The organism is Pseudoalteromonas sp. M58, assembly GCF_042604605.1.
In the GTDB taxonomy this organism is placed as follows: Bacteria; Pseudomonadota; Gammaproteobacteria; order Enterobacterales; family Alteromonadaceae; genus Pseudoalteromonas; species Pseudoalteromonas tetraodonis.
Genome location: NZ_CP152390.1, coordinates 2,824,898 through 2,882,568, shown reverse-complemented (window position 1 = coordinate 2,882,568; position 57,671 = coordinate 2,824,898). Strand labels below are relative to the sequence as shown.

Here is a 57,671-nt window from a genome sequence, read left to right as displayed (position 1 = left end):
TTAATGGATATTACCGCGACGCTAATGAGCTTTTTAGTTTTATCGTATGCACTGCGTCCTGCGGATGATGACCACCGGTTTGGTCACGGTAAAGCGGAGGCGCTTGCAGGGTTAGGCCAAGCTGCATTTATTGCGGGCTCGGGCTGTTTATTAATGTTTCACGGTATCGAGCGATTAATAAACCCAGTAGAGCTTTCGCACTCATTATTAGGTGTATGGGTGAGTATTTTTGCCATTGCTTGTACCTTGGTAATTGTATTTGTGCAAAATAAAGTCGTGAAGCACACTGAATCAATCGCCATCAAAGCCGACTCCGTTCACTACAAGGGCGATTTAATTTTAAATGCGGCGGTATTGCTTGCTATTTTACTCGCCTACTATGGCGTACTGTATGCCGACCCATTGTTTGCTATCGGTGTGGCAGGTTATTTATTGTATAACAGTTGGGATATAGCAACCGAAAGTGCCTCGCATTTAATGGACAAAGAGCTACCCGATGAAGAAAAGCAAAGTATTTTTGAAATAGCGCGTAACCATAATGATGTTTATGGGGTGCACGGTATTCGCACTCGACAGGGCGGTAAAGTTAAGTTTATTCAACTACATTTAGAGCTTGATGACAATTTACCGCTTATTCGTGCCCATAAAGTGGCAGATGAAGTGGAGCTGATGATCACTCAGCAATTTGAATCTGAAGTTGATATTTTGATTCACCTAGATCCGCTGTCGCTTAGTAGTTAACCTATTGAATCACAAAATTTATAAAGGCTTGTTAGCAATGGTTGGCGAATTTCGTCCCGTTCAAAAAACAGCTCGTGCTTAGCCCCTTTAAACTGCTTTATTAGGGTGTTTTTATGTCGGCTTGCAAGCTTATGCTGGGCTTGGTTATCAACCACTTCGTCATTTTCTGCGCTGGCTATAAATAACGGGGTTGTTATGGATAGTTTATCGAGCGCTTTAATAAATGAAAAAACAGTATGCAGCCAGCCATAGGTAACACCGCCTAATTGTAATAGTGGCGTTTGCTGATAAGTTGCCCTAAATTGATCATAGCGTATTTGGCTACTGGTTAAAGTGTTAAGCGCAAACTCTTCAGGTGTATAATCGCTTTGTCCTAACGCATAACACCCTGAGAACCCTAATAATGACGCACTGGCGGCGATAAACTGTGCTACGGGTTTTGGTATTCCTTTAGTATGAATATCAAACATGGGCGCAGATAAAAACGCCCCACTAAAGTCATGTGAGTAACGTGCTAAGTAATCAAACGCAATAGCGCCGCCCATTGAATGGCTAAGCAGTAGTTTTTTACCTTGCCAATGCTGCTTTACCACCTCAAGATTGAATTGATTGAGATCGTGACTGTAATCTTCAAATTGTTTGACATAGCCTTTATGGGGGTTTTTTAATAACCGATAAGAGCGCCCTTGGCCTTGGTGATCAACAATAAAAACAGCAAAATTATTACAATAAAGCTCCCAAAGCAGCTCTTTGTATTTATCGAGTCCTTCAATGCGCCCAGAACTAATAACAATGGCAGTGTGAGCCTGTTTAGGCTTAGCGTAAGCATAAAATAATTTACCGGCAGCCGTGCTTAAATAGGCTTTTTTGAGTGTATTAGTATAAAACTCATTAATGGCAGGTAGGTTATTTTCAAGCTCGCTTTCATTGCTATAAAACATGGTCTCTCTTTTGTATTGGTAAGCTTATCTCAACGCATAACCCGCCAGCGTCCTTATTTGATAAAGCTAAATTTCCGCCGTGGGCAATCACCGCATTTTTTGCAATGGCTAAACCCAGCCCAGTGCCGCCGCTGACTCGGTCGCGGGCGTCTGATTGCCTAAAAAATGGCTCACATAGTTTATCAAGTTGCGCTGCGGGAACGCCAGGGCCGTCATCACATATTTGTATAGTAATGATATCACTGTGTTTTAAGGTGATGCTAATAGTATGTTGTGCGTATTTAATTGCATTACGTAAAATATTTTCTAGAGCACTGGCAATCAGCATTTCGTCGCACTCTATATTTACCTCAGCATCACCTTGAATATGCAGCGTTTTATTGTACTGTTTTGCTTCAAACTGAGCATCGTTAATCACATGGTCAACAATAACTTGTAACGACTGCGCTTGCAGTGATAAAGGTTGGCTATTGGCTTCTAAGCGCGATACCTGCAATACATCGGCTATCATTTTATCAAGTTGATTTGCTTCTTTTTCAATACGCAATAAATACGATTGGCTGGCCTCACTCGCTTGCATTTGCGCCAACCCTGTGGCCATTTTTAAGCGTGTTAGTGGGGAGCGCAATTCATGGGATATATCGGCAAGTAAACGCTTTTGAGCGCTAAGTAGTTGCTCTAATTGATCAGCCATACGGTTAAAATCGCGTCCTAAAACTCCAAGCTCATCTTTTCGTTGACTATTTATTGCCGCGCGCGCACTTAAATCGCCATTTGAGAGCCTAATTGCAGCTTGTTTTAAGCTATTTATAGGGGCAATTAAGTTACGACTAAATAAAAAGCTTAATGTAAGTGAGGCGATAATGGCGATAGAAATTTTTAACCAAACCGGCAACAATCTTAAGCGAATAAAGAGCGGTCGCTGTTGATTTATATCGATTTCATATAACTCAAATTCGCCTTCAGGTACTCGAATGCGCACAGGGCCAAAAGCTTGATAGTATTCAGTAAAAATAACTTGTGGAGGCATCCCCTTGCTAAAGTTAAGTAAGCTTAAATCAATATTGTTCTCAACATCTTTACTGATCAAAACCTCATCGCTGTTTTGTGAATTTAAATAAAGCAATTTACGTTTAGTTAAACGCGGATGAGTAATAATGTCATTAATAGATCGCTTGTGTTTATGTGCGCTGCGCTCGATAGCTCGTGCTAGGTATTCTAGGTTTTTCTGCATTGGTCCTTGCAGTGGGTCATGGCTAATAGCATTGATCAGCGAAATATTACTTAAGAAAAATAGCGCAGTAAAAGTGCCAATGATCGTTAGCCAAAACCAAGCAAAGACTTTAAAAAACAAATAATGTCGAGGGTGTCTTAACCAGCTAAAACGCGTTAATTTACTCTCCTTGGATAAAGACATAACCCGTCCCTCGAATAGTTTTAATTTTTTCACCCGCGATATGCTCGGCTATTTTTTTTCGAATATTACTCACATGCATATCAATAGAGCGATCAAATGACGCTAAACGCCGTCCTAGTACCTCTTCGCTTATTTGCTCTTTGCTTATAACATCAGGAGCGTGTTTTACTAATAAAGCCAATATTTCGTATTCGGTACCCGTAAGCGTGAGTGTGGTGTTATTTACACTGGCTTCACGCGTGGCAAAGTTAATAGTAATACCGTTTAAAGAGAGCTTTTTATTATTGTTATTGCTTACACTATTAATGTGTTCAATACGGCGAGTAATGGCTTTAACGCGGGCAAGGAGTTCGCGGTGGTTAAACGGTTTTGGAATATAGTCATCAGCGCCGAGCTCTAAACCAAAAATACGGTCAAAGTCTTCACCTTTAGCGGTCAACATAATCACCGGCGTTAATTTACTTTGTCTGAGTTGTTTGAGTACTTCAAAGCCATCTATAGAGGGCAACATAACATCAAGTAATATAAGCGCGTAATCGTTTTGTAAAGCAAGCTCTAAGCCTTGTTGGCCATCATGTGCGGTTTGTATGCTAAAGCCTTGTGCGCTCAGATACTCGCTTAATAGCTCACATAAACCGGTGTCATCATCAATCATTAATAGTTTCATACATTAAGCCTTACGCGCTGTTTTATGGTTTTATTTTACGCGTTTAATGTACTAAAAGTTAGTCTTTACATAACCTTTACACTGCTTTGCGTTACTTTGCATTGAGCCGGTTATAGTGAACACACTGGCTAGCAGCCAACAACCAACTCAATATTAAGGTGATGATTATGACTAAGATAAACACGCTATCAAAATTAGTACTTATATGTGGCTTAACAGCAGCAACGCTCAGTGCGGGCAGTGCACTTGCAAAAGGTGATGGGCATAAACAGGGCCACTCTCAAGCACGCTTTTTACTCTCTGAGCGAGCAGCAGATAAACTGGCGCTTACTGAAGATCAACAAACACAACTAAAAGCGATTTTTGAAACACAAAAAAAACAGCTCCAAGCACTAAGAGGGGCTAATAAAGAAGCCCGTAAAGCAATACGTGAAGCGTATAAAGAAAAAAAAGAGGTGTTATTATCAGCATCAACATTTGATGAAAACGCAGCCAAAGAGCTACTTGGCGAGCGCCAAGTAAAAGCTGAGCAAATGGGATTAATTAAACTTAAAACGCAACATCAAATTTGGCAGGTCTTAAATGCTGAGCAACGTGAACAGCTTGAAAAAATGCAACAACGTAAAGACAAAAAGCATCGCAAACAAAGAGCATAACGCTTTCAAGTAAAGCAAAAAGCCAGCTTTTAGCTGGCTTTTGTTTTTAAGTCGTTTTATTACTTAAAAAAGTCATCTTCGTTTTTTGCCATCATTGCTTCAATATCTTCAATCATGTCTTGGCTGAACTCATCTGCAGATGTAATCGGCGCTGAAATTTTATTATTTTCAAACGACCATTCACCTAAATCAATAAGTTGGCAACGTTTTGAACAAAAAGGGCGATTCGGACTTTGTTCTGACCATTCTACTTTTGCTTTACAGGTTGGGCAGTTAACCACTGTTGGCATAATTTACTCTCACATTAATATAGGCTTTGCGACTCAATTTATAATAAACGGCTAAGCTTTCTATTTAAAAACTAGTGACACGATTAATCTCAGCAAGTGAGGTCACACCCTCTGCGGCTTTACGAATACCCGATAAACGCAAATTGTTATATCCTGCTTTAAGTGATACCTCAGCAATTTCTAATGAGTTACCGCCGCGCATTATAATTTGGGCAATTTCAGGCGTAATTTTCATTACTTCGTAAATACCAACACGGCCTTTGTAGCCATCGGTACAGTTTTCACAGCCTTTAGGTGCGTATAAAACCATGTCTTGAATTTGTTGTTCACTAAAGCCTTGGCGTATAAGCTCTTCGCGAGGTAACTGCTCTGGTGTTTTACATTTAGAGCATAATCTTCGGGCTAAACGCTGAGCTATAATTAAACTAATAGAACTGGCCACATTATACGCGGGTACACCCATATTTAACAAACGAGTAATCGTTTCTGGCGCTGAGTTGGTATGCAGTGTTGACAGCACCAAGTGACCTGTTTGCGCCGCTTTAATTGATATTTCTGCAGTTTCTAAATCACGTATTTCACCCACCATCACTACATCGGGATCTTGACGTAAAAACGCCCGCAGTGCATTAGCAAAAGTCATATCTGCTTTAGTATTTATTTGTACTTGGTTAACCCCTTCGAGGTTAATTTCTACCGGATCTTCGGCGGTACTAATATTCCGCTCCGGCTGATTGAGTATATTTAAGCCCGTATACAAAGAAACCGTTTTACCTGAACCGGTTGGGCCGGTAACCAAAATCATCCCTTGCGGTTGCTCAAGTGCATCGAGGTATAGTTTTTTCTGCTCGGGTTCATAGCCTAATACATCAATACCTAGCATGGCACTGGATGAATCAAGAATACGCATTACAATTTTTTCGCCCCACAAAGTTGGCATGGTACTAACACGAAAATCAATACTTTTACGTTCAGTGATTTTAAGCTTAATACGGCCATCTTGTGGTTTACGCTTTTCTGCAATATCCAGTCGCGACATTACTTTTATTCGCGCTGATAATTTACTGGCTAAAGTATTTGGCGGGCTGGCTACTTCGTGCAAAATACCATCAATGCGAAAGCGAATACGGTATTTGTGTTCATAAGGTTCAAAGTGTAAATCTGAGGCGCCTTTTTTTATTGCATCCATTAAAATTTTATTAATGTAGACAATTATTGGGGCGTCGTCTTTGTCATCGTCTTTGGGAGTGTGTTCTTTGTGCTGCTCAGAATCGAGTTCAGCGAACTCTTTAAATTCATCTTCACTTAAATTTAAACTGCCAGTAGCATCGAGTAATTGCTCAATTTTATTATCGAGCTGGACGTAGTCAACCACAACCACTTCGCACGATAAACCCGTGCTAAACTCAAAGTTTTCGAAGGCGCCATAATCGGTAGGATCTGAGGCGGCAATATACACTTTTCTGCCTTTTTGTACCAAAGGCAAAATGTGGTGTTTGCGGATCAGTTTTTCTTTAACCAGCTCAGCAGATATTTGTGCGACATTAAAATCTTTTAAATCAAAAAAAGGCACTCTAAATAAATCAATGCATTGCTCAGCTAAATCTTTACTGTCTATTTTTCCACATTTAGAGATAAGCTCTGCAGTTGACGCAAAATCTTGCTGCCGTGTTTTTACGGTATCAGTATCAACCCGGCCGAGGGTAATAAATTTTCTTAATAACGGTGAGTTAATATTCATTGCGCACCTGATTTAATCCTTCTTTAGTCAGCAATTTATCAGAAAAAAGAAAGGAATACATTAATCGTACCAACGCAGCAGACAATTTACTGATAAAAATATCAGTTTATGGCGCTGCGATTGGGTTAATTTATTTATATTGTAGACTTAGCTTGCTGTAAATAATAATTATGCAGTTTAAGTAAGTCTTGTTTTACATCGCTTAGGTCGCGGTTATTATTTAAAATATCATCCGCTTTTTGTTGTTTATGCTCTCGAGACATTTGTGCGTCAATAATTTGCTCTGCTTGTTCAATGCTTATATTGTCGCGCTGTGTAGTACGTGCAATTTGCACCTCTTTGGGAACATCTATTAGCAAAGTACGATGACAGTAGCCATCAAGCCCATTTTCAAATAATAGTGGGGCAACTAACACCACGTAGTCGCTTTGCGCGTTTTTTAAATCAATAATAAGCTGAGTGCGTATTAATGGGTGCAGCAGAGCATTGAGCCATGTTTTTTGCTCAGGGTTACTAAAAATCCGCGCTCGTAGTTCGCCACGGTTTAATGCGTCATGTTCATCGAGTATATCATTGCCAAAATGCGCAATAATCGCTTTTAGGCCATCAGTGCCGGGTTCAACCACTTGGCGAGCCACTATATCTGCATCCACAATAGTAATACCTAGTTCTGCCAACATATCGCTAACTGCGGTTTTACCACAGCCAATCCCGCCGGTTAGTCCCAATACCCAGTTATTTATATGGTGTTGTGTATTGCTCATAGTTAGTAGCCAATAAAATTAAAATAGCTGTTTTGCAGTTGCGTTCCCCATAGCATAGTGATCCAGCCGGCTATTGCTAAGTAAGGGCCAAAAGGAATGGGCGTTGCTTTGTCTTTACCTTGAATGCTCAGTAGAGCAATGCCAATTACAGCGCCAACTACGCTTGAGAGTAAAATAATGGTCAATAACGATTGCCAACCTAGCAATGCGCCAAACACCGCCAGTAATTTAAAGTCGCCATAGCCCATGCCTTCTTTGCCGGTTATTAATTTAAACAACCAAAACACACTCCATAAGCTTAAATAGCCACATGCTGCGCCAATAATGGCATCGCTAGGGGCAATGGTATAACCCATAACTGAGGCGATTAACGCTAACCATAAAAGTGGCAAAGTAAGCTGGTCCGGCAGTAGCATGTGATCAATATCAATAAAAGTCAGTGCTACCAACGCCCAAGTAACTACAATGTACAATAAAGCCTGCTCTGTTGCGCCAAAGGTGTAGGCAACCACTAAACTTAAAATAGCGGTAATGGCCTCAACGAGAGGGTAACGTACTGATATTGGGTTGTTACAGGTTGCGCATTTACCTTTTAATAATAACCAGCTAATTATAGGGATATTTTGCCACGGTTTAATGGCCGCTTTGCACTTAGGACAACATGAGTTGGGTTTAACTAAGTTAAACGTGTCAGTCGTTTGTGCGTTGGTTTGTTTCGCTTTAGCGTTGGTTAGTTCATCGGCTAATAATAAGCGGCATTCAGTTTGCCATTCTTTTTGCATCATTAGCGGCAAGCGATAAATCACCACATTTAAAAAGCTACCAATACATAAACTCACCAGTCCAATAGTGGTTAAGTAAAACCATAAATGGTTTTGCATCGTGGCGGTGATATCAATAAAAAGACTTTGCATTTATTTTACCTAAAACTAAATTCTGTGTTGATAATACAGTGGTTTTATATAAGTGCAAAGTTAGGTTCAAGGTTCAAGGTTCAAGCAACGGGCTACGAGTTGCGGGGAACCACCGCGTTTTAATTGTTCTGTAGGCGGGGCTTTATACCGCGCACTTTAGTTGCGGGCAACGGGCTTCGGGTAACGGGCCTAGAAACTCGAAGCTCGAAGCTAAATAACTGAACCTAGTTGGAATATAGGTAAGTACATGGCGACAATTAAGCCACCGACTAATATACCGAGTACCGCCATTATTAACGGCTCAAGTAAGCTCGATAGGCCATCTACCGCGTCATCTACTTCTTGCTCGTAGATAGTTGCTACTTTTGCGAGCATGCCATCAAGCGATCCTGACTCTTCACCAATGGCAACCATTTGAATTACCATATCAGGGAATATTTTTGAATTACGCATCGCCCAGTTCATTTGATTACCTGAACTCACCTCGGCTTTTATTTCTAAAATAGCATAACGGTAAACCGCATTACCTGAGGCACCTGCTGCAGAATCCAAAGCATCCACCAATGGTACACCGGCAGCAAAGGTGGTCGATAAAGTACGCGCATAGCGCGCGACCGCTGCTTTATTGAGTATCATGCCAATAACTGGGAGTTTAAGTATGGCGCGGTCAGTGGCATCACGCAGTTTTAAACTTCTTAAATGTGCTTCTTTAAATAGATAACCAAATGCCACAACGCCAATTAGGGCTATCCACCAGTTGGCTTGCATAAATTCAGAAATGGCGATGACGAATAAGGTAAAAGCGGGCAGTTCGGCACCAAAGCCAGCAAAAATATCTTGAAATTGCGGTACTACAAATATCAGTAATATAGAGGTAACAATGAATGCGACAACTAAAACTGCCGCTGGATAAAACATGGCTTTTTTAATTTTTGATTTCAGCGCTTCTGATTTTTCTTTATAAAGGGCGACGCGGTCAAATATTTTATCCAAAGAGCCTGACTGCTCACCTGAGGCCACTAAATCGCAATATAAATCATCAAAATAACGAGGGTGCTTTCTGAGTGCCATTGATAATGGTTGCCCCGCTTTAACCTCATCACCAATGGTTTCCATGAGTTTACTCACACTTTTATTGGTAGAACCTGAGCCTATCATCTCAATCGATTGTATCAGTGGTACACCCGCCATCAGCATGGTAGCGATTTGTCGTGTGACGAGTGCAATATCTTTTGGGGTGATTTTTTGCACACTTTGCAAACCAAATAACGGCTTGGCTTTGCGTTTTACTTTTGAGGGGGTAATACCTTGCTTTCGTAATTGGGCTTTTACTAAAGCGATACTTGAGCCAGTGAGTTCTCCTTCGAGTTTTTTGCCACGAGCGCTTACTCCTGTCCACTGGAATACGTCTATATTTTTATCATTGCCCTTGTTTGCCATTTATAAAACTCTATTTGTAGGAGTTAAAAGGTAGCAAAAGCTACCTTAGTTTTGTTTTACATGTTTAGCTAGAGGTACAAGAGCTAGGTAACCAACTTGTTTTAGCTGTGCCTGTTGCAGCACCTGTACAAACCCACTCGCTAAGGTTAAAACCAGCTGTGAAATTAGCCGCCGTAGCTGCTGCTGCACCGTTTTGAGGAGTTAAAGTTATTGTTAAACCAGCAAGATCGCTCTGACCTGTAGCCAAAATAACACCAGCATCGCTTACTGCAACTGTAGTAACGTATTTAGTAGATCTAAAGTCTGCGTCGCAATCGTCTGGGTCTTGACCTACTTGTGCTTTTTCGCTCACACATGTTTTTGCACCACTAGCAGCAAGCATAAGCTCAGCAGCTTTGGCGCGAGCTGTGTAATCCTGATAAGCAGGCAGTGCTACTGCTGCTAAAATACCGATGATTGCTACTACAATCATTAATTCAATTAGGGTGAAACCCTTTTGGTTTTGTTGTGTCATTGTTTGCATGTTTCCTCTCCTAAAGGATAATGTTGTGGTAAGCCAAACGGGTATAAGTTTTTTAAATTTAACTTATGTTGTTCACTTAACCTGTTACTACAAAAATAAAATCATTTTGCCAAATTTAGTGCTGTGTTTTAGCGGTAAAAATTTTTCCGCGAAGACACGCACTTTATGGCGGTTATTCGTTAATTTGTCCCTTACTTGAGCATAAACTTATCTATTAAAAGTTAGTTATAACCCGCGTAAGTTACAAGCTAATTGTAAAATAAACCCTATCGCTTATTTTTACACTGTCCCTTATAAATGCTTTTCCACTCTTTTTAACTAATTAAATATTTAAAACTAGTCAATATGAATGAGTCTAACACTGTTTATTGCGCTTTTGTATGTAAAAACTTTATAAAAAACGCATTAATTTAATAACTTGTTACAAATAGTCCTTTTGGATTATTTAATGCCCTTTTTTAAAAGCTGTCAATCAATTAGCGCAAGAATATATAAATAAATTTTACATTATTTACTCAAATCGCATCGATAAATCGATTGATTGTAAATTTTTTGTAAGTGCACCGCTTGAGATAAAGTCTACGCCTGCTTGCGAGTAGGCTTTTAGTGTTTCTAGAGTCATATTGCCCGACACTTCAAGTTTAGCGCGCTTATTTGTAATGCTAACTGCTTGGCGTATTTGCTCAGGATTAAAATTATCTAACATAATAATGTCGGCGCCTGCGTTAATGGCTAGCTCTAGCTCATCAAACGATTCAACTTCAACCTCTATAGGTTTATCGGCATGATTTAGCTTAGCTTGAGTAACCGCGTTATTAATTCCTCCACAGGCTGCTATGTGGTTTTCTTTAATTAAAAACGCATCAAACAAACCAATTCGGTGGTTTGCACCGCCGCCACATTTAACTGCATACTTTTGCAGCGCTCTAAGCCCTGGAATGGTTTTACGGGTATCGAGTAGTTGCGTGCTAGTGCCACTTAACTCTTTTACATAGTGCGCTGTAGTTGTGGCCGTACCAGAAAGCGTTTGTACAAAGTTAAGTGCGGTGCGCTCGGCTGTTAAAATAGCGCGAGCAGAACCTGATGCGGTAAATAAAGTGCTATTGGCACTGACAAAGTCGCCGTCGTTCACGCATATATTTACAACCACGCTTGGATCGACTTGCTTGAACACTTCAATGATTAGGTCTTTGCCACAAAAGATGCAGTCTTCACGGGTGATCACTTTCGCATGGGCTTGCTCTGCTTGAGGAATAAGCTGTGCGGTAATATCGCCTTGTTCGGCGCTTTGATAATTTAGATCTTCATTAAGTGCTAAGGTAACAAGTTGACTAATTAGGGTATGCGAAATAGACATGAAAAAGCTCATAATAGATAATAAATTAACTAAATTTTACTCTGTTTAATTACTAAATAGAAGCTGCTAACAACTAAACTAATCAGCCAGCGCTTAATTTACACGTTGATCATATTTTATCGTTTAGTATTACGCTATCTTTATAGGGTTAAATCTATTAGCATCTTGATATACATCAATTTTGGTTAGTTATGAAAATAGATTCTTTAGGCGTTATAAATAATATTAGCCAGCGGGCGTGTAGCCACTTTGACGAGCGACCTGCTCAGTGCGATATTTCGCTGTTGGTTATTCATAATATTTCATTGCCCGCAGGGCAGTTTAACACTCCGTATGTTGATGATTTATTTATGGGGTGTATTGATTGTAATGCACATTCTAGCTTTAGTGACCTAGAGGGGCTTAAGGTGTCAGCGCATTGTTTTATTAAGCGCTGCGGCGAAGTTATACAGTATGTGCCTTTTGAAAAACGTGCATGGCATGCGGGGCGCTCCTGCTTTGCTGGGCAACAAAATTGTAATGATTTTAGTATAGGTATAGAGCTTGAAGGCACAGATACAATTAACTATACCGATGCGCAATATCAAAGTTTAGCTGCATTGGCGCAGGCTATTATGCAGCGCTATCCAAAAATAACAGCCAGTAATATAGTTGGGCATTGCGATATAGCCCCTGGGCGAAAAACCGACCCTGGAGCGAGTTTTAACTGGCGTAAGTTTTTTAACCTAATTAAATAACTAGGGTCTGTTGACCTTTCAAGGTTAAATTTGCAGCAGTCTGTTTGGTATTTAGGCAAGGCAGCGCCTATGTGGTGTGGTTATTCCCCATAAATAGGCGATAACGTAGCATCAATGCCAAACAGGCGCTGCCCTTCGGGTTCTGCCTAGGGACGATTTACTCTTTGTTGCTCGGTTTTGACTTAGCCCACTAGGTTACAAACTTCGCGCCGCGATTAAATCGCCCCTAGTTTGAACAAATTATAATCCGCAAAGGTCAACAGACCCTAAATTAAGCGAGTAACAACATGATTTTGGTTTCAATAATAATTGCACTGATACTTGAGCGTTTAGGTGCTCGCTCTGCGCATTGGCAAATGAGTTATTACGCTAATGGCTACTTAACTCGCTCTGTTAATTTATTGACCAATAAAGGTTTATTTGGCACAGCTACAGGGTTTTTAATTTGGCTATTACTGCCTGTGATTGCTGTTGGGTGTGTGTATTTTTTATCTGACTTTGCACTTTGGCAGCTTGTTTTTAATGTGGCGGTGTTACTCGTTTGTTTTGGTTGTGCTAAGCAACGCGCTTTATATAAATCGTATTTAAATGCACTGACCCGAGGGGATCAAACCGCTGCGTCTTTGTATGCTTTGCAATTAGGGCAAAAACGCACCCAAGAGCAACAAGGCGGCGAAACCTTAGGGCAAACGCTGGCTTGGGTTAACTTTCGATTTTATTGTGCGGTTATATTTTGGTTTGTGGTATTGGGCGTTGCTGGTGCTGTTTTTTATGCATTAGTACGTACCTTTGCCGACTTAGTGAGTGATAACCGTGATGAAGTCATTGCTAAGCATTTTAAACTCCTCCATCGTTTACTATTTTGGCTTGATTGGCTCCCTGCGCGTATTACCAGTTTTGGCTATTTAGTGATTGGTAACTTTAATAAAGGGACTAGCTGTTGGTTACATTACGTGTTTGACTTTTCAAGTCCTAATCGCAAGGTGGTTACTTATACTGCATTGGCCGCCGAGCAAGTTGAAGAGCGCTATTATGGTTGCACCTTTGAAGCCACCTGTATGATCAAACTAGTTAAGCGAAATGTACTTTTCTACTTAGTATTGATTGCTTTAATGACTTTATTTGGTGGTTTAAGTTAAAAAGCAGGGATTAGGTTCTAGGCACTAGGGTTTACTTTTGCTTCTCATTTACTCTCATTGTCTTCTCTTTGTGTAATAGTTTTTAAGTAATTTATTTACCACAGAGAATTTAGAGTACACCGAGTAAGTGACAATGAATGGTTTTTCCCTCTGTGGAACGCGAAGCGTCTCTGTGCCCTCTGTGGTTAAAAAATAAATATATTTGGTGCCTAGAGTTTTAGGTTCTAGGCAGAGATTAAGCTAAGCATAGTGTTGGGTTAATCGTAGGCGGGGCTTTATGCCGCGCACTTTACTTTTTTGTGACGGGCTTCGAGTTGCGGGCTTAAAACCTTTAACCTTTAACCTAAACATGCGCGAGGTAAACTCCCGCCTACAATGTAAAAACATGTTTGCAAATTACTCTACATTTTATCCTATTGCGAACCCCGAATCCGAAAACCCAAATTAGCTGGTCTGACCATTTGTTTTTCATCATATTAACCTTTCTTTATCCTCTGCATTCTGTGTATTATTTGAACTTTGTTTAAATTACGTTACGCTGGCCTTAGGGCTTTAAAACTGCTGTAAATTGACAGTAATTACGGTTTTTGATAACGTATGGCAAAATTTGGTATGACCAATTTACCTTTTGGTCAGGTCATTCAGTTAAAAGCCTTATTTAATGGGCTGCTAGCACTTATACAACGCGGACGTTGATTGATGTCTTTAAAAATTAAAGCGGCAAAATTATCTGATGTTATTTTACAACAACTCGAGAACATGATTCTTGAGGGGTCGTTAGCACCAGGAGAAAAGTTACCACCGGAGCGTGAACTCGCCAAGCAATTTGAAGTGTCGCGTCCGTCGTTGCGTGAAGCCATTCAAAAGCTTGAGGCAAAAGGGCTCGTAACTCGTCGTCAAGGTGGTGGAACGTATGTAAAAAATCAATTGGAGGAGGGGCTGACTGATCCGTTGTTTGATTTGATCAGTAAACACCCCGAATCGCAATTTGATTTATTAGAATTTCGTCATGCGCTAGAGGGAATTGCGGCTTATTACGCAGCACTTCGCGGAACAAGTAACGATTTTGCAAAAGTAAAACAGAGCTTTGAGCAGATTGCATTAGCTAAAGATGAATTAAAGCAAAAAGCCAAAGCGATTAATGACTTTCATTTTTGCATTGCTGAGGCGTCTCATAACGTAGTGTTACTGCATTTAGTAAGAGGGATGCAAAGCTTACTTGAGCAGAATGTTTTACAAAATTTAACGGTGTTACTTAAAAAGTCAGATATAAGCAGCCAATTAGCCGAGCATAGACGCTTATTAATGGATGCAGTGATTGACGGTAATCCTGAACAAGCTCGCTTAGCGAGTAATGCGCATTTAGCCTATATTGAAGAAGCATTGCTTGAAGCGGGTAAAGAGCACTCGCGAATTGAACGTAGTTTGAGACGCACCAAACAAAATTAAGCAAGTACATTCACTGTTAACTTGAGTTAACAGTGAAGTATTCAATACATAAAATTAGTATTTTAAACATAAGGAAACCTCCATATGTCTGAAGTCAATAAAATTGACGTAGACGCGCTAGAAACACAAGAGTGGTTACAAGCTCTTGAATCAGTTGTGCGCGAAGAAGGTGTTGAACGAGCTCAGTTTTTACTTGAGCAAGTGTTAGAGCAAGCCCGCTTAGACGGTGTTGATATGCCAACTGGCATTAACACAAACTACGTTAATACGATCCCGGTTGATCAAGAACCTGCCTACCCTGGTGATGTAAATCTTGAGCGCCGTATTCGTTCAATTATTCGTTGGAACGCGATTATGATTGTATTGCGTGCATCGAAAAAAGATCTCGACTTAGGCGGCCATATGGCGTCTTACCAATCGTCTGCTGCATTTTATGAAGTATGTTTTAACCATTTCTTTAAAGCGCCAAATGATGTTGATGGTGGTGATTTAGTTTATTACCAAGGTCATATTTCTCCGGGTATTTATGCGCGTGCATTTGTTGAAGGGCGTTTAAGTGCCGAACAGCTTGATAATTTCCGTCAGGAAGTAGATGGTAAAGGCTTACCTTCTTACCCTCACCCTAAATTAATGCCAGAGTTTTGGCAGTTCCCAACGGTATCTATGGGCTTAGGTCCAATTTCTTCAATTTACCAAGCACGTTTCTTAAAATACTTAGATGGCCGTGGCTTAAAAGACACTAAAAACCAACGTGTATACGCGTTTTTAGGTGACGGTGAAATGGATGAGCCAGAATCACGTGGTGCTATCTCTTTCGCTGCACGTGAAAAGCTGGACAACTTATGTTACTTAGTTAACTGTAACCTACAGCGCCTAGACGGCCCAGTAATGGGTAACGGTAAAATCATTCAAGAGCTAGAAGGGCTATTTAAAGGCGCTGGCTGGAATGTTATTAAACTTGTTTGGGGCAGCGGTTGGGATATTCTCCTTGCTAAAGACACCACAGGTAAATTACTGCAACTAATGAACGAAACTGTTGATGGCGATTACCAAACATATAAAGCAAAAGATGGTGCGTACGTACGTGAGCATTTCTTTGGTCGTTACCCTGAAACTGCAGCATTAGTTGCTGATATGACCGATGACGAAATTTTTGCGCTTAAGCGTGGTGGTCACGAATCTTCAAAACTTTATGCCGCATTTAAAAAGGCAGAAGAGACGAAAGGTCGTCCAACAGTGATCCTAGCTAAAACTGTAAAAGGTTACGGCATGGGTGAAGCAGCTGAAGGTAAAAACATTGCGCATCAAGTTAAGAAAATGGATATGTCGCATGTGGCTCACTTACGCTCACGTTTAGGCTTAGATGATTTAGTATCGGAAGAGCAATTAAAAGAGCTACCTTACTTAGAGCTTGAAAAAGATTCACCTGAGTACAAGTATCTACATGCTCGTCGTGATGCATTACAAGGTTACACACCAACACGTATTGCTAAGTTCTCTGAAAAGTTACAGTTGCCAGAAGTTGACGCATTCAAGCCATTACTTGAAGAACAAAAGCGTGATATTTCTACCACTATGGGCTTTGTACGTGCTCTTAATATTTTATTAAAAGATAAAGGCATTGGTAAAAACATTGTGCCTATTATTGCCGATGAAGCACGTACCTTTGGTATGGAAGGTTTATTCCGTCAAATCGGTATTTACAACCCACATGGCCAAAATTACACCCCCCAAGACCGTGATATTGTTTCTTACTACAAAGAAGCAACCTCAGGTCAAGTACTACAAGAAGGGATTAACGAGCTAGGTGCAATGTCGTCATGGGTTGCTGCTGCAACATCTTACAGCACCAACGACTTACCGATGATCCCATTCTACATTTACTACTCTATGTTTGGTTTCCAACGTGTTGGTGACATGGCGTGGATGGCAGGAGATCAACAAGCACGTGGTTTCTTATTAGGTGCTACGGCGGGTCGTACAACGCTAAATGGCGAAGGCTTACAGCACGAAGATGGCCACAGCCACATTCTTGCAAACACGGTACCTAACTGTATTTCTTACGATCCTACTTATGCATTTGAAGTAGCGGTTATTGTGCAAGACGGTATTCGTCGTATGTACGGTGAAGATCAAGAAAACATTTACTACTACCTAACGTTAATGAACGAAAACTACCATCAGCCAGCAATGCCAGAAGGCGCTGAAGAAGGTATTCGTAAAGGTATTTACAAGCTTGAAAGCTACGAAGGCAAAAAAGCCAACGTACAGCTATTAAGCTCAGGTACTATCATGACTGAAGTGCGTAAAGCGGCGGCAATTTTAAGCGAAGACTATGGTATTGCATCTGATGTTTACTCTGTAACTTCATTTAATGAACTTACCCGTGATGGACAAGATGTTGAGCGTTTCAACATGCTTAATCCAGAAAGCGAGCAAAAAACAGCTTACATTACAAGCGTATTAAACGATTCAGTCACTGTTGCTGCAACGGATTACATGAAAAACTACGCAGAGCAAGCACGTTCATTTATCCCAAGCAGTAACTACAAAGTATTGGGTACAGATGGTTACGGTCGTTCAGACAGCCGTGAAAACCTACGTCGTCACTTTGAAGTTAACGCAAGCTACGTGGTAGTTGCGACATTATCTGAACTTGCTAAACGTGGTGAAGTTGAAAAGTCAGTGGTTGTTGAAGCAATTAAAAAGTTCAACATCGACACGAACAAACTAAATCCACTGTACGCATAAGAGGTTTGCAATGAGTATTGAAATTAAAGTACCTGATATCGGTGGCGATGAAGTAGAAGTAACCGAAATACTAGTGAGCGTTGGCGATAAAGTTGAAGTTGACCAATCACTATTAAGTGTTGAAGGCGATAAAGCTGCGATGGAAGTACCTGCTGAACAAGCGGGTACGGTAAAAGAAATTAAAGTAAATGTGGGCGATACAGTAACCACAGGCAGTTTAGTGTTCATCTTTGAAGGTGAAGCGCAAAACCCTGCTGCTGACTCTAAAGCAGCTGAAAAAACCGAAGAGGCAGCACCTGCTGCATCATCGGCTTCGTCAACCAAAGAAGTGACTGTGCCAGATATTGGCGATGATGAAGTTGAAGTGACTGAAGTGATGGTTGCGGTTGGCGATAGCGTAGAAGAAGAGCAATCTATCTTAAACGTTGAAGGCGATAAAGCCGCCATGGAAGTACCTGCACCCTTTGCTGGCACCGTAAAAGAAATTAAAGTAAATACTGGTGACAAAGTGAAAACGGGCTCATTAGTGTTTGTTTTTGAAGTCGCTGGTGGTGATAACAACACTGCAGCTGCAAGTGATTCAAAAACCCAAGAGAAGCCTGCTGAAAAAGCTGCTTCATCGAAAGCGTCAGAATCAAGCACAAAAGAAGTTAGCGTACCGGATATTGGTGATGACGAAGTTGAAGTAACAGAAGTCATGGTTGCGGTTGGCGATAGCGTAGAAGAAGAGCAATCTATCTTAAACGTTGAGGGCGACAAAGCTGCTATGGAAGTACCGGCGCCGTTTGCTGGTACTGTAAAAGAAATTAAAGTGGCAACAGGCGATAAAGTTAAAACGGGTTCCCTGATTTTTGTATTTGAAGTGGCGGGTAGTGCACCAAGTGACGCGCCTGCAAAACAAGACGAGCCAAAGGCTGAATCTAAGCCAGCGGCTCAAGCAGAGTCAAAACCAACTGCTGCGCCTGAAAAAGCAAGTGCCGAAAGCTTTGAAAACAACAGCGCTTATGCTCATGCATCGCCAGTTGTTCGTCGTTTAGCACGTGAGTTTGGTATTAACCTTGCGAACGTAAAAGGCACAGGTCGTAAAAACCGTGTTGTTAAAGAAGACGTGCAAAACTATGTTAAGCAACTGGTTAAGCAAGTTGAATCCGGTCAAGTACCTGCAGCTAAAGGCAATGCCGGTGGCGGTGAGCTTGGATTAATTCCGTGGCCAAAAGTTGATTTTGCTAAGTTTGGTGAAATTGAAGAGAAAAAACTCTCTCGTATTCAAAAGCTATCAGGTAAAAACTTACACCGTAACTGGGTGCAAATCCCACATGTTACCCAGTTTGATGAAGCGGATATCACGAGCCTTGAGCAGTTCCGTAAAGAGCAAAACGCGCTTAACGAGAAGAAAAAGCTAGGTGTTAAAATTACGCCACTCGTGTTTGTAATGAAAGCAGCGGCTAAAGCATTAGCTGAGTTCCCAACATTTAACTCGTCGTTATCTGAAGATGGTGAAAGCTTAATCCTTAAAAAGTACATCAATATTGGTGTAGCGGTTGATACGCCTAATGGCTTGGTTGTGCCAGTATTTAAAGATGTTGATAAAAAAGGCATTATTGAACTCTCTCGTGAACTAATGGAAGTATCTGTTAAAGCACGTGATGGCAAGTTAAGTTCATCAGATATGCAAGGTGGTTGTTTTACTATTTCAAGCCTAGGTGGTATTGGTGGTACGGCATTTACGCCGATTGTGAATGCACCTGAGGTGGCAATTTTAGGTGTGTCTAAATCTGAAATGAAGCCTAAGTGGAATGGTAAAGAGTTTGAGCCTAAGCTAATGGTTCCACTTTCAATGTCTTACGACCATAGAGTGATTGACGGTGCGCTTGCTGCACGCTTTACTGTTACTCTTGCAAGTTACATGAGTGATATACGCCAGTTAGTGATGTGATCACTACAGAGTGAGTAAAATCAAATCCCAGCCAGTTGTTTTTAGCTGGGATTTTTATCATTTGCAATGATACAATATTTGCACAAATGCCCTTTTCTGCCTTGCAGAAACATGGCAGTTAAATTTTGGGGCTGTGTCCCGTTCAAACAATAAAGGTAATAGCATGAGCAACGAATTAAAAACTCAAGTTGTTGTACTAGGCGGTGGTCCTGGTGGTTACTCTGCGGCTTTTCGCGCTGCTGACTTGGGCTTAGAAGTTACATTAGTAGAATCTCGCGAGACATTAGGCGGTGTATGTCTTAATGTTGGTTGTATTCCTTCTAAAGCACTTTTACACGTAGCTAAAGTGATTGATGATGCTGCAGAAATGTCATCTCACGGCGTTACTTTTGGCGCACCAAAAATTGACTTAGATGAAGTTCGTTCTTGGAAAGAGTCTGTTGTTGGCCAGCTTACAGGTGGCTTAGACGGCATGGCTAAAATGCGTAAAGTAAAAGTTGTTTCTGGTTACGGTAAATTCACTGGTAGCAATACTTTAGACGTTGAAGGTGCCGACGGTAAAACAACCATTACTTTTGATAACGCAATTATTGCTGCGGGTTCTAAACCTGTAAACTTACCTTTCATCCCAGAAGATGATCGCGTTATTGATTCAACGGGTGCGCTAGAGCTTAAAGATGTTCCTGAAAAACTACTTGTTTTAGGTGGTGGTATTATCGGTCTAGAAATGGGTACGGTTTACCGTGCACTAGGTTCTGCAATTGATGTTGTAGAATTTGCAGACCAACTTGTTCCTGCTGCTGATAAAGACATCATTAAAATTTACCAAAAGCATGTTAAAGACAAGTTTAACGTGATGCTTTCAACTAAAGTAACTGGCGTTGAAGCAAAAGACGACGGTTTATATGTTACGTTTGAAGGCAAAAATGCACCAGCAGAGCCAGTACGTTACGACAAAGTACTTGTTGCTGTAGGTCGTACACCAAATGGTAACATGTTAGACGCTGATAAAGCGGGTGTGAATGTTGATGAGCGTGGTTTTATTAACGTTGATAAGCAATTACGTACTAACGTAGAACATATTTTTGCAATTGGTGACTTAGTGGGTCAGCCTATGCTTGCGCATAAAGCGGTTCATGAAGGTCATGTTGCTGCTGAAGTTATCTCTGGTCAAAAACATTACTTTGATCCTAAGTGTATTCCTTCAATTGCTTACACTGACCCTGAAATTGCATGGGCGGGTGTAACTGAAAAAGAAGCCAAAGAGCAAGGTTTAAGCATTGAAACAGCAGTATTCCCTTGGGCTGCATCGGGTCGTGCAATTGCCTCTTCACGTACTGAAGGTTCTACTAAGCTTATTTTTGATAAAGAGAGCGGCCGTATTATCGGTGGTGCTATGATTGGTATTAACGCAGGCGAAATGCTGGGCGAAATCGGTCTAGGTATTGAAATGGGTGCAGATGGTGAAGACCTAGCGCTAACAATTCATGCTCACCCAACATTGAACGAATCAATCGGCCTTGCAGCTGAAATTTTTGAAGGTTCAATCACTGATTTACCAAACAAAAAAGCAGTTAAAAAGAAGAAGTAATTTAACTTTTTAATTTAGTTTTTAAAAACCCAGCTTTTGCTGGGTTTTTGTTTTTATAGCCGCCAATTCAAAAATAGATAAAACAAAACTAGCTTTTGTTGGTATCGTTTTTTATTTTGAGCTGATAGCTGATAGCTGATAGCTGATAGCTGATAGCTGATAGCTGATAGCTGATAGCTGATAGCTGATAGCTGATAGCTGATAGCTGATAGCTGATAGCTGATAGCTGATAGCAGATAGCAGATAGCAGATATCTATTCCCTTTTATTTTAGCTACAATGCGCAGCCATCAATTTATAGGTAATAAACCACAGTGACTCAAGGTTTCAAAAATTCAGTTTTAGCGTTACGTGCCCAGCAAATAAGTGAATCTCGACGCGAGTTTAATGCCCGGGGCGGTAAGATGGACCGCTGTGAGCAATGCTTAATTGCCAAGCATTACTGTATTTGTGAGGGCGCTGAGTACGCAAGTTGCGACGCTGCGGTTTGTTTACTGATGTATCATAATGAAAGTTTTAAACCGTCTAATACAGGGCGTTTAATTGCTGAAATAGTCCCTGATAATTATGCGTTTCGCTGGGATAGAACCTCCCCAGATCCTGCCTTATTAGCACTGTTAAGTAATGAACAGTATCAACCTTTTGTGATTTTTCCTGCAGAAGATGTTGAAACAGATAGAGTAGTAACGCAAGTGGAGCCTGTTGCAGGTAAAACGCCTTTATTTATATTCTTAGATGGTACATGGCGTGAAGCTAAAAAAATGATCCGCAAAAGTCCTTATCTAGATAATTTGCCCGTGCTTTCTATTACCGCACAAAAGCTCTCAGATTACCGATTACGTGTAGCACCCCATGCTCACCAGTTGGGTACGGCAGAAGTGGCTATTATGGTATTGGCATTAGCGAATGAGGTTGATGCGAGTACTAAATTAGAACAGCATTTTATCAAATTTCGCGACGCCTATTTACTCGGTAAGCGCAACAAAGGCAGGCCGGAATAAACTGCAAGATGTTGATACGAAAAAGCTGGATTTAATGCTTGTTCATAGTTTGAATGTATATAATCTCGGCTGACCGCTGATTTTCAGGCAAAAGAAAAGCGCGAACCATCTCTAGTCGCGCTTGCGGAATCTTCTAACTTTGTTGCATCCTGCAATTGAACCTAATCAACTCCAATTTTACGATCCGTGTTATTACAATATTACTTTCTAGTTCTATGTAATATAGGCTATCCGGGCCTGTCTCCATAAATCCCTAAAACATCCTGTAAGGTAAAATCTATTACCAATCCTTATTGCACATCCGAGTGCATTCCTTTTGCTACCATTCCGTTGTGTTGCCTTAATGGCCTGTCCGTCTTATTCCCTATCCTTTAGCAACAACTTTTCCGTGTTGTTATCCATTACGCATCATCTTGATGCTATCCCTTATGCAACATTCCATTGCGATACTCATCCTGAGCCTGTCCTTAAATCCCTGTTATCCTAAAAACCAAACCTTGGTATTCGAGTAGTTAGTCCGTTTCCATTTACTCGGTAAGCGTCGTTGCTTATTTATGGGTTAATTATAGAGAGTGATTTGCAGTAAATGTAGGATAAAACCGCTTATGGTTTTGGTTCTTACAAATGAAATATTTTTAAATTATATAAAATACAATAACTTGCTATGTTTTTGTGGTGTTATACAGAGTGTTTTTACTCATTAGCTGTCATAAGCGTAAGAGATGTCTTACAAGGGGTTTCTTTTTTGGGCGTATTTATCACGAAGTGATTATATAAAGTGTGCACTTTTTAGTTCATCGCGGTAAAATTAATGATAATAATTATTAGTTAGGTAAGACAATATGAAAAAAACACTCGCGCTTGTTGTTGGGTTAATTGCCTCAGCACCGGCTGTTGCAACCGATGTTGTGAATATTTACTCATTTCGACAACCTTTTTTAATTAAACCTATTTTAGACGATTTTACACAGCAAACGGGCATTAAAACCAATGTGGTGTTTGCTAAAAAAGGCTTAATAGAACGTGTTAAGCGTGAAGGTAAACACAGCAAAGCCGATTTAGTTTTAACCTCAAACTTTAGTGCTTTAATTCAATTAGAAGAGCTAAATCTTACGCAAACCATAGAAAGCGAGCTGGTTAATAATAATGTCCCGGCGGCATTTCGTGATGGCGATGGTCAGTGGGTAGCGCTCACTAAGCGCGTGCGTAATGTTTACTCTTCAAAAGAGCGTTTAGGCGCATTGCCTAACCTTACCTACGAAGCGCTTGCTGAGCCGCAATACAAAGGACAAATTTGTACTCGTTCTGGCAAACACCCATATAACTTAGGCCTTGTAGCTTCTATGATCGCTCATCATGGTGAAGCACAGACGAAAACATGGCTTGAGGGTGTAAAAGCTAATTTAGCGCGTAAACCTCAAGGTAACGATCGAGCGCAAGTTAAAGCGGTTAAAGAAGGTTTATGTAATTTAGCCTTAGGTAATAGTTATTACTTGGGCAAAATGTTGCAAGATGAAGCGCAAAAACCATGGGCTGAAGCCGTTCATATTAACTTTCCAAATCAAACTGACCGAGGATCACATATAAATGTATCGGGTGCGGTTATTACTAAGTATGCTAAAAACCCTGAAAATGCCTTGAAACTCATAGAGTATATGACAGACAATAAGGCGCAAAATATGTATGCCTCGCTCAATATGGAGTATCCGGTTAAGCCAGGTGTGAAACTTTCTAGTTTGGTTGCATCATGGGGAAGCTTTAAGGAAGACAGCTTACCGCTTGATGAAATTAGCAAATATCGTCCGTTAGCCCTTAAGCTAATTGATGAGGTGAAGTTCGATCTTTAATGACTTATAAATTTCAGCTGTCAAAATGGCAGCTTATTGCGTGGTCGACGGGGTTATTGCTGTCGACCCCGTTGTTTTTCCTACTATTAGAATCTTTACAAGGCGACTCAGAGGTATTTACCCACCTGTGGAATACCGTACTGTGGGACTATATAAGCAATACCGTATTACTTGTTTTAGGTGTAGGGCTGCTTAGTTGCGCCATTGCATTGCCGCTGGGTTGGTTAACCGCTTATTGCCGTTTTCCTGGTAAAAAACAATTTGAATGGGCACTGATGCTGCCTCTTGCCATGCCTACTTATATTATTGCTTATGTGTACACCGATTTACTCGATTATGCGGGGCCGGTACAAATAACTCTAAGAGAGTGGTTTGGTTGGCAGTCGCCAAGTGATTACTGGTTTTTTGATATACGCACCTTACCAGGGGCTATTGTTATGATTGCGCTGGTACTCTACCCGTATTTATATTTAATTTTTAAAACTGCACTGCGAGAACAATCTTTTAAGTTAGTCCAAGCCAGTCAGTTAATGGGGCTAAATGCATGGAAAAGCTTTTTTAAAGTCAGCCTTGTATTATCCCGTGGTGCCATTGTAGCGGCACTTGCTTTGATCAGCATGGAAACCATGGCTGATTTTGCCACTGTAAGCTATTTTGCTGTCAGTACATTAACCACTGCCGTATACGATACTTGGTTTGGCTATTATTCATTAACTGCAGCAGCAAAAATTTCAGGGGTGATGTTGTTATTGCTGTTTTTAGCATTGATCACCGAGCGTTTTAGCCGTCGTAACCAAGCGGTATTTGAGCGTCAATCGAGCGTGAACAGCGAGGCGCTTTATATCCTCAAAGGCAAATCTGCGTGGCTAGCAACGGGGTTTTGTAGCTTTATTTTAATTATTTCGTTTATTATTCCAATGGTTGTATTGCTCAAATACGCGGTTATGTATTTTGATCAAGCGTGGAATAGTGAGTTTTTTAGCTATGCATGGCAAAGTTTAAAAGTGGCGGCTGTAGTCAGTGTGGTGACTATTATACTGAGTGTTTTAGTGGTGTTTTATCAGCGCATTGCTAAACAAACAAATCCATTAATACCCGGGCGTTTGGCCAGTACGGGCTATGCGTTACCCGGCACAGTATTAGCGATAGCGGTATTGTTGCCACTCACCCTATTAGAAAATACTATCAACCGCACTTTAGCTCCTTATGATTTAGATATTGGTTTATTACTTACTGGTAGCTTACTCACTATTATTTTTGCTTATATAGTGCGGTTTTACGCCGTTGCACACGGAGCTATTGAGTCGAGCTTTTCACGCATTAGTCCCTCCCTTGATATGGCAAGCCAGTCAATGGGAAAAAGCCAAGGGCGCACATTACGCTTAGTGCACTTACCTTTATTACGCCGAGGCTTATTAACCGCCGGTTTATTGGTCTTTATCGAGTGTATGAAAGAGCTACCCGCAGCTTTGTTGTTAAGGCCTTTTGATTTTGAAAGCTTAGCAACTCATGTGTTTCAGTATGTAAGCGATGAACAATTAGAGCTGGCCTCTATATCGGCTTTGTTTATTGTGGTGGTGGGGTTTATTCCGTTATATTTTATTAACCGTTCAATGGAGCAACGTAGCTAAATGAGTAGTTTGATTTTACAAGGCGTGAGCTATGCATATAACGGGACTAAGGTGATAGATAATTTAGATTTAACCTTAGGTAAAGACGAAATAGTGTGTTTACTCGGTGCCAGTGGCTGCGGTAAAACGACCACATTAAAAGCGATTGCAGGTTTAATTGAGGCCAAACAAGGGCAGGTATTTATTGATGGTAAGCTAGTCAGTGATGCTAATACGTTTGTTTCACCAGAGCATCGTAATATTGGCATGATGTTTCAGGACTATGCGTTATTTCCGCATTTAACGGTGGCTAATAATATTGCGTTTGGGCTAAGCGGCATGAGCAAAGCAGATAAACACGCACGCGTTAGTGAAATGCTAAAGCTGGTACATTTGGTGGGCTGCGCCGATAGGTACCCTCATCAACTCTCTGGTGGGCAACAACAACGAGTAGCGATTGCACGCGCATTAGCTTATAAACCTAGCTTACTGTTACTTGACGAGCCATTTTCTAATATTGATACCCAAGTACGATTTGAGTTAATTGCCGACATTAGGCGCATTATTAAGGCGCAGCAAGTATCGGCTGTGTTTGTTACTCACTCAAAAGAAGAGGCGTTTGCTTTTTCAGATACACTTGCGGTTATGCACCAAGGTAAAATTGCGCAGCAAGGTACGCCAGAACAGCTTTTTGCTAAACCACGTTCAAAGGAGGTTGCAGAGTTTCTGGGTCAGGGCATATACTTAAGCGCAACCGTATTAACCGCCACTGAATATCAAACGCAGTTTGGGGTGGTTGAATCAATACAGCCACAGCAGTATGGCGTGGCCGATAAGGGCGTTATTTATGTGCGTCCGCATCAACTTGAACTTGCTAGTAATAACGATACTCAACAGCAATCTGAGCGGGTTAGTATATTAAGTAGTCGCTTTATTGGCTCTGCTTATGTATACACTGTGGTTATTGCTGAGCAAGAAATAGAAGTTGCAGCCCAGTATGGCCAGTCATTTGAAATTAATGAACAGGTTATAATAAAAATAAAACCGCACACGGTGAATTTTTTTGAATCGTAATTAATCGCTGTGTTTTGCTCTAAAAAGTAAGGAATAACAATGGCGCAAGCGCAATCAGGGATTTGTGCTGAAGCAAACTTACACGGTTTGCACTTATTTTTTAATGTACTTGATGGTCACGACGAATCACTTCGCGCTAAGCTTAAAAAAGTGAGCGATATTGAAGATGAGTTTAGTGATCAGTTCTCTGAATCTATGCTTTCTTGTATGGTCGCCATTGGCGCGCAATATTGGCCACACATTCTGCCCGATTATATGCCAAGTGAGCTGCAAAGCTTTCCTAATATTACCCATAGCGATTTTGTGATGAGTGCAAGGCCTTGCGATTTATTTGTGCAAATCCGCTCAGACAGAGAAGATGTGAACCACCTGTTTGCATTGCAAATATTAAAACTTTTCAACCCTGATGTTGAGCTGGTGGAGCAAATTCGTAATTTTCGTTTTCTAGATGGCCGTGATTTTAATGGTTTTATTTATGCCGGTGATACACCGCATGGTCGTCAAAAACGGGTTACGGCCCTCGTTAATAAGCCTGATAGCTTTGAAGATCAAGGCAGCTATATTCATGTTCAGCGCTATAAGCATGACTTAACGTTATGGCAGCACTTGTCGTTGCAAGAACAAGAACAAATAATGGGGCGTACTCGTCTCGACAATACCCTAATAAGCCCCGCACTTGAAAGCAGCCATGCAACCCGAAGTGAATTAAAAGATGAACAGGGGCAAGCATTATTACTAAATCAAAGTATGCCTTATGGCGACGTGTATGAGCAGGGGATGTTAATGATTACGTGCTCGGCTAAAGGGGATGCGTTCGAGAAAGTACTCAATAGCCGATTAGGGCAGGGGGAGTATTACGACCATTGGCTTGATTTTACTCAAGCAGATATGGGCTCTGCGTTTTTTGCACCCTCAGTGCGATTTCTAAAGCAGCTATAAAACAAGCCAGTAACGGCTACGTATTAGTATAGCCGTAACAGTGATAACCGAACGAGTTTAAACCGTATCAAACAAAATACGCACACGCTCTAGTGTGAGGTCTATTTCTGATACTTTCGCTGGCGCAATAAAAATAGTGTCATCGCCGGCAATTGTTCCTAATACGCCATCCGCTTTACCTAATGAGTCAAGTAAACGGGCAATTAGCTGCGCAGCGCCTGGGCTGGTGCGAATAATAATCATCATTTCGTTATGCATAATGTCAATAACTAACTGGCGTAACGGGCTTTTAGCGGTTGGTACACCCATTTCGGCAGGTAAACAGTACACCATTTCTTGTTTTGCATTGCGGGTACGTACCGCGCCAAACTTACTTAACATCCGCGACACTTTACTTTGGCTAATATTATCAAAGCCTTGTTCTTTTAATGCGTCAACTATTTCGCCTTGTGAGCCAAAATTCTCTTCTTTTAAAAGTGCTTTAAAGGCTTTTACCAATGCTTCTTGTTTGTCTTGTGGTTGCATAGTGTCTAATTAGTTATGTTGTCGATACTGCAAATTCTACACAAAAATGCATATTTATGCAGCAGTTGTTTAGGTTTTGCTGCGTTTAAACAGCAAACTTTACAACTATGGTCGAAAATATAGCTAAAATAGGCAGGATAAATTTGTTTTTAGTCGCTAATTTCTTTATCTTATAAACCACAAATATTTCCTTCCTCAAATCACGGAGAATTCCAATGAAAGTTGCTGTATTAGGTGCTGCAGGTGGTATCGGTCAAGCGTTGTCTTTATTATTAAAAACAGGCTTACCAGCTGGTTCAGAATTATCACTATATGATGTTGCGCCAGTAGTTCCTGGTGTTGCTGTTGACCTTTCTCATATCCCAACAGATGTAAAAGTTGAAGGTTTTGGTGCAGATGCACTAGATAAAGCATTAACAGGTTGTGATATTGTTTTAATCCCAGCGGGTATGCCACGTAAGCCAGGTATGGATCGTGCAGATTTATTTAATGTTAACGCTGGTATCATTAAAACATTAGCAGAAGGTATTGTTGCTAACTGCCCTAAAGCGCTTGTAGGTATTATCACTAATCCTGTTAATGGAACTGTACCGATTGTTGCTGAAGTATTCAAAAAAGCAGGTACTTACGATGCTAAGCGTGTATTTGGTATTACAACACTTGATGTGATCCGTTCTGAAGCGTTTATTGCTGAACTTAAAGGCGTAGACGTAGCAAGTGTTAAAGTACCAGTGATTGGTGGCCACTCAGGCACAACCATTCTACCGTTACTTTCTCAAGTTGAAGGTGTTACTTTCACTGATGAAGAAGTAGCTACACTAACTCCTCGTATCCAAAACGCAGGTACTGAAGTAGTTAATGCTAAAGCGGGCGGTGGTTCTGCAACATTATCTATGGGTGCTGCTGCAGCACGTTTTTGTATGTCTTTAGTTAAAGGCTTACAAGGTGAAGACGTTGTAGATTATGCATACGTTGCTGTTGAAAATGGCGATGCAGAGTACTTTGCACACCCAGTACGTTTAGGCAAAAATGGCGTAGAAGAAATTCTTTCTTACGGCACTTTAAGCGCATTTGAAGAGCAAGCTAAAAATGACATGCTTGAAACGCTGAAAAAAGATATCAAAGAAGGTGTTGATTTTATGGCGTAATAGCCAAAATTAACCCATAAAAAAGCCTGCATTTGCAGGCTTTTTTATTGCTCGGAATTATCTACACAGTATTACTTAGTGGTCGCGGTCAACCCTTAGTGGTCGCGGTCAACCGCTATTCTAGCTAAACTAATTAGTGCTTGCTTATAACTCGACTCAGCTAAGCAATCTAAACAGGCAATTGCTTTATTAGCTTCTTGCTCGGCTTTTTCCATTGTGAACTCAAGGGCATTGGTATGTTTAAGTGCAGCCAGTATCTCGTCAAGGTGCTCCATACCATTACAGTGCTCAATAGCGTCTCTTATTAACTGTGTTTGATGCTCACTACCGTGTTGCATTGCATATATAAGAGGTAACGTCGGCTTACCTTCAGCTAAATCGTCGCCAATGTTTTTACCAAGTTGGTCGGCATCAGCGTTGTAATCTAAAACATCATCCACTAACTGAAAAGCAGTACCTAAATGCATGCCATACAAATTAAGTGCCTCTAGTACAGTATCGTCTTGCTCAGTAATAATGGCCGCAAGACCCGTCGCTGCTTCAAATAGCTTGGCGGTTTTAGAATAAATAACCTGCATATAACTGGCTTCAGTGGTATCAGGGTCGTTGCAGTTCATTAATTGCAGCACTTCACCTTCAGCAATAATGTTGGTTGCATCAGCCAGTACTTGCATTATTTGCATTTTACCAAGACCCACCATTAGCTGAAACGAGCGGGTGTAAATAAAATCACCCACCAGTACGCTAGCAGCATTACCAAACTCAGCATTTGCTGTAGGTGTGCCACGGCGCAAATTAGATTCATCTACAACATCATCATGTAAAAGCGTTGCGGTATGAATAAATTCAATAATAGTTGCTAGCGTAATGTGATCTTTGCCTTGATAACCTAGCGCTTTAGCCGCCAAAATAGCCAACATAGGGCGAACACGTTTGCCACCGCTGTTAACAATATACAAACCAAGTTGATTAACTAACGCCACATCTGAGCGCATTTGCGCATGTATTAGTTGATTGACGTCATTCATATCGCTTTCGATTAACGCCTGGATAGCTTTTATATCCATTGATCTCCGAGCCAATTTTAATGTGTGAACGGCGCAGATTGTACAACAAAAAATGCATTAGCTCGATATTTTGTGATGATTCCTTAAAAAAACACCCTTAAGTAGGTTAAATGACCTATTAACCTTGTGAATAATTGATTAAACACCCTGGTTTAATTTTGAATCACCCTTGGCGGTTAATTGAACTACATAGGCTCGCTTTGCTCTTGCTAATTTATTTTCTGTAACCGTTAAAAAGCGCTTGGCAAAGGGGGATTTTAATATAAAATAGGGGAAATATTGAATTGCTCTCAATGCAGCTACTTTTTATTCATTTAATTACAAAAAGAGGCTTGCTAGTTTTTACGCATTAGCGTAAACTTCGCGCCCTATTGAAGAATATTTTAGTTGCGTCGATTTGAGGGCGCACAGACGGAGTTAATTATGTACGCGGTTTTCCAAAGTGGTGGTAAACAGCACCGTGTGACTGAAGGTCAAACAATTCGTCTTGAGAAATTAGACGTTGAAACTGGTGCAGCAGTTGAATTTGATTCAGTACTTTTAGTTGCTGATGGTGAGAAGATCGAGATTGGTGTACCGTTCGTAAACGGTGGTAAAGTAACAGCTGAGGTTGTTTCACACGGTCGCGGTGAGAAGATTAAGGTTGTTAAATTTAGACGCCGTAAGCATTCTCGTAAGCAAATGGGCCATCGTCAATGGTTCACAGAAGTTAAAATCACTGGCATTAGCGCTTAATTAGAGGTACTTAGAAATGGCACATAAAAAAGCAGCTGGTAGTACTCGTAACGGTCGCGATTCAGAAAGCAAACGCCTAGGTGTTAAGCGTTTTGGTGGCGAATCAGTTCTAGCGGGTAGCATCATTGTTCGTCAGCGTGGAACTCGTTTCCACCCAGGCGCAAACGTAGGTATCGGTAAAGACCACACTATCTTCGCAAAAGCAGATGGTAAAGTTCAGTTTGAACAAAAAGGTCCTTTAAACCGTAAATACGTAACTATCGTAGCTGAGTAATCAGTAAGGTAGTTAAAAAACCCCGCCTTTGCGGGGTTTTTTGTTTTAAGCATATTTAAATATATACCCAAGTGTTTTTATGCTCAGTGTGCTCTATAGGCCACTTAGGTATATAATAGAGTTATTAACAAGCCAATCCCTAAAGTGAGTAATCATGAAGTTTGTAGATGAAGTAGAAATTCGCGCAGAAGCTGGTGACGGTGGCAGCGGCATCGTGTCTTTTCGTCGTGAGAAATATGTTCCAGATGGTGGACCTGATGGCGGTGACGGTGGAGACGGTGGTAGTGTTTATCTACAAGCTGATGAAAACTTAAATACCCTTATTGACTATCAATTTGAGCGTTTTCACAGAGCAGAACGCGGTACAAACGGTCAAAGCCGTAATTGTACGGGTAAAAAAGGTGAAGACCTGATCGTTAAAGTGCCTGTTGGTACACGTATTATTGATGTTGATACACAAGAATCATTAGGGGATTTAACCCAAGATGGTCAACGAATTGTGGTTGCAAAAGGCGGTTTCCATGGCTTGGGGAATGCGCGTTTTAAATCAAGTACTAATCGTGCTCCACGTCAAAAAACACTTGGCACACCGGGTGAAGTACGTAACCTTAAGTTAGAGCTAATGCTACTGGCTGATGTCGGCTTACTAGGCTTACCAAATGCAGGTAAATCAACCTTTATCCGCAGTGTGTCAGCTGCAAAACCTAAAGTAGCTGATTATCCATTTACTACGCTGATTCCTAACTTAGGGGTTGTTCGTCCTGAAGCAAACAAATCATTTGTAATTGCTGATATTCCAGGTTTGATTGAAGGCGCGTCAGAGGGTGCGGGATTAGGTATTCGCTTCTTAAAGCATTTAGAGCGTTGTCGTGTGCTTTTACATATTATAGATGTAATGCCAGTTGATGGCTCTAACCCTGTTGATAATGCATTTGCAATCATCAACGAGCTACACCAGTACAGCCCTAAGCTTGCTAAAAAGCCACGCTGGTTAGTATTTAATAAAATTGATTTATTGCCTGAAGATGAAGCCAAAGCCTTATGTGAGCAAATTGCAGAAGAGTTGGGTGAGTCTGAAAATATTTACAGTATTGCTGCAATTAATAAATTAAATACGCAGCCATTAATTCACGACATCATGACGCTACTTGATAACATGCCTAAAGAGAAGTTTGTTGAAGTGGCAGACGAAGAGGTTGAATTTAAGTGGGATACCTACCATCAAAAAGCCACTAAAGGCGATGATGATGACTGGGATGATTGGGATGAAGATGATTACGACGTAGAAGTTGTCTACGAGCGTTAATAATTGTTTATATTTAAAAGGAGCTAACGCTCCTTTTTCTTTGATTAATAATAAAGTATTGGGTATTTAGTGTGATAATTTCAATGATTGCAGCAATGGCAAATAACCGTGTCATTGGCTTAGATAATAAAATGCCATGGCATTTACCTGGTGACCTTCAGCACTTTAAAAAAGTAACCTCTGGTAAACCCGTTATTATGGGGCGCAAAACATTTGAATCAATAGGCCGACCGTTACCTGGGCGACGTAATATTATTATTACTCGTAATAAAGACTATCACGCATCAGGAATTGAAACAGTAACCACACCAGAAGCTGCACTTGAGCTTGTTAATGATGTTGCAGAGGTGATGATAATTGGTGGCGGAAACATCTACCAGCAGTTTTTAGCGCAGGCGCAGCGCTTGTATTTAACCTTTATAGACTTAGATGTTGAAGGGGATACACAATTTCCTGATTATAAAAGTGTTGCAAACTGGCAAATTGAAGATGAAATGTTGATGACGCCCGATGATAAAAATAAATATAGTTATAAGTTCGTAACTTTGAATAAAGTTTCTTAACATTATTGCGAAAATCTGAGCGTGTTGGTACAATATTAAACAGTCGAGTACGAAAAAAGTATTAATATAGGGTGTCCAATCAATGATTAAATTACCAAAGCTAGTTGTAATTGCTGCTATTGCAGCGGGTTCGTTCGCTTATACTGCGCCTGTAAGCGCTGATGATCAGTTAGCTGTTTCAGTCTGTGAATACATTGCCGCTGATGATAAAAATCGTCTGCGTAGCAAACTAAAAAGTTCACGTGTGAAAGTACGTAATATCTATGATGCAGTTTTCTGTAATGGTAACAACTTATTGCGTCACGCTGTTGCAAGTAATGCGGTTGATACGGGTGAGTACATTGTTAAAAACTTATCAAAAAGCTCACTTGAAGATGGCGCAGATATCGCTTGGGCTGAGGCAAATCATGCTGGTTCAGCTTTAATCCCTATTATTAAAGACCGCGCAGGCCTTTAATTAAAAGCTTAATTTAAAAAAACCGCGTTTATACGCGGTTTTTTATTAGTTACTTAAAACATCCTTCTATTGAGTCTTTATCTATCTCTCAATACACCTGACTATTACCCTAATTAAGTCTTTTACATAAAAATGTCATAAAAATTCAATACTCTGTATGAATGTCACTTTTGAGATATGTTTATGCGTGTATCATTTTTTACCCGTCTTTTAGCTATTTTATTAACGTTAGCCAGTGTGTTGCTCGCCGCTACCTTGTTATGGGCAAGTCATACATTACTAAAAATTCAACAACAAGATATTGCTTATAGCCAATTAAAAAATACCATAATGGTCGATCTTGCTGGCCTTTTAGAAGACTACTTGGCACGAGGCAATAGCCAATACCTGACGCAATCTTCAGCTTTAATTGAGCAACTTAAAGCGCAGCAGCTAACTGTACTTCCCTCTGAGTTAGAAGTGCGCCTTTCAACACAGCTATTTTCACTAAATAAAGACATTAACGGTAAATACAGAGCACTAGGAAAGCTCTCAGGTAACGAAACTGCGCTTTTAGACAATGCTCTGAGACAAATGGCGGGCTCAGCGTCATCGCTTATAAATTATGTACAAAAAGCATCAACTCAAAGTAGTCATGCTCTAAGCTACAATAAGTTGGCGAGTGATTATTATAGTGAAGTGGTTAATTTATCTTTATCGACCTATCAACTGCTAAATGATTACCAGACTGAAATTGAAAAAAGCCTGCAACAAAGCGTAAAAAATTTAAACTTACTCGCTGCAAAAATTGCACAGTTGCCTAATTTAGGAGTGATGACTGAGGTTGATGAATTTGCTTTATTTGTAGATGAGGAGCCAGAGGATTTGGCTGCTGATATAAAAGCGGAGTTGGTTAGTTGGCCTAAGCGCTATTTACGTGATTTAAGCAGTACTTTATCGCAAGCAAAGCAGCGTAATTCTGGAACGAATGAGTTACGTAAACAAATTAGCGTGTTATCAAAAACAGTGATTGAGGCAGAGCAAACATTAAAAGCGCAGCAAGATACCGTTAAACAACAAGTATTTTGGGTGTTTGGAATTGCAATAGGTGGTTTAGTAATATTAGCTTTTGGTGTTTATTGGGTGCAACGTAAACAGGTTTTACAGCCTTTGCGGCAACTGCGAGATGGGTTTGCATTTTTAATCGAAAGTAATGAGTTAAAAAATATTACAGTGAATAATCCTAAAACAGAGGTTGGTGAAATAGCGCAGTATTTTAACCAGTTAATTGAGCGCCAGCGTCTGGAGGCGCAAGAAAGAGCGAGTATGCTTGGTGTCGTTAGTGACTTCATGGAGCAAATGAGTGAGCATTTAGAAAAAATAGGGTCAAAAAGCGCGACTAGCTACGAACAAGTTGTTAAAAATGAAAGTTTACTAGTAAATATTCAACACATAGGTGAGCAGGTTAATCATATTAACGCTCAAGCTGCTGAAAATGCTCAAAGTACTTATGAGGCAATGCAGCAAAGTGTTGGTTTTGCTAAAAATATGCTTAATGCGAGTTCTGATACACAGCAACGTATTGAACAAGGTATGCACAGTGTGCAAGAGTTACTGAGCGGCGTACAAGGAGTGAGTAATATAATAACGGTTATTCGCACCATAGCTGAACAAACCAATTTATTAGCACTGAACGCTGCAATAGAATCAGCAAGGGCCGGTGAGCAAGGCCGAGGTTTTGCGGTGGTTGCTGATGAAGTAAGGCAATTAGCCATGCAAACCCAAGGTTCGTTAAAAGAGATTAACGATCAGCTGGCGTTATTAAGTGAGAACTCTCAAATGGTCTATTCACAAATTAATGCGTTAACTGAGGATGCACAGCTACAAACCGAAAATGCCCAAGAGCTTCAAGCAAACTCTGAAGGGGTCGCAAATAATGCTCAGCAGGCAAACACAGTTGCAGTTGAAGCAATGGAGCTTGCAAAACAGCAAAGCAATTTCCTTAGTGACTTTACCCAATCAATGCATAATATGAAAAGCCAAGTAAATGAGTCGAGTGAGTTGGTGTCTGATATTCGCTCGCAGCTAGAGCTGCAAATGGCAACAATTAGAAAGGGATTGGGTTTAGACAGTGATGCAGTTTAATCGCGGTATAAACTCGAAACCGTAAATATTAACCTGTATGCTAAAAGTCTACGTAATTACCCAAAGGGTTTAACATGATTGAACAAGGTCAAACAATACCCGCAGTTAGTCTATCTAAGCTAACCGATGACGGTATGCAAACACTGACAAGCAATGAATTATTTGCAGATAAAAAAGTCGTGTTATTTGCAGTGCCAGGCGCTTTTACACCAACGTGTTCGAATGCTCATTTACCTGGATATATCGCGCTAGCCGATAAAATTAAGGCTAAAGGTATTAACGCTATCTATTGTGTATCGGTAAATGATGCATTTGTGATGAAAGCGTGGGGTGAGTCACAAAATGCAGAGCATATAGATATGCTTGCAGACGGTGATGCTAGTTTTACCCGTGCTTTAGGGCTTGAAAAAGATACCGCAGGCTTTGGTGGAATACGCTCAAAACGATACGCGATGGTTGTTGATAATGGTGTTGTTACTGGTCTATTTGTAGAACAAGACAAAGAGTTTGTAATAAGCAGTGCTGAAGCTGTTTTAGCAACGCTTTAACACTGACGACTTTAATCAGAGAATAAAAAGCCGATACAGTGTATCGGCTTTTTTTATCTAAAGAGAGGATGTTTTATGGCTGGTATTGACCGCTTAGCGTTAAACCAGAGAATGTTTGATACGCATTAACACTTAAGTGCCATGTTCCCGCTTGAGGATTACTAAAAGTACAAGTTTCGGCGTTACCATTTTTATATGGACGACAATCATAGCTTGAGCTTGTTGGCTGGCTACCAAATTTTACAAATAAGTCTGCATCACCGGTGCCGCCTGACGTTGTAACAGTAAAGTTTGCCATACCCGCCGGTACATCTAGCGTGTAATGTTTCCACTGACCTGCATTTGCTGTGATATCAGACACTGTGCCGCCACCTGCTTGAGGTGTACCTGAACCACCACCTGTTGAACCACCCGTAATGTTACCGACTAAACTCACGCCACTGTAGGCTGAATAACCACGCAGCATTACATGGTAAGTGCCGGCTGTTGGACTATCAATAGAACATTCTTCACTGTTTCCACCTTTATATGGACGACAATCATAAGTGGTTGAGGTTGGTTTACTACCTGCACGTACATACAAGTCAGCATCCCCTGTGCCACCACTCATAGTGAAAGTAACATTGGTTGCACCACTTGGTACTGTCATAGTGTAAAAGTCTTGTGCACTTGCCGCACCGCTTAAACCGGTTTTGACTTCTCCATCAACAAGTTCGTTATCACCCGTTGTTGGCGGTGTACCACCAGATGCTGCAGCAACCGCAGCGGCCGCATCAACAATACCTGTACCACAGCTGGTACACGTGGCAGAGAATGGACGAGTGGTTGTTTTTAAAATACTTTCTATTTCATCAGGAGTCGCGTTTGGTTTTGCTTGTTTGATCAGTGCAGCAACACCCGCAACATGAGGAGCCGCCATTGAGGTGCCTTGCGAAAAGCCATAACTGTCGCTTGATGGTGTTGTTGAACCCGAATTGTAAGTTGATAAAACACCTTCAGAATCATTGGCAAAGCTTTGCGCGCCACCCGGTGCTGCCACATCAATATTACTTCCATAATTTGAGTAATAAGCGCGGCCACCATTACGGCCAACTGATGCAACATTAACAACACCATTACAGTTACCTGGGTTGTAGTTTGCAGAATTATCGTTATCGTTACCTGCAGCAATAACAACAACTGTGCCGTTGTTACGAGCGGTATTAATGGCATTTTGCGTGGTTGAACTACATGCACCCGCACCACCTAAACTCATGTTAATTACATCGGCTGGATTAGCATTTGCTGATGTACCCGATACATTACCACCTGAGGCCCAAATGATACCGTCAGCAATATCTGAGGTTAAACCGCCACATTTACCCAACACACGCACTGGTACTACTTTGGCGTCATAAGCAACACCAGCAACGCCTTCACCGTTATTCGTTACTGCAGCGACAGTGCCTGCAACGTGAGTACCATGCCAACTAGAGCCTTGTGCACCGTTATTACCACATTCACCAGCTGCAACCGCATCCCCTGGATCGCGAGCATCGTTGTCACGGCCATTGCCATCATTGGCGACTGATAGATTAGAGATCATATCGTAGCCTGGTAAAATATTAGCGTTTAAATCAGCGTGAGGGCGGTAGCCCGTATCAAGCACAGCGACAACCACACCACTGCCTGTTGCCGTATCCCAAGCTGTTGGTAAGTTAAGTCCACCGGCTTGCTCATAGTAATGCCATTGATCGCCATAACGCGGGTCATTTGGTGTCGCAAATGGTTTTAACATTTGATCGACTTCAATATATTCAACATTACCCGAATTAACCATTTCTTGCATGAACTGCTGAGCTTCTTCGGTGTTGAGTTTTTTATCGGCACGCATTACGTGATGGTTATTGAGTGCCATTGCGCGGACATACTTGGCTTTAACTTTGCCTTTTTTTGAGGTGAAGTTTTTTACAAAGCTTTGCGCTTTTTTATTCATCATTGCTGGTGATACATCAGCGGTTGAGGTACTCATCATATCGTTGTTATTCTTATATTTAATAATGAATTGAGTCTCAAAACCACCTTGATTTTGTAACTTAGCTGAGGTTTCTGCCATTGAAGGTGCGATTGCTTGCGCTGGGTTTGCCATGCTTGAGCTGGCAGCAAAGAGTGTACTTATTGTTAGCGCAACAGCGCATTTTTTGAATGAATTATTAGAAGTCATAATTACCCTTAGTTTTATTATTATTTGTGAAAATCCACAAAGCGGGTACAAAGGTAAATGATCTGTTAACTATTTTGAAATATTAAATACGTATGTACCTATTTCATTTAGTTATAACCGCGTATTTAGTGCGCTTTCAGTTGTTTTGTATTTGTTTTATTGCTATTGACGATCCTAATGTATTAGATTTTTTTGGTGTTTTTTATCATTAATTAACTTTTATTGATAAATTAAAAACAATACAAAAGGGCGTGTTGACCTTTGCGGGTTAAAATAAGTTCAATCTAGGAAGAGGTTAACCGCGGCGCGCGATTTGTAACCTTGTGGACTAAGTAAAAATCGAGCAAAGCTTCTTCGTCCTGTTTACGCTCAAGATAAACACGCTCTGGCTATCTGGTTATTATTGAAACTTTGTTATAATTCACAAAAGTTTTTAAGAGATAACTAAATGACTCACGTTGATGTGATAGTGATTGGTGCCGGAGCCGCTGGTTTAATGTGTGCGGCACAAGCAGGGTATCGCGGCCGAAGCGTCACAGTACTTGATATGGGTAAAAAGCCAGGACGTAAAATTTTAATTAGTGGCGGTGGGCGTTGTAATTTTACCAATGAAAATGCAAGCCCTAGCAACTATTTATGCGCTAACCCCCATTTTGTAAAATCGTGCTTAAGTCGCTACACGCAGCACGACTTTGTAGAGCTTGTAGACCGACATGGTTTGGCATATCACCATAAGACACTCGGGCAATTATTTTGTGACAATAGCGCACAAGACATTGTTGATATTTTACTAACCGAGTGTGAGTGGGCGGGCGTTACTATTAAACTGCGCAGCGAAGTGTTAAATGTCGCTAAAACAGCCACCGGCTATAGTGTGACCACTGAACAAGAAACACTTACTTGTGAGTCGCTTGTGGTTGCATCGGGTGGGTTAACCATGCCTAAACTGGGTGCTACGCCAATCGGCTATAAAATAGCAGAGCAATTTGGCTTAAAGATATTGCCGACTATGGCTGCTTTAGTTCCCTTTACCTTACATCAGCACGATAAAGACCGTTTTGAAGGGCTTTCGGGTATTAGTATCCCTTGTGAAGTTGCAAGCGAAGATGGCACCGTATTTAAAGAGAATATTTTATTTACTCATCGTGGGCTATCTGGGCCTGCTATATTGCAAATAAGCTCGTTTTGGCGAGCAGGTCAGGCGGTAACGATCAATTTACTGCCTGAACTTGATTTAAAGCAACAGCTAGCTGATTGGCGAGAAACACAAGCGCAAAAATCGTTGAAAAATAGCCTCGCGACTATCCTACCTAAACGCTTTGTAGAAATACTCCACGCCAGTAACGCCATTCCAGATTGTAATATTAATCAACTAACGCATGGCCAAATAGACGCGCTTGCTGATTATATTCATGCGTGGCAAATTAAACCAAATGGTACCGAGGGTTACAGAACCGCAGAGGTTACTTTAGGCGGCGTAGATACCGACGAGCTAAGTTCAAAGACATTTGAGGCTAAAAAAGCCAAAGGCTTATACTTTATTGGCGAAGTAACCGATGTAACGGGTTGGCTAGGAGGCTATAATTTCCAATATGCGTGGAGCTGTGGATTTGCCGCCGGGCAGTACGCGTAGTCGTTTTTAATCAATTATAAAATTTCGCTGCAAACAGCGTATTAACACGCCACTTCATCTTTGAGGTGGCGTTTATTCCTGCTCTGTTTATAACTTAAGTTTTTAACTCGTCTGGGTAAGTTTATACTGCTGCATTTTGCTATTTGGTTTTTCGGGAATAGTCATTTCTATAATTCCAGCATCAATGGCTGGCTTTAAGTAGCGCTCTCTAAAATGTTTACGGTCTTTTAATCCAAGCTTATTTTGTAGCTCTTGTCGGTTTAATGGCTTTTCGCTTTGGGTAAATACATTAATTAAAGCGATGACTTGGGGGGCTTGTAAGTCTACATTTACAGCCTGTTTAACTTGAGGGGGTTGTTGGGTTTTTTTGGTTTTTGTTATTGATTTTAAATCACTTTCTAATGAGTTTAGTGCCGCTAGTAATGCTTCCAATATATACTCAATAAACACGGATGAGTCACCGGACTTGGTACTTAGGTTAATGCTTTCAAAGTAATGTTGGCGAGTTGTCGCTATAACATTGTTAATGTTTATTAGTGAAAATAGCGAATGCCACTGCGATAATTGCAGGGTTTGCAACGTACACGCTATTTCAGTATTACCCTGTGTAAAAGGTTGAATAAACTGTAATTCATAGTGGCATACTGCACTACTAATTAAAGGATGATGCGCGGTTGTTTTAAACCAAGCAAATAACTCCTCTACCATTTGTGGTACTCGCATTGCTTGTGGTGCCATTTGCAAACCACTTTTTAACGCTAAACTTTGCTGCCTATAACTGCCCGATTTTTCACTCAGATCTTTGATTAAGCTTCGATGCAAGGCTAATAAGCTATCTGGGGTTGATAGGCCAGATGATATTGATTGAATATCAAGGTTATTGATTTGCAGGGAGGCGGTTTTTTGTTGCTTATAGTGCTCAAGCATTGCAGGAGAATATAAGGCACTGATTTTGCCTAAAACTTCACTAATATTTACCATACTGTGAGTCATGCTAGCTGAAATAGAGAAGGGGGGAGTGGCGTTGCTCATTTTGGTATAGGGGTTATTCAAATCAGGGGGTTAAGAATACGCGAACTGAGTTTAAAAGTCAGTTTTAATGGGTTTTTAGTCTGGTTTTTTGTGCTGTTATTGGTTCTTTATAATTAGTTTGGTGTGTGTCGATACATTAATTGGGTACCTTCCTTAGTTATAAAAGGCTAGCTGAAGCGACTATTGTTAGTTTATTGTCGCTAAAATAAACTGAATTACGACCATTATTTTTAGCTTCGTATAGTGCGCCATCGGCACGTTCTAACACGCTAATAACTGAATCATCAGAACTGATGGTAGCTACCCCTATGCTTATGGTTAGCTGAATGTTGGCAACAGGGTGTGTCGAAATATAGTCTTTTAACGCGTTTGCTTGTGCTAATGCATTGGTCAGTGAGGTGTTTGGCAAAATAATAGTAAACTCTTCTCCCCCCCAACGTGCAATTAATGAGTGGTTGGGCATGCTACTTTTAATTAGTTTAGCAAACTCAGCTAGCACTTTATCACCGACTAAATGACCATAGGCGTCGTTTATTTTCTTAAAGTGATCAATGTCACAAATGAATAAGCAGTTTGTGGTTTTTGTTTCTTTGCTGCTGGTAATGACTTGCGACAATGCATAATCAAATTTTTGCCTATTATAAAGCCCTGTGAGTTTATCTGTTTCAGCGAGATGTTGAATCTCTATATTACGGGTTGTTAAATGCGCATATGCAGAAAAACGTGTTTTTTCATAAAATCTGAAAATTAAGATATGGGCAATGCTGACCTCAATGATATTAAATAAAGAGCCCAGCCCTATAGTGACGGTTAGCTGTTGTTGCTTATAAGTTAGGTAAGCACAAATACAAAAAGCAATGGCGCTAAAAATGCTTCCCCAATTTCTACCCACTAAAAAAAACGCAAAAGGGGGAATAAGTGTTGCCCAAAATAAAGAGTGAGCAAGGCCACCTACAGAGATAACAAATGTCATTATTAAACTAACGACCATAAATGTAACCGCCCATGCCGCAGCACTTACATTTGCAGTTTTACTAAACCAGCCATAAATAGCTAATGATATAACTAAGCCTAATGCATCAATGGCGGCAATATCGTAACTGTGAAAGTAGAACAGGTTGAGTAGGGTTAAAACTAAAAAGTAGCAGGTTGCCGTTAATAATGAATGAGCAATTAAGCGTGTGCGCCAAAAGTCTTTATGATCTTTTGGATACTGTGGTAGTCCTTTGTACCAAAAATCTAGCATGCTTTATTTCTCTTAGACTGTGTCTTTTTTATTAACTGATTATTACTCATAACCCGCTCATATAAAAGTACCGAGTAAATAACTACAAAAAGAAAGGGTTATCTAGCTTGCGCTATTTTTGTATGCAAAATACAGTTCTGCATTGCAGTGATAGCGAGTAGATCTTCAGCTAAAGATCTGACGGGCACATTATTACTTTGGACACTCTCTTTAAAGTGGTGATAGTTACATAGTTAAAAATCCCGATATCATGCAGTGCTATCGGGGTTTTTAACTTCTAGTGGTTACTCTTCGATAAACGCTTCACCTTCTTTCATCCACTTAGCGGCCGGTTTGCCTTTAAGATAATGATCAAAGTACTGCATCATACGCACTGAAAAATCGACCTGATTAGGAAACTTTTTCAAGTGGTGTGGTTCACCTTCGTATTGTAAAAAGGTTGCATCTTTACCTGCGCGGCGAAGCGCTAAGTAATATTGCACGCCTTCATGCCATGGCACCGCATCATCTTTGTCGCCAAACATAATTAAGATAGGCGTGTTTACTTTATCGGCAAAAAATACCGGTGAGTTTTCAATATAAAGCTCAGGTGCTTCAAATAAATTTTTACCAATACGGCTTTGCCCTGTTTCGTATTGAAATTGGCGTGCAAGTCCAGATTTTAAGCGAATGCCACTGTAAGCACTGGTCATGTTAGACACTGGCGCGCCCGATACCACTGCTTTAAACATATCAGTTTGGGTGATCATAAATGCACTTTGATAACCCGCCCAAGAGTGGCCTTGTAAACCTATTTTATCTGGGTCGGCAATGCCTAAATCAATCAGCTTTTGGGTGGCGTTGATCATGGTTTGAGTTGAAGATTTACCAGGGTGTCCTATTTCAAAGCGAATGTCAGGTAAAAAAATGGCGTAGCCATTTGAGGTAAACATCGGGAAATTAGGGCGATGATTTAATTCCATTTTTGGAAAGTCATACATGCGCTGGCTCATGTAGCGGTAAAAGTACACCACAACAGGCACTTTATCGCCTTTTTTGTAGCCGGCAGGCTTGATTAATACCCCTTGTAAATCTTCACCATCAAAGCCTTTATAGCTAATGAGTTCAGGTGCTTGTCCCCAAGCAAAGTTGCTTATCTGAGGGTTAAGGTTAGTTACGCGTTGTGGTTGTTTAAAGTTAGAGTCTGTTTGATAAATGTCTGGAAATTGCTGATAGGTTTGCTCAGTAAATAAGTATTTATCGGCATGTTTGGCCTTTTTAATTACATCAAAGCGCTTATTACCTGTAAGTAATTTAGTGACTTCAAGAGTTGCTAAATTAAGTTTTGCCACTTCACTTTGCTTGCTTTGTAAATTAATTGCAGAAAGCAGGAGCGTATCATTGTTGTTAAAGGCTACTTGGTTTTTATCAAGTTTGATCACTCTGTATTGCGTGTTACTTTTTTTACCATTAGTTAAGCGTTTAGCTTGCTTGGTATTGACGTTAAACGACCAAATATCGTATTTGCTGTAAACCAGTATTTCGCTGCTATCGTTCAGCCAGCCTGCAAAACCATAACCAGGCTGCTTGGATGGATAGTCGTGTTTGTCATCGGCAAACGTGGCGTTAATCGCCTTGCTGAGTACGCTCACTTTATTATTACCTAAGTTTTTAAGCTGTACTTGGTTATTATCAAAGTAAGCAGCAAACTGCCCATTGGGCGCAAGGCTCGGTCTAAATGGATAGTCGTTAATGATAGGAGTCTGTTTACCCGTGTTTATATCAACAGCAAAGTAGTCAGCAAAAAAACCGCCATACATTACTTTTTCAAGATGCGCTAAATTTGAGTAGCCTAACAATGAAGTGGCACGCTCAGTATTAAGCGACAGCTCAGGCATATTTGGCGTGCTTAACTGAACGACTTGCTGTGAGTTTACATGGTATACCGCCGTGTAATGACGGTTTTTATTATTTTCATTCCATTGCTGCTCTTCGCGAGGTTTAATTTGCGCGTCATTGTTGTGCCATACATTTAACCCTTTATGGTCGCGAATTACCTCAAAGTCATACAGTGATGACTCATCTGTGTATTCTTTTTGTTTAATTTTTGCTGCGAGTTTTGGGCGGTTTTCAAAGTATAAACGTGTACCATCTTCGGCCCAAGTTAATGTCGCGGTTTTGCCCATTAACCATTCTGGGTTAGGTGATAGCACAGTGGTTAGCGTGTCGTTTTGCCACAGCGTTAATTTGTACTGACGACGACGCTTATCATCGTTTACATAGTTGCCTAAGGTAAACGCAACGGTTTTTTCGATTGGGTGCCACGCTATTTTGCTAGCAACCACACCAGGCTCATCAATTAATACGGTGCTGGTAAAATTATCGAGTGAGAATAAAGTAATTTGATTATTGCCGCCATCCATATAGCTTTGACTCACCAATAGCTGATCGCTGGTGGCACTAATGCCATAGGTAAAGGCATTTTCAAGAGTATGAGTGCGTTTATCACTTAAGTTGATGATAACCAGCGGATAGCTTTTATCTTTTTTGTCGGCAGTGATAGCGCTATCGTTGTCGAGCTTTTTATCGTCTTCTTCAGCGTTTTCATTTTTGCGATAGGCCAGCCACTGGCCGTTATTAGCTAGTACGTAATCTTTTACATCATTAAAGCTTTGCTGCTCACCGGTTTGGGTGTTCACTAATACTAAGTTATTTTTTAAGTCACTTTTTTTCTTAGTGGTTTCTTTTTCAAGCAGAGTAGGCACCTGCGTAAATGCGACCCAGTTTGCCATTTTGCTAATGGTAGGACGGGTTCCTCGTTCCACCTCAGCAATAAGCTTATTGCTATTGAGTGAGTAGACTTTCCCTGTAGCATTCCCGCGATAAGGGGTTGCACTTAAAGAAAGGATTTGACCATTTTCAGAAAGCTGCGTGCCTTTTGCAGATTTAAAATCAAATACATCTTTAAATTCTAGTGGCTTATTAGCTAAAGCACTGGCGCTTGTTAAGCTGGTAATAAGTGCACAGCCTATAAGAGTGAGTTGTGTTTTCATTATAGATTCTCGTTTTTTAACATTATTTTATTGTAACGAGTTTTAATAACAATTCGAGTAGATACGACAAGTGGTAGCAGGGCAGAGATGAGAGGTTAAAAATGAATGGTAAAAGGTAAAAGGTAAAAGGTAAAAGGTAAAAGGTAAAAGGTAAAAGGTTAGATTTTCGGTCCACCGGATGCGAGGTGTTTGGCATCTTTAAAAATAAGAGTGGAAGTGGTTAATTTAATACCTTGTTAGCATCACTAACAAGGTATTACTTCGAATCTTATAACCAAATTTTTTGTAATTCTGGCCATTGTTTTTCAAATTGCTCGCTAGGTCGTGCACTAAAATTACTGCGCACAAATTGGTTCATTTTACCCTCAACGTAGGCAAGCAAAAAGTTAGCTAGCGTCAGTTCATCACTTTGAAAGTTTTTACCTTCACGTAATTTACGCTCTCTAAGAATCTGTTTGAATTGAGTTTCTAGCTTTTCAAACAAGCCTTGTACACGCTCACGAAGTCGCTCTTGTTCACCCTGTAGAGCGTCGCCTGTTAATATACGGGTTATGCCTGGGTTTTTTTCGGCAAACGTTAGCAGCAGTAATAGGGTGTTGTATACACGTGCTTTACTTTCTTTCTCGTTATCTAAAATAAGATTAATACGTGATAGCAGCGTGTCTTCAATAAATTCAATTAACCCTTCAAACATGCGTGCTTTACTAGGAAAGTGGCGATAAAGAGCGGCTTCGGATACGCCAACTTCTGCGGCAAGTTTGGCTGTTGTAATACGCTGGCCTGGGCTGGTTTCTAACATTTGTGCGAGTGCTTGCAGTATTTGCTCTTTGCGATTACTTTTTTTTGTCGCAGGCATGAACATTCCTTTTTAATAGTTATTTTTTTCAACATAAATGTGCGATAACACAGCTTTGTGCCAAGTGTTACAGCGCGCAATACTCAATGGGGTGTTTTTGCACGTATTACAGCGATACATTAGTAATGCGCAAGCGTTAAGCTATTTTAGCGTAGTAAAATTACACCAAAAGGTCACAAGGCGTCATCATGTTAATGTTTTATTCAGTTTGTTTCCAGCCTTTTTATAATCGTTTGGCGAGCTGCTCGATCACTTTAACCGCTATTTCTATTTTACTGGTTTCAGGTAAGTCGAGTTGTTCATTTTGCCAATACAGGGTGAGTGCGTTGCGCTCAGAATTAAAGCCTACATCACTGTGCGATACATCGTTGGCACAAATCATATCGAGGTTTTTATTGGTTAGTTTCCCCTTTGCGTAATTAGCAACGTTCTGCGTTTCTGCGGCGAAGCCGACGGTGTAAGGGCGGTTTTGTGTGAGGTTTGCAACCGCGGCTATTACATCTGGGTTTTTAACTAAGCTAAGAGTGAGTTCATCGCCTTGTTTTTTCATTTTTTGCGTGGCGATACTTGCTGCACGATAATCGGCCACAGCGGCACAACCAATAAAGGCATCTGAGTGAGGCGCATATTTGAGTGACTCATGCAGTAACTGTTCAGCACTTTCTATATTAATTAAATTAACGCCTTGCGGTGCTGAAATAGTTACCGGGCCTGAAATTAAGTTTACGTGTGCGCCAAATGATAACGCAGCTTGCGCCAGTGCATAGCCCATTTTTCCAGAGCTATGATTTGATATAAAACGAACAGGATCGAGAGGTTCACGGGTTGGACCTGCAGTAATTGTAATTGTTTTACCTGCCAATAGCGCAGGTTTAGCAGGCTCAGTGCATAAGCTCACTAATTCATGTGGTTCAAGCATTCGCCCGGCACCGACATCACCACAAGCTTGCTCACCCTTATCTGGTCCCCAAACAGCAACGCCACGAGCCTTTAAAGTGGCTATATTAGTTTGCGTTGCAAGGTGTGCGTACATTTGCTGATTCATAGCTGGTGCGATGGCAACTTTTGCGGGGGTCGCCAGTAATAAAGTCGTGAGCAAGTCGTCAGCAATCCCTGCGGCCATTTTCGCAATAATATTGCTGGTAGCAGGGGCAACTAAAATTAGATCAGCCCATTTTGCAAATTCAATATGTCCCATTGCAGCTTCTGCTGATGGGTCTAGCAATGAGTCAGACACCATTTCACCACTCACAGCTTGCATGGTTAGCGGGGTGATAAAATGTTTTGCTGATTCGGTCATTACTACTTTAACGTCACAACCATGGTCTTTTAAGCGTCTTACGAGTTCAGCACATTTATACGCTGCAATTCCACCGCTAATACCCAGCACTATTTTTTTATTTGTTAAATTAATCATGGTTGTTCATCAATTTTATAAAATATGGTGGCTAAAATAACAAATCTTGAGCGTGACAGCTAAGATAAAATGCGTTTTATCGCGCTAATTTTTGATTTTGCATTACAGTTATACAGTACAGTAATCTTTCAAGGATGAATCATGCAATTAACGTCACTGCCTAATTCGCTCCGCCCGCGAGAAAAACTGCTAGAAAAGGGCGCAAAGGCACTCACTGACGCCGAACTGCTGGCTATATTTTTGCGCACGGGCCTACCCGGCATGAATGCCATAGAGTTGGCGCAGCATCTGATCAACGAAAATAAAACCCTGCATAATTTGTTTAATGCCAGTATGGATGAATTTTGTGCGCAAAAAGGCTTGGGAATGGCTAAATATGTTCAGCTACAAGCAGTACTTGAGCTAAGCCAGCGTTACATGCAAGAGGGCTTTGTGCGCGACGCCGTTTTTAACTCTCCACAAGCCGTTTATGACTATTTAACGCTGCAAATGCGTGGATTGCAGCAAGAGGTATTTATGGTGTTGTACCTTGATAGTCAAAATCGTTTATTAAAAGATGAAATATTATTTTACGGCACAATTAATGCAGCCAGTGTATATCCGCGTGAAGTGGTAAAGGCGGCACTGAAAAATAATGCGGCGGCGGTGATTTTTTCACATAATCACCCCAGTGGTATTGCAGAACCGAGTCAGGCCGATAAGCTCATTACCAATAAGTTGTGCCAAGCACTGCAATTAGTCGACATAAATGTGTTGGATCATATTATTATTGGTGGTGAAAGCAGTGTTTCGTTTGCCGAACGGGGACTGATTTGAGTTTATCGCTTCAGATATGTGCTAAAAATGAGCGGTTTAGTGCGTTTTGGCAAATTAGTTTAATTTAAATGCAGTTTTTACTTTCCCTAAGGGCATTCGATCTTTATAATTAGCCGCTATCAAATTTACACATGAGCTGGTTGGATAAGATCAGTATTTGATCTTTGCCTGTAAAAGCTGTATAAAGAGCGCCCTTCGATTTATCTCTAGGGCACAAATACATGGCCTTAGGGAAAATTAAGCTCGAGCGAAGTTATTGGAGATATATAGACATGTCTAAAGTATGTCAAGTTACAGGTAAGCGTCCAGCGGTTGGTAACCACCGTTCACACGCGAGAAACGCGACTAAACGTCGTTTCCTACCTAACCTACAAACACACCGTTTTTGGGTTGAAAGTGAAAAACGTTTTGTAACATTACGCACTACTACTAAAGGTATGCGTATTATCGATAAAAAAGGCATTGACACGGTTCTTACTGAAATCCGTGCTCGTGGCGAAAAAGTTTAAGGAACTGAATTATGCGCGATAAGATCCGTTTAGTTTCAACTGCTGGTACTGGTTTTTTCTACACTACCGACAAGAACAAGCGTAACATGCCTGAAAAAATGGAAATCAAAAAATTCGATCCTAAGGCTCGTAAACATGTGATTTTCAAAGAAGCTAAAATCAAGTAATTTAGTTTTCTTTCAGAAATGTAAAAACCCAGCTTATGCTGGGTTTTTTGTTTTTAAAATCTGCTCTATCATCCACCGAAACCATATCACCGTAATGATACCCATTGAATTAAATCGCTAATTGGCTTTTGTTAAGCGCCACGAATTATTCCGTAGATAATGGCATCAGTAGTTTATAACTAAAAAACATAAAGAGTATGAGCATTAAATAATTTTACGGGCTAAGTTGTTTGGTGTTGTTGATTTAGAGTGCGGATGAGCTGTTTAAGTATGTCTGAAGAGGAATAAGGGGGCTTTACGCTGACTTACTAGGGTATGAGCTGTAAGTAGCTCTAAGGCTACTTACAGCGCGATATTTATACTTTAAAGTTCTCTACTGATATTCTTAGTTCTTCGGCTAATTTAGCCACTTCTGAACTTGAAATATTCGTTTGTACAGCGCCTTCTGCTGTTTGCTCGGCAATAGCAACAATAGACTCTAAGCGCTCACTGATCTCTTGTGATACTTGTTGTTGCTCTTGTGCTGCTGTTGATATCTCTTCACTGACATTATGCGCTTGTGATACTGCAAGGGTAATTGAATCCAGTGCACTGTTGGCTAAGTCACTTTGCTCAACACACGAAACCGCGCGTTCTTTACCTTTTTCCATAGCTTTAACCGCTTCTTCAGCGCCCGACTGTAGTGACTCAATCATAGATTGAATTTCTTGGGTCGACTCTTGTGTTTTACTTGCAAGTGATCTTACTTCATCAGCTACCACAGCAAAGCCTCTGCCGTACTCTCCGGCACGAGCGGCTTCAATCGCTGCATTAAGTGCGAGTAAGTTAGTTTGCTCGGCAATACCGCGAATAACATCTAAAATACTACCGATTGATGCGCTATCTTTGTGTAGTTTATTGATAACACTTGATGCTTCGTCTACCTCGTAGGCGAGTTGCTCAATGGTTGCTTTATTTTGATTTGAAATACCTTTAACGCGCTCCGCTTCTTTATCGGCATTTTTAATTTCGCTCAGTGCTTGTTGTGCACTATTACTCACTGTTTGTGATGTGCTGCTCATTTCAGTAGTTGCGGTTGCTGCTTGCTCTACTTGCGCTTGCTGATTACTGATTGCTTTGCTTGATTCACCGGTAATTGTTGAGGTTTGCTCAGAAGCGGCTGCAAGTTGTGTTGAACGTGAAATAATACCGGTGATTAAGCTACGTAAACTATCAATTAAGGTATTACAGCTTTTCGATAATTCACCAAATTCATCTTTTGCGCTGTCATCTAAGCGTTGAGTCATATCACCACTGGCAACAATATCTAGAATACGATTTACTTCCGCTAATGGCTTAGTAATACGGTTAACCGTAATGATGGCTACAAGCACAGCGATAATAGTCGCAATGATCATACCTATCCATGTCCATAAATTAGCTGAGTTTACGTCACTACGTACGCCTTCTTGTAATGTAAATGCAACGCCACTGGCTTGTAATACTAATTCGTCAATTTGGCTAAGCGCTGTTTTAGTCGCTTTTTCAGACTCTGCTAATTCACGCTCGGTTGTGCTTATTGCGTCAATAAGGCGTTTTTTATTCGCTGAAAGGCTATCGTTACCTAAAATATTGCTCTCTAGGGTATCTACATAACCCTTTAAGTCATTAAACAAGCTGCTGTGACTTTGCTCTATCGCCGGCTTTATTAATGAAACGGTACGAACGACTTCTTCAAAGTAATACACTTGCTCGTTTTTGATAATATCGAGCGTGTTAAGCGTTTTAACGGTTAGCATGTCGGTGCTGCTGGTAACCACGGACATAAAGTTATTTTCTAGATTATTAGCTGCTTGATAAGCGCGTGGATGATTATCCTCTAAACCATCAATATCAATAATATCAAGTACCATAGAGTTAGCATCTTCTGCCGCGAGCTCAACGGTTTCTAGTTGCGCTTTGAGCTTTTTGTTAAGCACTAGCTGGGTGTTTTTATCTTTAAGCAGGCTGTTTATGATATTTGAAAAGCTCTGGTAGGTTTTTTCAACTTCAAGGCTGCTTTTGTTTAACTGTGGATCGTCTTTAACAACTTGTTGTAGTTCGCGGTGCAATTTATTAAATATTTGTTTTTGCTCTTCTATTTGCGCTTTTAACGTGGCGAGTTCTTGAGCCGATGTTATATGGAAACTAGCTTGAGCGGCTTTACTCATCAAAATAAATTCAGCTTGTAACTGAGCGCTCTTGTTTAATGCAGGAAGCGATAGCTGATTAACTTTTTGAGTTGAACGATCTATATTTGCTATTTTTATTAAAGAGTTACCGCCAATAATTAAAAGTAATAAAGTGATAAATATAAAACCACCCCAAATACGTTGACTCACTGTTAGATTCATATGGTTTTCCATTCAAAAATACGTCTATTAAAACTTATCGGCGCTTTCAACAATAAGTTAAGTAATTAAAAATAATTAATTTTTACTGTTAATAGTTAGTTGCTAAATTTACCGCAAAACTTAATTACAAACTAAGTCTTTTATTAAAGATAAAAAATAATGTAGGCAATAACACTCGTTTACTGTCTATGTTTAACTCAATTATAAGAGCATTGCTATTTTTTACACATTATTGTGAATGTTTTGTAATTATACAATTTAACATCCACTCTTAAACTTAACAGATGTATTAACTTTTTTCAGTTTATTTAGACAAAAGTTGTGATTTTTCTGAAAATTTTTGCTTACTTTGCAGTTCTATTAGTGTCATTGAGCCACCCCATACGCAACCCGTGTCTAGAGCATAAAGGTGGTTGTAGGGCGTTTTGCCTTCAAGTGCTGCCCAGTGTCCAAAAATTAGGTCATGTTGAGCGTTCATAATGGCAGGATGAGAAAACCAAGGAATTAGTGATGATGAATTTGTTGTTGCTTCTTTTGCATTAAAATCGAGCAAATTATCAGGCGTAATAAAGCGCATGCGAGTGAAATAATTAACGATGTAACGAAATTTAGCAGCATCATCAAGTTGCTCCGTCCATTTTAGCGGGTGAGGCTGATACATGTTTTTTAAGAAGAACTTAGCGTTATCAGCACCATAGCATTGCTGCGCAAATTGAGCGTGCTTAATGGCTTGCTCGCACGACCAATCAGGGTTAAGGCCTGCATGAGAAATAAAACAATTATATTGTTCTAAATAAAGCGCTAAAGGCTGAGTTTGTAAAAACGCGATGTAGTGGGGCAGTTTACTACTGTTAAACAGTGCAGTGAGTTTGTCTTTGGGGTTAGGTGTAACGTTATTTAAATAACAGGCAATCATGTGTAAGTCATGATTGCCTAATGTGACGCTAACGCTGTCTTGATGTTGATAAATATAATCAAGGCACGCTTTAGAGTCTGGGCCGCGAGCGACAATATCACCCACTAAATATAGGTGATCTTTGCTAGGGTTAAAGTCGACTTGCTTTAACAATAAACTAAATTCGTCAAAGCAGCCTTGTAAATCACCTATTGCGTAGTCGGCCATTGTTACCTGTTTTTATCAGTGTAGGATATTAGGGCAGGCTAAGCGGAATACGTTTATGGGTGCTTTAAATTCAGCACCAAACTCGTTACGTAAAGTGTAATGTCCCTGCATGGTGCCTACCGGTGTATCTATTATTGCACCACTGGTATATTTGTAGCTTTCACCTGGGGCTATATCTGGGGTTTCACCCACCACACCTTCGCCTTGCACTTCTACTTCTTTGCCATTGGCATCAGTAATTAGCCAATAACGGCTAAGTAGCTTTGCACTGCATAAACTGTGGTTTTTTATAGTAACGGAGTAGGCGAACACAAACTTATCTAGTTCAGGTTGCGATTGCTCTTCTACATAAAACGTTTCAACAGATACCTTTACAGGTGATCCTATATTACTGCTTGTTGTCATAAATCCAGTTAGCTATATCAATAAATTGTTGTAACGACAGGCTCTCAGCTCGCAAAGTAATATCAATGCCAATGCTGGTTAATTCGTCAGCGGTTAGAAGGTTGCCAAGGCTGTTACGCAACGTTTTACGGCGCTGATTAAATGCTTCTAAACAAACGGTGTTTAATATTTTAACGCTTTTAGCGGTGCGCTGCTGTGCCTTTTTAGGGATTAAGCGAATAACCGCAGAATCGACTTTAGGTGCCGGTTTAAAGCATTCAGGCGGTACCTCTACCACAGGCATCGCATGACAATAATACTGAGTCATCACACTCAAGCGACCAAAGGTTTTACTACCAGGGCCTGCTACCATGCGCTTTACCACTTCTTTTTGCAGCATAAAGTGCATGTGCTCAATATGATCGGCAAATTCAAACAGGTGAAACAACAAAGGCGTTGAAATGTTGTACGGCAGGTTGCCGAATACTTTTAGTTTTTTGTCATCTTTAACTAGGCTTGCAAAATCAAACTTCATTGCATCGCCTTGGTTTACGGTTAATTTTGGCCCTAAAAATGGGTGTTCAATTAAACGCTGGGCTAAATCTTTATCTAGCTCAACAACCGTTAAATGGCCACTTAAATCGGCAACAGGCTCGGTAATAGCGCCTAGACCTGGGCCAATTTCTACTAAATTATCTTGTGGTTTAGGATCGATAGCGGTGACGATTTTGTCGATGATTGACTCATCGAATAAAAAGTTTTGGCCAAAACGTTTACGGGCGCGGTGTCCTAAGTGTACTTTATCGGTCATTGATTCTGTGCTTTTTCATGGGCGAGCTTAATTGCTTCGCGGATTGCTAATTCAAAACTGCCAACATCAGCATCGCCTGTACCGGCTAAATCAAGCGCAGTACCGTGATCGACTGAGGTGCGAATAAATGGAAGGCCGAGAGTTATATTCACTGACTTACCAAATCCTTTGTATTTTAGCACAGGTAATCCCTGATCGTGATACATAGCCAGCACTGCATCGGCTTCATTTAGGTATTTATCTTGAAATAACGTATCTGCTGGTAAAGGTCCGATTAAGTTCATCCCCTCAGCTCTTAGTAGGTCGAGCGTAGGCGTAATCGTGTCGATTTCTTCGCGGCCTAAATGACCATCTTCACCGGCATGTGGGTTTAAGCCACAGACTAAAATACGTGGTTGCTCAATGCCAAATTTAGTTTTCAAGTCATGATTAAGAATATTAGCCACTTTAACTAGTCGCTCTTGCGTAATAGCACGAGAGACATAAGCAAGCGGAATATGTGTAGTTACTAGGGCAACACGCAGACCTTCAGTGGCTAATAACATAACCACATCGGCTGTACCTGATTGCTGAGCAAAGTACTCAGTATGGCCACTAAAAGAAATGCCGGCTTGGTTAATAATACCTTTATGAACAGGCCCCGTAACAATGGCATCAAATGTGCCATCCATATTCTTCTCGCTGGCAATACGTAATGTATCTAAAACGTATTGCCCATTGGCGTCATTAAGCACGCCAAGCTCAACGGGCTCTGCTAAATCAATTTGCTTAATATATAAGCTGCCAGCCGCTGTTGGCATTGCTTTGGCTTGTTCATCAAATTCAATTAATTTAATGTTTAAACCTAAATGCTTTGCGCGCTGTTTTAGTAGCGATGCATCTGCAATCGCTACTAGTTGCGCATCCCAGCTATGCTGTGCCAGTTTTAATAGCAAGTCTGGGCCAATGCCTGCAGGCTCACCTGGGGTTACCGCAATTCTTAAGGTCATAATTATTCGTCTATTGGGAAAATTTCAACATGGGCTTGTTCGCGCATTTCTTGCTGCCAGTTAAAGCTTTCCTCTTTAAATTTACGATTAAACAACATGCCATGTGCACGATTACGTTTAGCTTGCTCGGTCTTATCTGCAACACGTTTATCTAGTAACTGCACAATGTGCCAGCCAAACTGACTTCTAAATGGTTCGCTGATTTCGTTTTTATCAAGTGATAGTAACGTATCTCTAAACGCAGGCACGTAGGTGGTTGGATCAGTCCAATCGTATTGACCACCTTTAAGTGCTGAACCGGGGTCTTGTGAGTATTCTTTAGCAAGTTCTGCAAAGTCAGCATCGCCGGCGCGTAAATCTTTAACAAAGCCAGCTAGCATAGTGCGTGCTTTTTCTTCACTTAAAATGATTGAAGGCTTAATAAGAATATGACGAGATTTAACTTCGGTGGTTTCAACTACTTGACGCCCACGTACGTCTTGTACTTTAATGATGTGGAAACCCGCACCGGAACGAAGTGGACCAATAATCGCATCTTTCTTTTTACCTTTTACAGCTTCTGCAAATAACGATGGCATTTCGTTAATGCCCATCCAGCCTAATTGGCCGCCCTCAAGGGCCTTTGAGCCACTTGATGATGAAATGGCAATACGCTTAAATTCTTGGCCGTCTTGCAGCAGTTCAATAACTTTGTCTGCGCGTGTTTTTGCTGAGCTTACGTCGTCTGCACTTGCACCACTTGGAATATCGATAAGAATATGACCAATATCATATTCTTCGGCATTTTGGCCTTGGCTATCCATAATTTTTAGTAAGTTATCAATTTCTTGGTCGCTTACATATATACGGCGGTCTACGTTTGCACGCGTAACTTGTTGCGTGGTTATCTCTTTACGAATTTCTTCGCGGTAAGCTTGAAAGCTCTCACCCGACGCTTCAATAGTACGACGCAAATCAGCAATTGTACCGCCTTGCTCTTTGGCCATGTTGGCAAGGGTTTGGTCAAGCTGGCTATCTGAAATTTCTAAGCCCATACGCTCAGCCATCTGCATCATCAAGGTTTGATTTACTAAGCGTTCAATCGCCTGAACACGCAGTGTTTCGTCTTTTGGCAGCTGTTGGTTTTGTTCTTCTGCTTGTTTTTTTACGCGATCAACAATGGTGTCTACTTCACTTTTTAAAATAACGCCTTGGTTTACAATACCAATTACTTTATCTATTTCGACAGGGGCGGCAAATGCACTTTGGCATAAGCTGAACGTTAAAACTGCTGATGTTAATAATTTTTTTAAATTCATATTCTTTTTACTACTCTTACTAATAGTACTGTTGTAATGCTAAATACGGCTAAATTGATATAGTTATTTGTAAATTTTTACTATAAATAAAGCAGTTTAGTCATTAAGAAAATACGGCCTACGATAACCAAAAATACCTTGTTGTAATAATTTTTGAGCATCGTAACGGCTTTTACTACCAAGCCCTTTTAATACAAAATTCAAACGAATACTCGAATCAAAAGTGGCTTGGGGTTGCCCAATTGACTGATTTAAATCAGTTTCAATTTGGCGATGGCCAGTAATTTGGAACGCCCAACAGCACGATTCATACTGTAATCCACTAAATACTTCAATACTGCGGTTATTATCAAGATCGCGATGGTAACTTGCAATAAATTGCCACTCGTCACTGATAGGGATGCTTGTAAATAAGCCCGCTTGCTCGATTGTATTTCCTGAGACATCATTTGCATAGCGATGGTTCAATTGAACCAGCTGATTATCGTCACCTTTGTAGTCTAAGGTTAAATTTGACTGGATAATTTGCTTGCCATCCGTGTCGTACTGAATACCACCCGATAAATACCAGCGGCGGTGCCAATGTAACATGGTTTGCGCTGCAAACAAGGCATTGTAGTTACTATCGCTATTAAGCCCTTGCTCTGTAGGCTTGGCTGAATCACTTAAATAAAATATTTGGCCTGCGCTGAAGTTAAATACTTCTTCATTTTTCTTATCAAATAAACGCGTTGTAGCCCCGAGCGTAAATTGATTAGCTGCGGCAATTCGGTCAACACTTGAAAAACGCGCATCCCTGAATAAACCAAAAAAGTCATCTTGTAACTTGGTGGTATCGTATAAGCCAATGTCAGACTGATCTTTATTAGGCGTATATAAATACTGAATTTGTGGCTCTAGAGTTTGAATACCATCGTCGATAAAAATTGAGGTGTCGCGCTCAAAGTTAAGCTGAGAATATAAGCGCACTTTTGGCAAAGTACGCGAAACATTATCGCTATACTGTGTACCCTGTAAATCACCGTCTTGTTTATAGTTAGTTTGAAGCAAGCTTACTTCAGATAAAAATGACCAGGCATACTCTTTGTAATCAAAGCGTGCTTTAGGTTCTATGTGCACGCGAGTAGCTTGGTCAATTACCGCAGAGCTGTTAGTAAAATGGCTCAGCTCGCCTGAAACACTAAAGTCGAAATAATCAACTTTCCACGGGGTGGTTTGGGTAAAGCTAATCTGTGGTAAGGCCGTGTATGATTCTAAGTGGTCACCGAGTACTTCAAAGTTTTGCACTTTTATATCAGTACGCCACATTTCGCCCATATGGGTTAGCGAGCCGGTACGATAAAGCTGCGTATCGGTTTTACTGGCATAAGCGGAGTTTAAATCAGTTAGGTAGTTGTCATCACTAACATTGGTAATATCAATACTGGCTCGCCAGTCTTCACCAATATAACTTTTTTGTTGCCAATGAAACAAAAAGCGCTCGTTAAGTTCAGGCTCTGAGTCATCTTTATT

General features: G+C 40.6%; 51 protein-coding genes (2 of these 51 running past the window's edge). 25 read left to right on the top strand and 26 right to left on the bottom strand.

The window, feature by feature from the left end; genetic code table 11:
• Nucleotides 1–741, top strand: the 3' portion of a protein-coding gene (locus AAGD16_RS13265; RefSeq protein ID WP_013465942.1) for a cation diffusion facilitator family transporter. 72 nt of this gene lie to the left of the window's left edge; the window shows 741 of its 813 coding nt (coding positions 73–813); its start codon lies beyond the left edge, outside the window; its stop codon occupies nucleotides 739–741.
• Here the strand turns inward: AAGD16_RS13265 and AAGD16_RS13260 are convergent.
• Genes AAGD16_RS13260 through AAGD16_RS13250 form a run of 3 tightly spaced genes read right to left on the bottom strand, consistent with a single transcriptional unit; the run spans nucleotide 738 to nucleotide 3,766 of the window.
• Complete coding sequence (locus tag AAGD16_RS13260; RefSeq protein ID WP_008114910.1) at nucleotides 738–1,682, bottom strand: alpha/beta fold hydrolase; 945 nt, start codon at nucleotides 1,680–1,682, stop codon at nucleotides 738–740. The two genes, AAGD16_RS13265 and AAGD16_RS13260, sit on opposite strands and share 4 nt — an antisense overlap.
• Nucleotides 1,672–3,099: an ATP-binding protein gene (locus AAGD16_RS13255; protein ID WP_377112319.1), complete on the bottom strand. Its 1,428-nt coding sequence runs from the start codon at nucleotides 3,097–3,099 to the stop codon at nucleotides 1,672–1,674. The genes AAGD16_RS13260 and AAGD16_RS13255 overlap by 11 nt, the downstream gene beginning before the upstream one ends.
• Nucleotides 3,077–3,766 carry a response regulator transcription factor gene (locus AAGD16_RS13250; RefSeq protein ID WP_016899750.1) on the bottom strand — a complete coding sequence of 230 codons (690 nt, stop codon included), beginning with the start codon at nucleotides 3,764–3,766 and terminating at the stop codon, nucleotides 3,077–3,079. Before AAGD16_RS13250 ends, AAGD16_RS13255 begins: the two co-directional genes overlap by 23 nt.
• Before the next feature lie 167 nt (nucleotides 3,767–3,933).
• Between AAGD16_RS13250 and AAGD16_RS13245 the strand changes: the two genes are divergently transcribed.
• Entirely contained in the window at nucleotides 3,934–4,422 is a 489-nt protein-coding gene (locus AAGD16_RS13245) for a Spy/CpxP family protein refolding chaperone (protein ID WP_377112315.1), read from the top strand.
• 59 nt (nucleotides 4,423–4,481) lie between these two features.
• Here AAGD16_RS13245 and yacG read toward each other — a convergent pair whose 3' ends face one another.
• The 7 genes from yacG to nadC all read right to left on the bottom strand — a co-directional run bounded on the left by yacG (nucleotide 4,482) and on the right by nadC (nucleotide 11,451).
• A complete protein-coding gene (yacG, locus tag AAGD16_RS13240) occupies nucleotides 4,482–4,712 on the bottom strand; it encodes a DNA gyrase inhibitor YacG (RefSeq protein WP_008114915.1) in 231 nt (76 codons plus the stop codon).
• A 64-nt stretch (nucleotides 4,713–4,776) separates the two neighbouring features.
• Nucleotides 4,777–6,453, bottom strand: a complete 1,677-nt coding sequence (gene pilB / locus AAGD16_RS13235; protein ID WP_024601729.1) for a type IV-A pilus assembly ATPase PilB — start codon at nucleotides 6,451–6,453, stop codon at nucleotides 4,777–4,779.
• Between the two features lie 134 nt (nucleotides 6,454–6,587).
• A complete protein-coding gene (gene coaE, locus AAGD16_RS13230; RefSeq protein WP_377112311.1) occupies nucleotides 6,588–7,217 on the bottom strand; it encodes a dephospho-CoA kinase in 630 nt (209 codons plus the stop codon).
• Nucleotides 7,218–7,219: 2 nt separating this feature from the next.
• Nucleotides 7,220–8,131 (bottom strand): prepilin peptidase, encoded by a 912-nt coding sequence (locus AAGD16_RS13225; protein ID WP_377112308.1) that lies wholly within the window; start codon nucleotides 8,129–8,131, stop codon nucleotides 7,220–7,222.
• A 210-nt stretch (nucleotides 8,132–8,341) separates the two neighbouring features.
• Entirely contained in the window at nucleotides 8,342–9,571 is a 1,230-nt protein-coding gene (locus tag AAGD16_RS13220; RefSeq protein ID WP_377112305.1) for a type II secretion system F family protein, read from the bottom strand.
• A 64-nt stretch (nucleotides 9,572–9,635) separates the two neighbouring features.
• The gene (locus AAGD16_RS13215; RefSeq protein WP_377112302.1) at nucleotides 9,636–10,094 is read right to left on the bottom strand and encodes a prepilin-type N-terminal cleavage/methylation domain-containing protein; all 459 of its coding nucleotides are present in this window, start codon (nucleotides 10,092–10,094) and stop codon (nucleotides 9,636–9,638) included.
• Between the two features lie 511 nt (nucleotides 10,095–10,605).
• Complete coding sequence (nadC, locus tag AAGD16_RS13210; protein ID WP_377112299.1) at nucleotides 10,606–11,451, bottom strand: carboxylating nicotinate-nucleotide diphosphorylase; 846 nt, start codon at nucleotides 11,449–11,451, stop codon at nucleotides 10,606–10,608.
• 191 nt (nucleotides 11,452–11,642) lie between these two features.
• Between nadC and ampD the strand changes: the two genes are divergently transcribed.
• The 11 genes from ampD (at nucleotide 11,643) to AAGD16_RS13155 (ending at nucleotide 27,524) form a co-directional block, all read left to right on the top strand.
• On the top strand, nucleotides 11,643–12,188 hold the full coding sequence (gene ampD / locus AAGD16_RS13205; RefSeq protein ID WP_377112296.1) for a 1,6-anhydro-N-acetylmuramyl-L-alanine amidase AmpD: 546 nt from the start codon (nucleotides 11,643–11,645) through the stop codon (nucleotides 12,186–12,188).
• Nucleotides 12,189–12,475: 287 nt separating this feature from the next.
• Nucleotides 12,476–13,327, top strand: coding sequence for a beta-lactamase regulator AmpE (gene ampE, locus AAGD16_RS13200; RefSeq protein WP_013465931.1), 852 nt, complete (start codon nucleotides 12,476–12,478; stop codon nucleotides 13,325–13,327).
• 699 nt (nucleotides 13,328–14,026) lie between these two features.
• Nucleotides 14,027–14,776 (top strand): pyruvate dehydrogenase complex transcriptional repressor PdhR, encoded by a 750-nt coding sequence (gene pdhR, locus AAGD16_RS13195; RefSeq protein ID WP_138608204.1) that lies wholly within the window; start codon nucleotides 14,027–14,029, stop codon nucleotides 14,774–14,776.
• A gap of 84 nt (nucleotides 14,777–14,860) precedes the next feature.
• Nucleotides 14,861–17,527, top strand: a complete 2,667-nt coding sequence (aceE, locus tag AAGD16_RS13190; RefSeq protein ID WP_013465930.1) for a pyruvate dehydrogenase (acetyl-transferring), homodimeric type — start codon at nucleotides 14,861–14,863, stop codon at nucleotides 17,525–17,527.
• Between the two features lie 10 nt (nucleotides 17,528–17,537).
• On the top strand, nucleotides 17,538–19,463 hold the full coding sequence (gene aceF, locus AAGD16_RS13185; protein WP_377112291.1) for a pyruvate dehydrogenase complex dihydrolipoyllysine-residue acetyltransferase: 1,926 nt from the start codon (nucleotides 17,538–17,540) through the stop codon (nucleotides 19,461–19,463).
• 163 nt (nucleotides 19,464–19,626) lie between these two features.
• Nucleotides 19,627–21,054 (top strand): dihydrolipoyl dehydrogenase, encoded by a 1,428-nt coding sequence (gene lpdA / locus AAGD16_RS13180; protein ID WP_013465928.1) that lies wholly within the window; start codon nucleotides 19,627–19,629, stop codon nucleotides 21,052–21,054.
• A 313-nt stretch (nucleotides 21,055–21,367) separates the two neighbouring features.
• Nucleotides 21,368–22,054 (top strand): tRNA-uridine aminocarboxypropyltransferase, encoded by a 687-nt coding sequence (locus AAGD16_RS13175; protein ID WP_377112287.1) that lies wholly within the window; start codon nucleotides 21,368–21,370, stop codon nucleotides 22,052–22,054.
• Nucleotides 22,055–22,896: 842 nt separating this feature from the next.
• Complete coding sequence (locus AAGD16_RS13170) at nucleotides 22,897–23,901, top strand: Fe(3+) ABC transporter substrate-binding protein (protein WP_013465926.1); 1,005 nt, start codon at nucleotides 22,897–22,899, stop codon at nucleotides 23,899–23,901.
• A complete protein-coding gene (locus tag AAGD16_RS13165; protein WP_013465925.1) occupies nucleotides 23,901–25,532 on the top strand; it encodes an iron ABC transporter permease in 1,632 nt (543 codons plus the stop codon). The genes AAGD16_RS13170 and AAGD16_RS13165 overlap by 1 nt, the downstream gene beginning before the upstream one ends.
• Nucleotides 25,533–26,585, top strand: coding sequence for an ABC transporter ATP-binding protein (locus tag AAGD16_RS13160; protein ID WP_096038779.1), 1,053 nt, complete (start codon nucleotides 25,533–25,535; stop codon nucleotides 26,583–26,585).
• 39 nt (nucleotides 26,586–26,624) lie between these two features.
• Entirely contained in the window at nucleotides 26,625–27,524 is a 900-nt protein-coding gene (locus AAGD16_RS13155) for a Dyp-type peroxidase (protein WP_013465923.1), read from the top strand.
• 57 nt (nucleotides 27,525–27,581) lie between these two features.
• Here AAGD16_RS13155 and argR read toward each other — a convergent pair whose 3' ends face one another.
• The gene (argR, locus tag AAGD16_RS13150; RefSeq protein WP_008114955.1) at nucleotides 27,582–28,049 is read right to left on the bottom strand and encodes a transcriptional regulator ArgR; all 468 of its coding nucleotides are present in this window, start codon (nucleotides 28,047–28,049) and stop codon (nucleotides 27,582–27,584) included.
• Between the two features lie 215 nt (nucleotides 28,050–28,264).
• Here argR and mdh point away from each other — a divergent pair, with 215 nt between their 5' ends.
• Entirely contained in the window at nucleotides 28,265–29,197 is a 933-nt protein-coding gene (gene mdh, locus AAGD16_RS13145; protein ID WP_013465922.1) for a malate dehydrogenase, read from the top strand.
• Nucleotides 29,198–29,292: 95 nt separating this feature from the next.
• Here the strand turns inward: mdh and ispB are convergent, their stop codons facing one another.
• Together ispB and AAGD16_RS13135 are read right to left on the bottom strand one after the other, a co-directional pair.
• A complete protein-coding gene (gene ispB, locus AAGD16_RS13140; RefSeq protein WP_138686861.1) occupies nucleotides 29,293–30,264 on the bottom strand; it encodes an octaprenyl diphosphate synthase in 972 nt (323 codons plus the stop codon).
• A gap of 138 nt (nucleotides 30,265–30,402) precedes the next feature.
• The gene (locus tag AAGD16_RS13135) at nucleotides 30,403–30,558 is read right to left on the bottom strand and encodes a hypothetical protein (RefSeq protein WP_377112280.1); all 156 of its coding nucleotides are present in this window, start codon (nucleotides 30,556–30,558) and stop codon (nucleotides 30,403–30,405) included.
• Between the two features lie 129 nt (nucleotides 30,559–30,687).
• Between AAGD16_RS13135 and rplU the strand changes: the two genes are divergently transcribed.
• The 7 genes from rplU (at nucleotide 30,688) to AAGD16_RS13100 (ending at nucleotide 36,271) form a co-directional block, all read left to right on the top strand.
• Nucleotides 30,688–30,999 (top strand): 50S ribosomal protein L21, encoded by a 312-nt coding sequence (rplU, locus tag AAGD16_RS13130; RefSeq protein ID WP_004587921.1) that lies wholly within the window; start codon nucleotides 30,688–30,690, stop codon nucleotides 30,997–30,999.
• Nucleotides 31,000–31,015: 16 nt separating this feature from the next.
• Nucleotides 31,016–31,273: a 50S ribosomal protein L27 gene (gene rpmA / locus AAGD16_RS13125; RefSeq protein ID WP_008114963.1), complete on the top strand. Its 258-nt coding sequence runs from the start codon at nucleotides 31,016–31,018 to the stop codon at nucleotides 31,271–31,273.
• 154 nt (nucleotides 31,274–31,427) lie between these two features.
• Entirely contained in the window at nucleotides 31,428–32,579 is a 1,152-nt protein-coding gene (gene cgtA / locus AAGD16_RS13120; RefSeq protein WP_377112277.1) for an Obg family GTPase CgtA, read from the top strand.
• Between the two features lie 71 nt (nucleotides 32,580–32,650).
• On the top strand, nucleotides 32,651–33,142 hold the full coding sequence (gene folA / locus AAGD16_RS13115; protein WP_024601745.1) for a type 3 dihydrofolate reductase: 492 nt from the start codon (nucleotides 32,651–32,653) through the stop codon (nucleotides 33,140–33,142).
• Between the two features lie 82 nt (nucleotides 33,143–33,224).
• Complete coding sequence (locus AAGD16_RS13110; RefSeq protein WP_013465918.1) at nucleotides 33,225–33,599, top strand: DUF3718 domain-containing protein; 375 nt, start codon at nucleotides 33,225–33,227, stop codon at nucleotides 33,597–33,599.
• A 183-nt stretch (nucleotides 33,600–33,782) separates the two neighbouring features.
• Nucleotides 33,783–35,723: a methyl-accepting chemotaxis protein gene (locus tag AAGD16_RS13105; RefSeq protein WP_377112272.1), complete on the top strand. Its 1,941-nt coding sequence runs from the start codon at nucleotides 33,783–33,785 to the stop codon at nucleotides 35,721–35,723.
• A 74-nt stretch (nucleotides 35,724–35,797) separates the two neighbouring features.
• Nucleotides 35,798–36,271 carry a peroxiredoxin gene (locus tag AAGD16_RS13100; RefSeq protein ID WP_013465916.1) on the top strand — a complete coding sequence of 158 codons (474 nt, stop codon included), beginning with the start codon at nucleotides 35,798–35,800 and terminating at the stop codon, nucleotides 36,269–36,271.
• Between the two features lie 73 nt (nucleotides 36,272–36,344).
• Here AAGD16_RS13100 and AAGD16_RS13095 read toward each other — a convergent pair whose 3' ends face one another.
• Nucleotides 36,345–38,474: a S8 family peptidase gene (locus AAGD16_RS13095; protein ID WP_377112269.1), complete on the bottom strand. Its 2,130-nt coding sequence runs from the start codon at nucleotides 38,472–38,474 to the stop codon at nucleotides 36,345–36,347.
• 448 nt (nucleotides 38,475–38,922) lie between these two features.
• Here AAGD16_RS13095 and AAGD16_RS13090 point away from each other — a divergent pair, with 448 nt between their 5' ends.
• Nucleotides 38,923–40,107 (top strand): NAD(P)/FAD-dependent oxidoreductase, encoded by a 1,185-nt coding sequence (locus tag AAGD16_RS13090; RefSeq protein WP_368485078.1) that lies wholly within the window; start codon nucleotides 38,923–38,925, stop codon nucleotides 40,105–40,107.
• Between the two features lie 102 nt (nucleotides 40,108–40,209).
• On the opposite strand, the gene AAGD16_RS13085 is transcribed toward AAGD16_RS13090, so the two are convergent.
• The 5 genes from AAGD16_RS13085 to coaBC all read right to left on the bottom strand — a co-directional run bounded on the left by AAGD16_RS13085 (nucleotide 40,210) and on the right by coaBC (nucleotide 47,690).
• Nucleotides 40,210–41,088, bottom strand: a complete 879-nt coding sequence (locus tag AAGD16_RS13085) for a Fic family protein (protein WP_377112266.1) — start codon at nucleotides 41,086–41,088, stop codon at nucleotides 40,210–40,212.
• A 208-nt stretch (nucleotides 41,089–41,296) separates the two neighbouring features.
• The gene (locus AAGD16_RS13080) at nucleotides 41,297–42,385 is read right to left on the bottom strand and encodes a GGDEF domain-containing protein (protein WP_290172883.1); all 1,089 of its coding nucleotides are present in this window, start codon (nucleotides 42,383–42,385) and stop codon (nucleotides 41,297–41,299) included.
• Nucleotides 42,386–42,669: 284 nt separating this feature from the next.
• Complete coding sequence (locus AAGD16_RS13075; protein WP_377112263.1) at nucleotides 42,670–45,417, bottom strand: prolyl oligopeptidase family serine peptidase; 2,748 nt, start codon at nucleotides 45,415–45,417, stop codon at nucleotides 42,670–42,672.
• A gap of 268 nt (nucleotides 45,418–45,685) precedes the next feature.
• The gene (slmA, locus tag AAGD16_RS13070; RefSeq protein WP_008113236.1) at nucleotides 45,686–46,273 is read right to left on the bottom strand and encodes a nucleoid occlusion factor SlmA; all 588 of its coding nucleotides are present in this window, start codon (nucleotides 46,271–46,273) and stop codon (nucleotides 45,686–45,688) included.
• Between the two features lie 223 nt (nucleotides 46,274–46,496).
• Nucleotides 46,497–47,690 carry a bifunctional phosphopantothenoylcysteine decarboxylase/phosphopantothenate--cysteine ligase CoaBC gene (gene coaBC / locus AAGD16_RS13065; protein WP_377112260.1) on the bottom strand — a complete coding sequence of 398 codons (1,194 nt, stop codon included), beginning with the start codon at nucleotides 47,688–47,690 and terminating at the stop codon, nucleotides 46,497–46,499.
• Nucleotides 47,691–47,831: 141 nt separating this feature from the next.
• On the opposite strand from coaBC, the gene radC reads away from it, so the two are divergent.
• The 3 genes from radC to rpmG all read left to right on the top strand — a co-directional run bounded on the left by radC (nucleotide 47,832) and on the right by rpmG (nucleotide 49,182).
• The gene (radC, locus tag AAGD16_RS13060) at nucleotides 47,832–48,506 is read left to right on the top strand and encodes a DNA repair protein RadC (protein ID WP_377112257.1); all 675 of its coding nucleotides are present in this window, start codon (nucleotides 47,832–47,834) and stop codon (nucleotides 48,504–48,506) included.
• Nucleotides 48,507–48,778: 272 nt separating this feature from the next.
• Nucleotides 48,779–49,015, top strand: coding sequence for a 50S ribosomal protein L28 (gene rpmB / locus AAGD16_RS13055; protein WP_008464111.1), 237 nt, complete (start codon nucleotides 48,779–48,781; stop codon nucleotides 49,013–49,015).
• An 11-nt stretch (nucleotides 49,016–49,026) separates the two neighbouring features.
• On the top strand, nucleotides 49,027–49,182 hold the full coding sequence (gene rpmG, locus AAGD16_RS13050) for a 50S ribosomal protein L33 (RefSeq protein ID WP_004587947.1): 156 nt from the start codon (nucleotides 49,027–49,029) through the stop codon (nucleotides 49,180–49,182).
• A 356-nt stretch (nucleotides 49,183–49,538) separates the two neighbouring features.
• Here the strand turns inward: rpmG and AAGD16_RS13045 are convergent, their stop codons facing one another.
• The 7 genes from AAGD16_RS13045 to lptD all read right to left on the bottom strand — a co-directional run.
• A complete protein-coding gene (locus AAGD16_RS13045) occupies nucleotides 49,539–51,554 on the bottom strand; it encodes a methyl-accepting chemotaxis protein (protein ID WP_013465904.1) in 2,016 nt (671 codons plus the stop codon).
• Nucleotides 51,555–51,858: 304 nt separating this feature from the next.
• Nucleotides 51,859–52,677 carry a symmetrical bis(5'-nucleosyl)-tetraphosphatase gene (locus tag AAGD16_RS13040; protein ID WP_033103980.1) on the bottom strand — a complete coding sequence of 273 codons (819 nt, stop codon included), beginning with the start codon at nucleotides 52,675–52,677 and terminating at the stop codon, nucleotides 51,859–51,861.
• 15 nt (nucleotides 52,678–52,692) lie between these two features.
• A complete protein-coding gene (apaG, locus tag AAGD16_RS13035; protein ID WP_008113223.1) occupies nucleotides 52,693–53,082 on the bottom strand; it encodes a Co2+/Mg2+ efflux protein ApaG in 390 nt (129 codons plus the stop codon).
• Nucleotides 53,066–53,872, bottom strand: coding sequence for a 16S rRNA (adenine(1518)-N(6)/adenine(1519)-N(6))-dimethyltransferase RsmA (gene rsmA / locus AAGD16_RS13030; protein ID WP_008113221.1), 807 nt, complete (start codon nucleotides 53,870–53,872; stop codon nucleotides 53,066–53,068). The genes apaG and rsmA overlap by 17 nt, the downstream gene beginning before the upstream one ends.
• Entirely contained in the window at nucleotides 53,869–54,861 is a 993-nt protein-coding gene (gene pdxA, locus AAGD16_RS13025) for a 4-hydroxythreonine-4-phosphate dehydrogenase PdxA (protein WP_058155260.1), read from the bottom strand. Before pdxA ends, rsmA begins: the two co-directional genes overlap by 4 nt.
• Nucleotides 54,862–54,863: 2 nt before the next feature.
• Nucleotides 54,864–56,159 carry a peptidylprolyl isomerase SurA gene (gene surA, locus AAGD16_RS13020; protein WP_008464120.1) on the bottom strand — a complete coding sequence of 432 codons (1,296 nt, stop codon included), beginning with the start codon at nucleotides 56,157–56,159 and terminating at the stop codon, nucleotides 54,864–54,866.
• A 96-nt stretch (nucleotides 56,160–56,255) separates the two neighbouring features.
• Nucleotides 56,256–57,671, bottom strand: partial view of an LPS assembly protein LptD gene (lptD, locus tag AAGD16_RS13015; protein ID WP_377112251.1) — the 3' portion only. The gene runs 831 nt beyond the window's last position; only the last 1,416 of its 2,247 coding nucleotides appear in the window; its start codon lies off the right edge, out of view; it ends in the stop codon at nucleotides 56,256–56,258.

What these genes read in the sequence shown, in the direction of transcription:
- AAGD16_RS13260 (WP_008114910.1), bottom strand. Translation starts at nt 1,682, where the DNA reads ATGTTTTATAGCAATGAAAGCGAGCTTGAAAATAACCTACCTGCCATT.
- AAGD16_RS13255 (WP_377112319.1), bottom strand. Translation starts at nt 3,099, where the DNA reads ATGTCTTTATCCAAGGAGAGTAAATTAACGCGTTTTAGCTGGTTAAGA.
- AAGD16_RS13250 (WP_016899750.1), bottom strand. Translation starts at nt 3,766, where the DNA reads ATGAAACTATTAATGATTGATGATGACACCGGTTTATGTGAGCTATTA.
- AAGD16_RS13245 (WP_377112315.1), top strand. Translation starts at nt 3,934, where the DNA reads ATGACTAAGATAAACACGCTATCAAAATTAGTACTTATATGTGGCTTA.
- yacG (WP_008114915.1), bottom strand. Translation starts at nt 4,712, where the DNA reads ATGCCAACAGTGGTTAACTGCCCAACCTGTAAAGCAAAAGTAGAATGG.
- pilB (WP_024601729.1), bottom strand. Translation starts at nt 6,453, where the DNA reads ATGAATATTAACTCACCGTTATTAAGAAAATTTATTACCCTCGGCCGG.
- coaE (WP_377112311.1), bottom strand. Translation starts at nt 7,217, where the DNA reads ATGAGCAATACACAACACCATATAAATAACTGGGTATTGGGACTAACC.
- AAGD16_RS13225 (WP_377112308.1), bottom strand. Translation starts at nt 8,131, where the DNA reads ATGCAAAGTCTTTTTATTGATATCACCGCCACGATGCAAAACCATTTA.
- AAGD16_RS13220 (WP_377112305.1), bottom strand. Translation starts at nt 9,571, where the DNA reads ATGGCAAACAAGGGCAATGATAAAAATATAGACGTATTCCAGTGGACA.
- AAGD16_RS13215 (WP_377112302.1), bottom strand. Translation starts at nt 10,094, where the DNA reads ATGCAAACAATGACACAACAAAACCAAAAGGGTTTCACCCTAATTGAA.
- nadC (WP_377112299.1), bottom strand. Translation starts at nt 11,451, where the DNA reads ATGTCTATTTCGCATACCCTAATTAGTCAACTTGTTACCTTAGCACTT.
- ampD (WP_377112296.1), top strand. Translation starts at nt 11,643, where the DNA reads ATGAAAATAGATTCTTTAGGCGTTATAAATAATATTAGCCAGCGGGCG.
- ampE (WP_013465931.1), top strand. Translation starts at nt 12,476, where the DNA reads ATGATTTTGGTTTCAATAATAATTGCACTGATACTTGAGCGTTTAGGT.
- pdhR (WP_138608204.1), top strand. Translation starts at nt 14,027, where the DNA reads ATGTCTTTAAAAATTAAAGCGGCAAAATTATCTGATGTTATTTTACAA.
- aceE (WP_013465930.1), top strand. Translation starts at nt 14,861, where the DNA reads ATGTCTGAAGTCAATAAAATTGACGTAGACGCGCTAGAAACACAAGAG.
- aceF (WP_377112291.1), top strand. Translation starts at nt 17,538, where the DNA reads ATGAGTATTGAAATTAAAGTACCTGATATCGGTGGCGATGAAGTAGAA.
- lpdA (WP_013465928.1), top strand. Translation starts at nt 19,627, where the DNA reads ATGAGCAACGAATTAAAAACTCAAGTTGTTGTACTAGGCGGTGGTCCT.
- AAGD16_RS13170 (WP_013465926.1), top strand. Translation starts at nt 22,897, where the DNA reads ATGAAAAAAACACTCGCGCTTGTTGTTGGGTTAATTGCCTCAGCACCG.
- AAGD16_RS13165 (WP_013465925.1), top strand. Translation starts at nt 23,901, where the DNA reads ATGACTTATAAATTTCAGCTGTCAAAATGGCAGCTTATTGCGTGGTCG.
- AAGD16_RS13160 (WP_096038779.1), top strand. Translation starts at nt 25,533, where the DNA reads ATGAGTAGTTTGATTTTACAAGGCGTGAGCTATGCATATAACGGGACT.
- AAGD16_RS13155 (WP_013465923.1), top strand. Translation starts at nt 26,625, where the DNA reads ATGGCGCAAGCGCAATCAGGGATTTGTGCTGAAGCAAACTTACACGGT.
- argR (WP_008114955.1), bottom strand. Translation starts at nt 28,049, where the DNA reads ATGCAACCACAAGACAAACAAGAAGCATTGGTAAAAGCCTTTAAAGCA.
- mdh (WP_013465922.1), top strand. Translation starts at nt 28,265, where the DNA reads ATGAAAGTTGCTGTATTAGGTGCTGCAGGTGGTATCGGTCAAGCGTTG.
- ispB (WP_138686861.1), bottom strand. Translation starts at nt 30,264, where the DNA reads ATGGATATAAAAGCTATCCAGGCGTTAATCGAAAGCGATATGAATGAC.
- rplU (WP_004587921.1), top strand. Translation starts at nt 30,688, where the DNA reads ATGTACGCGGTTTTCCAAAGTGGTGGTAAACAGCACCGTGTGACTGAA.
- rpmA (WP_008114963.1), top strand. Translation starts at nt 31,016, where the DNA reads ATGGCACATAAAAAAGCAGCTGGTAGTACTCGTAACGGTCGCGATTCA.
- cgtA (WP_377112277.1), top strand. Translation starts at nt 31,428, where the DNA reads ATGAAGTTTGTAGATGAAGTAGAAATTCGCGCAGAAGCTGGTGACGGT.
- AAGD16_RS13110 (WP_013465918.1), top strand. Translation starts at nt 33,225, where the DNA reads ATGATTAAATTACCAAAGCTAGTTGTAATTGCTGCTATTGCAGCGGGT.
- AAGD16_RS13105 (WP_377112272.1), top strand. Translation starts at nt 33,783, where the DNA reads ATGCGTGTATCATTTTTTACCCGTCTTTTAGCTATTTTATTAACGTTA.
- AAGD16_RS13100 (WP_013465916.1), top strand. Translation starts at nt 35,798, where the DNA reads ATGATTGAACAAGGTCAAACAATACCCGCAGTTAGTCTATCTAAGCTA.
- AAGD16_RS13095 (WP_377112269.1), bottom strand. Translation starts at nt 38,474, where the DNA reads ATGACTTCTAATAATTCATTCAAAAAATGCGCTGTTGCGCTAACAATA.
- AAGD16_RS13090 (WP_368485078.1), top strand. Translation starts at nt 38,923, where the DNA reads ATGACTCACGTTGATGTGATAGTGATTGGTGCCGGAGCCGCTGGTTTA.
- AAGD16_RS13085 (WP_377112266.1), bottom strand. Translation starts at nt 41,088, where the DNA reads ATGGTAAATATTAGTGAAGTTTTAGGCAAAATCAGTGCCTTATATTCT.
- AAGD16_RS13080 (WP_290172883.1), bottom strand. Translation starts at nt 42,385, where the DNA reads ATGCTAGATTTTTGGTACAAAGGACTACCACAGTATCCAAAAGATCAT.
- AAGD16_RS13075 (WP_377112263.1), bottom strand. Translation starts at nt 45,417, where the DNA reads ATGAAAACACAACTCACTCTTATAGGCTGTGCACTTATTACCAGCTTA.
- slmA (WP_008113236.1), bottom strand. Translation starts at nt 46,273, where the DNA reads ATGCCTGCGACAAAAAAAAGTAATCGCAAAGAGCAAATACTGCAAGCA.
- coaBC (WP_377112260.1), bottom strand. Translation starts at nt 47,690, where the DNA reads ATGATTAATTTAACAAATAAAAAAATAGTGCTGGGTATTAGCGGTGGA.
- radC (WP_377112257.1), top strand. Translation starts at nt 47,832, where the DNA reads ATGCAATTAACGTCACTGCCTAATTCGCTCCGCCCGCGAGAAAAACTG.
- rpmB (WP_008464111.1), top strand. Translation starts at nt 48,779, where the DNA reads ATGTCTAAAGTATGTCAAGTTACAGGTAAGCGTCCAGCGGTTGGTAAC.
- rpmG (WP_004587947.1), top strand. Translation starts at nt 49,027, where the DNA reads ATGCGCGATAAGATCCGTTTAGTTTCAACTGCTGGTACTGGTTTTTTC.
- AAGD16_RS13045 (WP_013465904.1), bottom strand. Translation starts at nt 51,554, where the DNA reads ATGAATCTAACAGTGAGTCAACGTATTTGGGGTGGTTTTATATTTATC.
- AAGD16_RS13040 (WP_033103980.1), bottom strand. Translation starts at nt 52,677, where the DNA reads ATGGCCGACTACGCAATAGGTGATTTACAAGGCTGCTTTGACGAATTT.
- apaG (WP_008113223.1), bottom strand. Translation starts at nt 53,082, where the DNA reads ATGACAACAAGCAGTAATATAGGATCACCTGTAAAGGTATCTGTTGAA.
- rsmA (WP_008113221.1), bottom strand. Translation starts at nt 53,872, where the DNA reads ATGACCGATAAAGTACACTTAGGACACCGCGCCCGTAAACGTTTTGGC.
- pdxA (WP_058155260.1), bottom strand. Translation starts at nt 54,861, where the DNA reads ATGACCTTAAGAATTGCGGTAACCCCAGGTGAGCCTGCAGGCATTGGC.
- surA (WP_008464120.1), bottom strand. Translation starts at nt 56,159, where the DNA reads ATGAATTTAAAAAAATTATTAACATCAGCAGTTTTAACGTTCAGCTTA.